The sequence below is a fragment of the Klebsiella sp. MPUS7 genome (assembly GCF_009905335.1).
In the GTDB taxonomy this organism is placed as follows: Bacteria; Pseudomonadota; Gammaproteobacteria; order Enterobacterales; family Enterobacteriaceae; genus Klebsiella; species Klebsiella grimontii.
Window position 1 is genome coordinate 1,149,177 of the sequence record NZ_CP047604.1, and the last position, 56,724, is coordinate 1,205,900.

Annotated in this window: 55 protein-coding genes (2 of these 55 running past the window's edge); 26 read left to right on the forward strand and 29 right to left on the reverse strand. The window is 60.2% G+C overall.

Annotation, left to right across the window (positions count from 1 at the left end):
- Both GUC22_RS05480 and GUC22_RS05485 read right to left on the reverse strand, forming a co-directional pair.
- Positions 1–413 carry the beginning of a hemin-degrading factor gene (locus tag GUC22_RS05480; protein ID WP_024358463.1) on the reverse strand. It extends 628 nt beyond the left edge of the window, so 413 of the gene's 1,041 nt are visible here — the first part of the coding sequence; the start codon lies at positions 411–413; its stop codon lies off the left edge, out of view.
- Between the two features lie 71 nt (positions 414–484).
- Positions 485–2,854 carry a TonB-dependent receptor domain-containing protein gene (locus GUC22_RS05485; RefSeq protein WP_160183413.1) on the reverse strand — a complete coding sequence of 790 codons (2,370 nt, stop codon included), beginning with the start codon at positions 2,852–2,854 and terminating at the stop codon, positions 485–487.
- A gap of 215 nt (positions 2,855–3,069) precedes the next feature.
- On the opposite strand from GUC22_RS05485, the gene GUC22_RS05490 reads away from it, so the two are divergent.
- Both GUC22_RS05490 and GUC22_RS05495 read left to right on the forward strand, forming a co-directional pair.
- Positions 3,070–3,354 (forward strand): SelT/SelW/SelH family protein, encoded by a 285-nt coding sequence (locus tag GUC22_RS05490; protein WP_049130262.1) that lies wholly within the window; start codon positions 3,070–3,072, stop codon positions 3,352–3,354.
- Positions 3,355–3,431: 77 nt separating this feature from the next.
- A complete protein-coding gene (locus tag GUC22_RS05495; RefSeq protein WP_024358461.1) occupies positions 3,432–3,776 on the forward strand; it encodes a nitrous oxide-stimulated promoter family protein in 345 nt (114 codons plus the stop codon).
- Between the two features lie 124 nt (positions 3,777–3,900).
- Here GUC22_RS05495 and sitD read toward each other — a convergent pair whose 3' ends face one another.
- From sitD to GUC22_RS05540, 9 genes are all read right to left on the reverse strand, one after another.
- The gene (gene sitD / locus GUC22_RS05500) at positions 3,901–4,755 is read right to left on the reverse strand and encodes an iron/manganese ABC transporter permease subunit SitD (RefSeq protein ID WP_024358460.1); all 855 of its coding nucleotides are present in this window, start codon (positions 4,753–4,755) and stop codon (positions 3,901–3,903) included.
- A complete protein-coding gene (gene sitC / locus GUC22_RS05505; RefSeq protein WP_004132182.1) occupies positions 4,749–5,597 on the reverse strand; it encodes an iron/manganese ABC transporter permease subunit SitC in 849 nt (282 codons plus the stop codon). The genes sitD and sitC overlap by 7 nt, the downstream gene beginning before the upstream one ends.
- Complete coding sequence (locus GUC22_RS05510) at positions 5,594–6,415, reverse strand: manganese/iron ABC transporter ATP-binding protein (RefSeq protein ID WP_004132184.1); 822 nt, start codon at positions 6,413–6,415, stop codon at positions 5,594–5,596. Before GUC22_RS05510 ends, sitC begins: the two co-directional genes overlap by 4 nt.
- Positions 6,412–7,329, reverse strand: a complete 918-nt coding sequence (locus GUC22_RS05515) for a metal ABC transporter substrate-binding protein (RefSeq protein WP_004132186.1) — start codon at positions 7,327–7,329, stop codon at positions 6,412–6,414. The genes GUC22_RS05510 and GUC22_RS05515 overlap by 4 nt, the downstream gene beginning before the upstream one ends.
- Positions 7,330–7,506: 177 nt before the next feature.
- The gene (locus GUC22_RS05520; protein WP_024358458.1) at positions 7,507–8,469 is read right to left on the reverse strand and encodes a LacI family DNA-binding transcriptional regulator; all 963 of its coding nucleotides are present in this window, start codon (positions 8,467–8,469) and stop codon (positions 7,507–7,509) included.
- A gap of 56 nt (positions 8,470–8,525) precedes the next feature.
- A complete protein-coding gene (locus GUC22_RS05525) occupies positions 8,526–9,440 on the reverse strand; it encodes an ROK family protein (RefSeq protein WP_049099307.1) in 915 nt (304 codons plus the stop codon).
- A 207-nt stretch (positions 9,441–9,647) separates the two neighbouring features.
- Positions 9,648–9,962, reverse strand: coding sequence for a PTS lactose/cellobiose transporter subunit IIA (locus tag GUC22_RS05530; protein ID WP_160183414.1), 315 nt, complete (start codon positions 9,960–9,962; stop codon positions 9,648–9,650).
- A 23-nt stretch (positions 9,963–9,985) separates the two neighbouring features.
- The gene (locus tag GUC22_RS05535; protein WP_004134311.1) at positions 9,986–11,308 is read right to left on the reverse strand and encodes a PTS cellobiose transporter subunit IIC; all 1,323 of its coding nucleotides are present in this window, start codon (positions 11,306–11,308) and stop codon (positions 9,986–9,988) included.
- 9 nt (positions 11,309–11,317) lie between these two features.
- Entirely contained in the window at positions 11,318–11,632 is a 315-nt protein-coding gene (locus GUC22_RS05540) for a PTS sugar transporter subunit IIB (protein WP_004134312.1), read from the reverse strand.
- Positions 11,633–11,806: 174 nt separating this feature from the next.
- Here GUC22_RS05540 and GUC22_RS05545 point away from each other — a divergent pair, with 174 nt between their 5' ends.
- The 4 genes from GUC22_RS05545 (at position 11,807) to GUC22_RS05560 (ending at position 18,302) form a co-directional block, all read left to right on the forward strand.
- Positions 11,807–13,078: a PTS sugar transporter subunit IIC gene (locus tag GUC22_RS05545; RefSeq protein WP_024358455.1), complete on the forward strand. Its 1,272-nt coding sequence runs from the start codon at positions 11,807–11,809 to the stop codon at positions 13,076–13,078.
- A gap of 223 nt (positions 13,079–13,301) precedes the next feature.
- Positions 13,302–14,639, forward strand: a complete 1,338-nt coding sequence (locus GUC22_RS05550; RefSeq protein WP_024358454.1) for a maltoporin — start codon at positions 13,302–13,304, stop codon at positions 14,637–14,639.
- Positions 14,640–14,651: 12 nt separating this feature from the next.
- The gene (locus tag GUC22_RS05555; RefSeq protein WP_064343131.1) at positions 14,652–16,847 is read left to right on the forward strand and encodes a CBM35 domain-containing protein; all 2,196 of its coding nucleotides are present in this window, start codon (positions 14,652–14,654) and stop codon (positions 16,845–16,847) included.
- A 54-nt stretch (positions 16,848–16,901) separates the two neighbouring features.
- The gene (locus GUC22_RS05560) at positions 16,902–18,302 is read left to right on the forward strand and encodes a glycoside hydrolase family 1 protein (protein ID WP_064343130.1); all 1,401 of its coding nucleotides are present in this window, start codon (positions 16,902–16,904) and stop codon (positions 18,300–18,302) included.
- A gap of 189 nt (positions 18,303–18,491) precedes the next feature.
- On the opposite strand, the gene GUC22_RS05565 is transcribed toward GUC22_RS05560, so the two are convergent.
- From GUC22_RS05565 to hypA, 7 genes are all read right to left on the reverse strand, one after another.
- Complete coding sequence (locus tag GUC22_RS05565; RefSeq protein WP_049131978.1) at positions 18,492–19,439, reverse strand: alpha/beta hydrolase; 948 nt, start codon at positions 19,437–19,439, stop codon at positions 18,492–18,494.
- 117 nt (positions 19,440–19,556) lie between these two features.
- Positions 19,557–21,629, reverse strand: coding sequence for a formate hydrogenlyase transcriptional activator FlhA (gene flhA / locus GUC22_RS05570; RefSeq protein WP_004134321.1), 2,073 nt, complete (start codon positions 21,627–21,629; stop codon positions 19,557–19,559).
- Positions 21,630–21,887: 258 nt separating this feature from the next.
- Positions 21,888–22,898 carry a hydrogenase expression/formation protein HypE gene (hypE, locus tag GUC22_RS05575; RefSeq protein WP_004134322.1) on the reverse strand — a complete coding sequence of 337 codons (1,011 nt, stop codon included), beginning with the start codon at positions 22,896–22,898 and terminating at the stop codon, positions 21,888–21,890.
- Positions 22,895–24,016 (reverse strand): hydrogenase formation protein HypD, encoded by a 1,122-nt coding sequence (hypD, locus tag GUC22_RS05580; RefSeq protein ID WP_148865876.1) that lies wholly within the window; start codon positions 24,014–24,016, stop codon positions 22,895–22,897. Before hypD ends, hypE begins: the two co-directional genes overlap by 4 nt.
- Positions 24,017–24,289, reverse strand: coding sequence for a HypC/HybG/HupF family hydrogenase formation chaperone (locus tag GUC22_RS05585; protein WP_148865878.1), 273 nt, complete (start codon positions 24,287–24,289; stop codon positions 24,017–24,019).
- Positions 24,280–25,152: a hydrogenase nickel incorporation protein HypB gene (gene hypB / locus GUC22_RS05590; RefSeq protein WP_004134325.1), complete on the reverse strand. Its 873-nt coding sequence runs from the start codon at positions 25,150–25,152 to the stop codon at positions 24,280–24,282. The genes GUC22_RS05585 and hypB overlap by 10 nt, the downstream gene beginning before the upstream one ends.
- A 3-nt stretch (positions 25,153–25,155) precedes the next feature.
- Complete coding sequence (hypA, locus tag GUC22_RS05595; RefSeq protein WP_004134327.1) at positions 25,156–25,506, reverse strand: hydrogenase maturation nickel metallochaperone HypA; 351 nt, start codon at positions 25,504–25,506, stop codon at positions 25,156–25,158.
- A gap of 208 nt (positions 25,507–25,714) precedes the next feature.
- Between hypA and hycA the strand changes: the two genes are divergently transcribed.
- The 9 genes from hycA (at position 25,715) to hycI (ending at position 33,535) form a co-directional block, all read left to right on the forward strand.
- Positions 25,715–26,164 carry a formate hydrogenlyase regulator HycA gene (hycA, locus tag GUC22_RS05600; RefSeq protein WP_049087238.1) on the forward strand — a complete coding sequence of 150 codons (450 nt, stop codon included), beginning with the start codon at positions 25,715–25,717 and terminating at the stop codon, positions 26,162–26,164.
- An 82-nt stretch (positions 26,165–26,246) separates the two neighbouring features.
- Complete coding sequence (locus tag GUC22_RS05605) at positions 26,247–26,855, forward strand: 4Fe-4S dicluster domain-containing protein (RefSeq protein ID WP_049088683.1); 609 nt, start codon at positions 26,247–26,249, stop codon at positions 26,853–26,855.
- Positions 26,852–28,678, forward strand: a complete 1,827-nt coding sequence (gene hycC / locus GUC22_RS05610; RefSeq protein WP_049099401.1) for a formate hydrogenlyase subunit 3 — start codon at positions 26,852–26,854, stop codon at positions 28,676–28,678. Before GUC22_RS05605 ends, hycC begins: the two co-directional genes overlap by 4 nt.
- A gap of 2 nt (positions 28,679–28,680) precedes the next feature.
- Positions 28,681–29,604 (forward strand): respiratory chain complex I subunit 1 family protein, encoded by a 924-nt coding sequence (locus GUC22_RS05615; RefSeq protein ID WP_024358449.1) that lies wholly within the window; start codon positions 28,681–28,683, stop codon positions 29,602–29,604.
- A gap of 17 nt (positions 29,605–29,621) precedes the next feature.
- Positions 29,622–31,331, forward strand: coding sequence for a formate hydrogenlyase subunit HycE (gene hycE, locus GUC22_RS05620; protein ID WP_024358448.1), 1,710 nt, complete (start codon positions 29,622–29,624; stop codon positions 31,329–31,331).
- A 9-nt stretch (positions 31,332–31,340) separates the two neighbouring features.
- Positions 31,341–31,883 (forward strand): formate hydrogenlyase complex iron-sulfur subunit, encoded by a 543-nt coding sequence (locus GUC22_RS05625; RefSeq protein ID WP_098066931.1) that lies wholly within the window; start codon positions 31,341–31,343, stop codon positions 31,881–31,883.
- Positions 31,883–32,650, forward strand: a complete 768-nt coding sequence (locus GUC22_RS05630; RefSeq protein ID WP_004104846.1) for an NADH-quinone oxidoreductase subunit B family protein — start codon at positions 31,883–31,885, stop codon at positions 32,648–32,650. The genes GUC22_RS05625 and GUC22_RS05630 overlap by 1 nt, the downstream gene beginning before the upstream one ends.
- Positions 32,647–33,057 (forward strand): formate hydrogenlyase maturation HycH family protein, encoded by a 411-nt coding sequence (locus GUC22_RS05635; RefSeq protein ID WP_004104844.1) that lies wholly within the window; start codon positions 32,647–32,649, stop codon positions 33,055–33,057. The genes GUC22_RS05630 and GUC22_RS05635 overlap by 4 nt, the downstream gene beginning before the upstream one ends.
- A complete protein-coding gene (gene hycI / locus GUC22_RS05640) occupies positions 33,050–33,535 on the forward strand; it encodes a hydrogenase maturation peptidase HycI (protein ID WP_160183415.1) in 486 nt (161 codons plus the stop codon). The genes GUC22_RS05635 and hycI overlap by 8 nt, the downstream gene beginning before the upstream one ends.
- 212 nt (positions 33,536–33,747) lie before the next feature.
- On the opposite strand, the gene GUC22_RS05645 is transcribed toward hycI, so the two are convergent.
- Together GUC22_RS05645 and ascF are read right to left on the reverse strand one after the other, a co-directional pair.
- On the reverse strand, positions 33,748–35,172 hold the full coding sequence (locus GUC22_RS05645) for a 6-phospho-beta-glucosidase (protein WP_049099404.1): 1,425 nt from the start codon (positions 35,170–35,172) through the stop codon (positions 33,748–33,750).
- A gap of 26 nt (positions 35,173–35,198) precedes the next feature.
- Positions 35,199–36,641 carry a PTS cellobiose/arbutin/salicin transporter subunit IIBC gene (gene ascF / locus GUC22_RS05650; protein ID WP_160183416.1) on the reverse strand — a complete coding sequence of 481 codons (1,443 nt, stop codon included), beginning with the start codon at positions 36,639–36,641 and terminating at the stop codon, positions 35,199–35,201.
- Between the two features lie 256 nt (positions 36,642–36,897).
- Between ascF and GUC22_RS05655 the strand changes: the two genes are divergently transcribed.
- The 4 genes from GUC22_RS05655 (at position 36,898) to GUC22_RS05670 (ending at position 41,830) form a co-directional block, all read left to right on the forward strand.
- Entirely contained in the window at positions 36,898–37,911 is a 1,014-nt protein-coding gene (locus GUC22_RS05655) for a LacI family DNA-binding transcriptional regulator (protein ID WP_024358443.1), read from the forward strand.
- 134 nt (positions 37,912–38,045) lie between these two features.
- Positions 38,046–38,573, forward strand: a complete 528-nt coding sequence (hydN, locus tag GUC22_RS05660) for an electron transport protein HydN (protein WP_004124065.1) — start codon at positions 38,046–38,048, stop codon at positions 38,571–38,573.
- Positions 38,574–38,585: 12 nt separating this feature from the next.
- Positions 38,586–40,805 carry a carbamoyltransferase HypF gene (gene hypF / locus GUC22_RS05665; protein WP_160183417.1) on the forward strand — a complete coding sequence of 740 codons (2,220 nt, stop codon included), beginning with the start codon at positions 38,586–38,588 and terminating at the stop codon, positions 40,803–40,805.
- An 11-nt stretch (positions 40,806–40,816) separates the two neighbouring features.
- On the forward strand, positions 40,817–41,830 hold the full coding sequence (locus GUC22_RS05670; RefSeq protein ID WP_024358441.1) for a HoxN/HupN/NixA family nickel/cobalt transporter: 1,014 nt from the start codon (positions 40,817–40,819) through the stop codon (positions 41,828–41,830).
- Between the two features lie 254 nt (positions 41,831–42,084).
- Here the strand turns inward: GUC22_RS05670 and norW are convergent, their stop codons facing one another.
- Both norW and norV read right to left on the reverse strand, forming a co-directional pair.
- Positions 42,085–43,218, reverse strand: a complete 1,134-nt coding sequence (norW, locus tag GUC22_RS05675; RefSeq protein ID WP_160183418.1) for an NADH:flavorubredoxin reductase NorW — start codon at positions 43,216–43,218, stop codon at positions 42,085–42,087.
- Positions 43,215–44,660 (reverse strand): anaerobic nitric oxide reductase flavorubredoxin, encoded by a 1,446-nt coding sequence (gene norV / locus GUC22_RS05680; protein ID WP_049087231.1) that lies wholly within the window; start codon positions 44,658–44,660, stop codon positions 43,215–43,217. Before norV ends, norW begins: the two co-directional genes overlap by 4 nt.
- A gap of 187 nt (positions 44,661–44,847) precedes the next feature.
- Here norV and norR point away from each other — a divergent pair, with 187 nt between their 5' ends.
- Positions 44,848–46,392, forward strand: coding sequence for a nitric oxide reductase transcriptional regulator NorR (gene norR / locus GUC22_RS05685; protein WP_024358438.1), 1,545 nt, complete (start codon positions 44,848–44,850; stop codon positions 46,390–46,392).
- On the opposite strand, the gene gutQ is transcribed toward norR, so the two are convergent.
- The 7 genes from gutQ to srlA all read right to left on the reverse strand — a co-directional run bounded on the left by gutQ (position 46,355) and on the right by srlA (position 51,358).
- A complete protein-coding gene (gutQ, locus tag GUC22_RS05690) occupies positions 46,355–47,320 on the reverse strand; it encodes an arabinose-5-phosphate isomerase GutQ (protein ID WP_160183419.1) in 966 nt (321 codons plus the stop codon). The genes norR and gutQ overlap by 38 nt on opposite strands.
- Positions 47,313–48,086 carry a glucitol operon DNA-binding transcriptional repressor SrlR gene (gene srlR / locus GUC22_RS05695; protein WP_049088690.1) on the reverse strand — a complete coding sequence of 258 codons (774 nt, stop codon included), beginning with the start codon at positions 48,084–48,086 and terminating at the stop codon, positions 47,313–47,315. Before srlR ends, gutQ begins: the two co-directional genes overlap by 8 nt.
- A gap of 68 nt (positions 48,087–48,154) precedes the next feature.
- Positions 48,155–48,514 (reverse strand): transcriptional regulator GutM, encoded by a 360-nt coding sequence (gutM, locus tag GUC22_RS05700; protein WP_024358436.1) that lies wholly within the window; start codon positions 48,512–48,514, stop codon positions 48,155–48,157.
- A 133-nt stretch (positions 48,515–48,647) separates the two neighbouring features.
- Positions 48,648–49,427: a sorbitol-6-phosphate dehydrogenase gene (gene srlD / locus GUC22_RS05705; RefSeq protein WP_004132228.1), complete on the reverse strand. Its 780-nt coding sequence runs from the start codon at positions 49,425–49,427 to the stop codon at positions 48,648–48,650.
- Between the two features lie 17 nt (positions 49,428–49,444).
- On the reverse strand, positions 49,445–49,807 hold the full coding sequence (gene srlB, locus GUC22_RS05710) for a PTS glucitol/sorbitol transporter subunit IIA (RefSeq protein ID WP_004132227.1): 363 nt from the start codon (positions 49,805–49,807) through the stop codon (positions 49,445–49,447).
- Between the two features lie 13 nt (positions 49,808–49,820).
- Complete coding sequence (locus GUC22_RS05715; protein ID WP_004132226.1) at positions 49,821–50,798, reverse strand: PTS glucitol/sorbitol transporter subunit IIB; 978 nt, start codon at positions 50,796–50,798, stop codon at positions 49,821–49,823.
- The gene (gene srlA, locus GUC22_RS05720; RefSeq protein WP_004104818.1) at positions 50,795–51,358 is read right to left on the reverse strand and encodes a PTS glucitol/sorbitol transporter subunit IIC; all 564 of its coding nucleotides are present in this window, start codon (positions 51,356–51,358) and stop codon (positions 50,795–50,797) included. Before srlA ends, GUC22_RS05715 begins: the two co-directional genes overlap by 4 nt.
- A 261-nt stretch (positions 51,359–51,619) precedes the next feature.
- Here srlA and mltB point away from each other — a divergent pair, with 261 nt between their 5' ends.
- The 6 genes from mltB to recA all read left to right on the forward strand — a co-directional run.
- Positions 51,620–52,696 (forward strand): lytic murein transglycosylase B, encoded by a 1,077-nt coding sequence (gene mltB, locus GUC22_RS05725; protein WP_024358434.1) that lies wholly within the window; start codon positions 51,620–51,622, stop codon positions 52,694–52,696.
- Between the two features lie 203 nt (positions 52,697–52,899).
- Positions 52,900–53,610 (forward strand): metal ABC transporter ATP-binding protein, encoded by a 711-nt coding sequence (locus GUC22_RS05730; RefSeq protein WP_165909807.1) that lies wholly within the window; start codon positions 52,900–52,902, stop codon positions 53,608–53,610.
- A complete protein-coding gene (locus GUC22_RS05735; RefSeq protein WP_049087227.1) occupies positions 53,607–54,470 on the forward strand; it encodes a metal ABC transporter permease in 864 nt (287 codons plus the stop codon). The genes GUC22_RS05730 and GUC22_RS05735 overlap by 4 nt, the downstream gene beginning before the upstream one ends.
- Before the next feature lie 8 nt (positions 54,471–54,478).
- A complete protein-coding gene (locus GUC22_RS05740) occupies positions 54,479–55,357 on the forward strand; it encodes a metal ABC transporter substrate-binding protein (protein WP_004132219.1) in 879 nt (292 codons plus the stop codon).
- 454 nt (positions 55,358–55,811) lie between these two features.
- The gene (gene pncC / locus GUC22_RS05745; protein ID WP_049099726.1) at positions 55,812–56,309 is read left to right on the forward strand and encodes a nicotinamide-nucleotide amidase; all 498 of its coding nucleotides are present in this window, start codon (positions 55,812–55,814) and stop codon (positions 56,307–56,309) included.
- 80 nt (positions 56,310–56,389) lie between these two features.
- Positions 56,390–56,724, forward strand: partial view of a recombinase RecA gene (recA, locus tag GUC22_RS05750; RefSeq protein WP_024358430.1) — the 5' end (the start) only. Its footprint extends 724 nt past the window's final position; only the first 335 of its 1,059 coding nucleotides appear in the window; the start codon lies at positions 56,390–56,392; the stop codon falls past the right edge of the window.

The window sequence follows — 56,724 nt, forward strand, 5'->3', positions numbered from 1 at the left end:
AGCGCGTCGCCGTGCGGATCGAAGAACTGAATGCTCTGGCGACCGTTGTCGCTCAGGTGAAAAGCGCTGGCCCACTGGCTGAGAAACAGGCGCAGGTCGAGGGCGCGCGGATTGAGCACCAGCCCGGCGTGGCCGCTCAGATGCTGATGGGTAAATTCGCCGACCTGCTCATGCACCGCATATTCGTTGCGGCAGATGCATTTGGTTTCCCCCACGGCTTCCAGCGCCGTCAGAATGGCGCGGGCGTCGTCCTGCAGACGTACGGCATCGTAGCCCTGGCGGGCTTCGGTCAGTTCGGCTTCGCTAATCCCCATTTCGGCGGCGATATCGCGGGCGTATTTCGCGGAAGATTGCGCTTTCGTGGCCAGATAGCGCTGCCACAGCGGGGTATGTTGCGGTTGGGTGTTGTGCATAATTCACATCCTTCTCTACGATGAGTTTCCCCGGCTCGCGGCCGGGGAGCAGGTTTCTTATTATTAGCCGGTCAGAAATCGACGTTAACGCCCAGTTGCCAGGTGCGGCCAGGCATCACCGCCAGCGCCCGGTCGTTGGCGTCCTGATTGGTGGACATTTCGATATTGCGGCTGCTCAGATAATCCCAGTATTTACGATCGGTAATGTTGTATACGCCGCCGTTGACGCGCACGTTCTTCGCGACCTGCCAGTACGCGGTCCAGTCCAGCATGCCGTAGCCCGGAACGCGCATATATTCGCTGGTCGAATCGGTAATCGCGGAGCCGGTGTTGGTATAGCTTTCACGGCTGGTGGCGGTGGCGCGCTTGCCCTTAACAAAGGTGGCGGTCAGCGCGGTGCCGTACACTTTTGCCGGATCGTCCCACGCCACGCCGACGATGGCCTTCATTGGCGCGACGCTATCGAGGTCGACGTACTTATCGCCGCTGTAGCTCGATTTCGATTGCCCTTCGCTATAGCCGTAGGCGAGGGTGGCGCTCAGGCCGTTAACCTCTTCAAACCAGGTGCCAAAGTTGAATTTAGCGCTGATTTCGCCGCCGTAGATGTACGCTTTATCGCGGTTTTCCGCCTGGTAAATGGTGTAGATGTTCGACGGTACGTTAGTGAACTGCACCGGATTATTGGCGCGGGTGTAGCGGGTATAGGCGATAAAGTTTTTATAGGTGTTGTAGAACAGCGCGGTGCGCATAGTGATGCCTTCCGCCACTTCGCCCTTCATCCCCCACTCAACGTTATCGCTGGTTTCGGTTTTCAGATCGGTGTTGCCGATCAGCGCATACTGGGCGCGTCCGGCGTAGCTGGAGCCGAGGTTCCACGAACCGTACAGCTGGCTGGCGTTCGGGAACTGCGCGCCGCGCTGATACTGCAGATAAGTCATCAGGCGCGGGGTGATATCGTACTGCAAGACCAGCGACGGCAGCGCCTGGGTATCAGCGTTCTTACCGTACAGATTTGACACGTCGGAACCGGTCAGCACGCTGCTGTTGTTGGCCAGATCGGAGACGTTCTCCGGCCTGGTCGACTGATGCATCACGCGAATGCCCGGGATAACCGCAAAGTTATGCTCGTCGAGGTCGAAGTTAATTTTGTCCTGCAGGAAGCCGGCGACGATATAGCCGCGGCTGTCGGCGTCCGGCTGCATGATCTGGCTAAAGGCGCTCGGGGTTGGCGACTGGGTTAATGGGCGCAGGGTTTTCGTCGTGCTGGCGTTAAAACCGGCGCTCAAATCGTGGCGGCCTATCGATTTCGCCAGCGCGCTCTGAATGCCCCAGGTGTCGGTATCGTAGTCGGAGCTCACCGTTTGCATCGCGCGGGTGACGCTGTCCGGCATATATGTCCAATCATGGGCCTCGGTATGCTGGTAGTAGACCTTGGTCGATACGCTGTCGATATAGTCGTTCATCGGCGTCCAGTCGTCTTTCAGGCTCAGGCCCCAGCGGCGGGTCTGGCTGGTCTGGTTTGACGTGCCGATAACGCTGTTGCCGCTGGAGTCCCAGGCGTCATAATGCGTGTGGTTCGTTTTATGGTAATAATCGAAGGTGCTGGTGAGCTTATGTTCGTCATTCGGCTGCCAGATCCCCGAGGCCATAAAGGCGTTGGAGTGCCAGTTTGCCGGGTATGAATCAACGGTCCCGCTGTTGTTTTCCGTTTCCTGGCCGTCGCGACGGCTGTAGACGAAGATCCCGCGCAGGGTTTCATCGCCGCCGGCAACGGTGACGCCGTTGTGCCAGCTGCGATCGGATGAGTCGTAGCCGCTGCGGTAGCCGAAGGCGCTGGTTTTGCCCGGATGCAGGTAGTCATCCGCGGACTTCGGACGGAAAGAGACGTTGCCGCCGATAGCGCTGTTGGCGGTATCGGTTGAGGTCGCCCCGGACTGAATATCGATGCTGCCGTACATGTAGGGGTCAATGTAGTCGCGGCCCATACCGAACGTATTGAGGCCCGCGCGGCTGGCGTAGCTGCGCCCGGTGGCATTCGGCTGGGCGATGCCGTCGACGTCGATCCCGACGCGGTTGCTCTCCATGCCGCGTATGTTGTAGCCGGTATAGCCGCCGCGGTCGAAGCCGCTTTTGCCGTTGCCGGAACCGCCGCTGGCGCCGGTGGCGCTAATGAGCGGCTCGTAGCGCATGATGGAGCCAAAGTCGTTGGCCCCTTTATCCTGCAGCTCCTGAGCGCTGATCGAATGTTCGCTGCCCGCTTTCAGCAACGGCGCCGGCGCGGTAACGGTCATCCGTTCCGAGCTGTCATCAGAAGATGCGCTGCTGGTGGTTTTCGCGGTGGTATCAGCCGCCCCGGCGGAAGTTTGATAAATTGCTGTAAGCAAAGAAGTCACCAGCAGGCTTTTCTTGAACCATGCTGTTGATTGAGTGGAGTTATACATAGTAGCCACGCCTTAATCATTATTAGTATTGGCTCACGCGTTACTTCCAGAGTGCAGGTGTGTCCGGTTATTCCGTTACTGGACGTTTTTTCTCCATGCTTATTGATTGCGAATGGTAATGATAGGTATTATCGTTTGCAACAAAATAATCATGTATTCTTCAATTAATCTGCAAGTTGTTTACAATTTGCCCTTTGACCGACAGCGAGACGCCGATGAGCCACAAAGCCGCGATTACCATTACCTACTGTTCGCAGTGCAACTGGATGCTGCGCGCCACGTGGATGGCCCAGGAACTGCTGCACAGCTTTAGCACCGACATCGCCTCGGTCACGCTGATTCCGGGAACCGGCGGGATCTTCGTGGTGGCCGTTGATGATGTGCAAATCTGGGAGCGCAAGCAGGATGGCGGTTTCCCCGACGCGGCGGAACTCAAGCGCCGGGTGCGCGACGTATGCTTCCCGGAAAAAGCGCTGGGGCACGTGGATAAACCGGCATAATCCTCAGGGAGTATGGGGCTGCATCGCCCTCTATGAATGTGTATTATGAATGCATCTTTTCGGGGGGGGGACAGGCGATGGCGGGCAAACGTATTGCGCGGGAAAAAAAGACCATTAGCAGCATGATAACGCTCTACCAGCGCCGCTGCCCGGATGCCCGCGACGACGGCGAACACTATCAGGCGCTTAACGACTATGCCGACAAGCGGCTGGATAAATGCGTCTTTGGCGAAGAGAAGCCCGCCTGCAAGCAGTGCCCGGTGCACTGCTACCAGCCCGCGAAACGCGAAGAGATGAAGCGGATTATGCGCTGGGCGGGGCCGCGGATGCTCTGGCGGCACCCGATCCTGACGATTCGCCATCTGATCGATGACAAACGTCCGGTGCCGGAACTGCCGGAAAAGTACCGGCCCAAAAAATAGCGAATTTCCCTCGGAGGCGATGCTGCGCATCTGTCCGGGCTACGTCCTGGGGGAGAGGTAGCCCGGACAGGCGCAACGCGCCGCCTCCGGGAATAATGCCCGTCAAGGTAGCCCGGGTAAGGCGTCAGCCGCGACCCGGGGCCTCGCCGGAATGGGCTGTGGTTTGGCTATCGCGAACCGAGGTCCAGACAAACGCGATAACGAACAGAACGGTAAACAGCACCACGATGGTCGGCGCCGGGGCGCTGTCGAGATAAAACGACAGCCACACGCCGCCCAGCGAACAGCTTAACGCTATCGCCACCGCCAGCAGCAGGGCGCTGACAAAACGCCGCGTCAGCAGCAGCGCAATAGCCCCCGGCGCTATCAGCAGCGAAATCGACAAAATGATCCCCACCGCTTTCAGCGTCGCCACGATGGTCAGCGCAATCATGCACAGCAGCCCATAATGCAGCAGCCCGCAGCGCAATCCGCTGGCCTTCGCCTGCTGCGGATCAAAGGCGTGCAGCAGAAAATCGCGCCACTTCAGGCCGATAATCAGCGCAATCGCCAGCGCGATCAGCGACGTTTGTACAATATCGCTGGCGGAAATACCCAGCATATCGCCAAACAGAATATGATCGAGATGCACCTCCGACTGAATCGACACGTACAGCACCAGGCCCGCGCCAAACATCCCGGAAAACACGATGCCCATGATCGTATCGCGCTTAATACGGCTGTTATCGTCGAGATAACCGGTGGCGATGGCGCAGAACAACCCGGCGATAAACGCGCCGATGGCGAAGGGGATACCGAGGATATACGCCACCACCACCCCCGGGAAAACCGCGTGGCTCATGGCGTCACCCATCAGCGCCCAGCCTTTTAGCACCAAAAACACCGACAGCAGCGCGCAGGGGACGGCAACGATCGCCGCCACCAGCATGGCGTTGACCATAAAAGAGAACTGGAAAGGTTCAAGCAGCGCGCTCAGCATGAGGCCTCCCTGGCGCGACGACGGCTGGCGAGCAGGCCGTGCTTCGGCGCGAAAACGAACGCGGTTAAAAACAGCAGCGTCTGGGCGACGACGATAATTCCGCCGGTCGCCCCGTCCAGATAGTAGCTCAGCCAGGCGCCGAAAAAGCTGGTCAGGCTGCCAATCGCCACGGCGATGGCCAGCAGGCGCGGGAAGCGGTCGGTCAACAGCCAGGCGGTAGCGCCGGGCGTCACCACCAGGCAAATCACCAGAAACGCGCCGACGGTTTGCAGCGCCGCCACGGTACAGGCCGCCAGCAGGGTAAAGAACAGCAGCTTCAGCCCGCTGGTATTGAGGCCAATCGAGCGGGCGTGATTCTCATCGAAAAAGGTCACCATCAGGTCTTTCCACTTCAGCAGCAGAATCGCCATCGAAATAAAGCCAATGGCCGCCAGCTGGATAATATCCTCCGGGGCGATGGCCAGAATATTGCCGAGAATAATGGTCTGGATATTCACCGAGGTCGGGTTCAGCGACACCATAAACAGGCCGATACCGAAAAAAGAGGAGAAGATCAGGCCGATAATCGCGTCTTCCTTCAGCTTCGAACGCTGATTAAGAAACAGCATGCTGCCCGCCGCCAGCCCGCCGGAAAGAAACGCCCCCAGCGCGAAGGGCAGGCCGAGCATATAAGCGCCCGCCACGCCCGGCACGATAGAGTGGGAGAGGGCGTCGCCAATCAGCGACCAGCCCTTGAGCATCAGGTAGCAGGAGAGAAACGCGCACACTCCGCCCACCAGCGCCGACACCCACATCGCGTTCAGCATATATTGATAACCAAACGGCTCCAGCAGCCAGCTCATCTTTCGCCTCCCGCCGCCCGGCGGCTGATAAACGGCCGCTCATCGTCGGTAATAATCCGCTCTTCCGCGCCGCTCAGCACCACGTGGCGCAGCACGCCGCTAAACGCCAGTTCGAGGTTTTCGGCGGTAAAAGTGCTTTCCGTCGGGCCGCTGGCCAGCACGGTGCCTTTGACCATCACCGTGTAGTCGCAGAACTCGCTCACCGAGCCGAGGTTATGGGTGGAAACCAGCATGGTGCAGCCTTCGTCGCGCAGCTCCCGCAGCAGTTCGATGATGCGCGCTTCGGTCTGTACGTCGACGCCGGTGAAGGGCTCATCCAGCAGAATGACTTTCCCCTGCTGAGCGATAGCGCGGGCCAGAAACACGCGCTTTTTCTGCCCGCCGGAGAGCTCGCCGATCTGGCGCTGCCGGTACTCGCTCATGCCGACCCGCGCCAGGGCGGCATCGACAATCTCATGGTCGCGCGCTTTAGCCCGCCGCAGCCAGCCCATATGGCCGTAGCGCCCCATCATCACCACATCTTCCACCAGCACCGGGAAAGACCAGTCCACCTCTTCCGCCTGCGGAACGTAGGCGACAAGGTTCTGGCGCAGGGCGCGGTTAACCGGCTGGCCGAGGATCGCGATATCGCCCTTACCGACGCGCACAAAGCCCATCAGCGCTTTAAACAGCGTTGATTTGCCCGAACCGTTCACCCCAACCAGCGCGGCGATGGAACTGCGCGGCACGCGGAACGAGGCGTCGCGCAGGGCGGTATGACCGTTGCGATAGGTCACGCTGACGTTGTTGACCGCGAGGCCCGGCAGCTCGTTACTCATGCCTGTTTCCTTAGTCCGTCGTTGATGCCCTGGACGATGGTTTGGGTGGTGACGCGCAGCAGGTCGAGGTAGGTCGGCACCGGGCCATCGGCGGCGCTCAGGGAGTCGACGTACAGGACACCGCCGTAGTGGGCGCCTGCTTCTCTTGCCACCTGACGCGCCGGTTTATCGGAAATGGTGCTTTCGCTAAAGATAGTCGGGATATGCGCTTTCTTCATGGTGTCGATGGTTTTCCGCACCTGCTGCGGAGTGCCCTGCTGGTCGGCGTTGATCGGCCACAGATAGAGCTCCTGCAGGCCGTTATCGCGGGCCAGATAGGAGAACGCCCCCTCGCTGGTTACCAGCCAGCGCTTGTCCTGCGGCAGTTTCGCCAGTTCCGCCTTCAGTGGCGTCATGGTCTGGCGAATCTTCTCTTTGTAGGTCTCAGCGTTATGGCGATAGGCGTCGGCATTTTCAGGATCGTACTTCACCAGCGCGTCGCGAATGTTATCGACATAGATCAGCGCGTTGTCCGCCGACATCCACGCGTGCGGGTTGGGCTTACCGTTATACGGCCCCTCGCTGATGCCCATCGGCTGAATGCCGTTGCTGACCACCACTTCCGGCACGCCGTTCAGGTGCTGATAAAAGCGGGCGAACCACAGTTCAAGATTCAGTCCGTTGGCGAGGATCAGCTGCGCGCCCTGCGCGCGTTTGATATCGCCGGGCGTTGGCTGATATTCGTGGATCTCGGCTCCCGGTTTGGTGATGGAGCTGACGTCGGCGGCGTCGCCCGCGACGTTTTGCGCCATGTCGGCGATTACCGTGAAGGTGGTGATCACTTTAAATTTCTCTTTTGCCTGGACGGGGGCGACGGCCAACAGCGCCAGCGTGGCGGCAAACATCAGATGCTTCAGGGGTGGCAGGTGCAGCATAAGGTCCCTCACAACGTTGCGATTAATTAATCATCATTTATAGCCATTGCTATGTTATATAGCACACGCTATTTATAAATGAAAATAATTCTTATTTAGATGTGAGGCGAATGATTAGCGTGGGAACCAGCGGCGCGAGAGGAAAGGCCCGGCCACGCGGAAGGCCGGACGCTAGAATCAGGAGAGATCGGCCACCGACTGGCGCGGGATCAGGCGCCCCGCCAGCGTACGCCCTTCGGCGGAGAAGGTGGGGCGCTCGTCAATCAGGTTACGAATACGCTGCAGGCAGTTCTCCATCAACTGCTCCAGCGGCCAGGAAATACAGGTGAGCGGCGGATTGAGCAGCGAGGCGAGGGGGGAATCCTCCAGGCTCAGCAGCGAGACCTCCTGCGGTACGGCAACGTTGAACTCGCGCAGCAGGCGCATCGCTTCGGCGGCGTAGCGGTCCCGTTTCACGATAATCACCGAGTATTTGCTGAAGCTGTTAATCAGCGTCAGCAGCGCCTGTTCAACGTTATCGTTGGCCGCCAGCATCAGCTGCCGGTTAAAAGGGATGGAGTAGTTTTGCAGAACGTTGCGATAGCCTTCGAGCATCTGGCGGCTGGCGTCATCGCTGTCGTTATCAACGAGCAGCGCGATATTGCGATGGCCCTTGCCGATCACGTAGCGGCAGGCGCTTTCGGTGGCGAAAGCGTAGTCGTAGCCCTGATTATTGACTCCGGCAATGCTGAAACGGTCAAAGGAGATCACGTTGCGCGGCGCCTCCGCCGGGACGGCGCCGAGCACCACCACCGCCACGCACTGGCGCTGTAAATCGTCAACCACCGCCGCCTGTTCCGCCGCATCCGTCACGTACTGAACAATCAGGTTTTTATTCAGCCCCTTTAGCGCTAATGAGAGCATCGGCAGCAGGCGCGCGCCGCTGCTGTCATCGTTCGCCGGGATCACCAGCCCCACGTGATTGGATGTCTGACTGGCGAGGTTTTGCGCGGCAAAGCTCGGGCGGTAGTTAAGTTCTTCTACCGCGCGCAGAACCGCTTCCCGGCTCTCTTCGCGCACGCCCCTGGTGCCGGTCAGCACGCGGGATACCGTCGCTCGGGAGACATTCGCTAATCTTGAAACATCATCAATGGTTGGCATGGCATTTTCTGTCTGAATATTTTCGCCTAGCTTAGCATACCTGCTGAAAAAAGTGTCTACCGCCGGCGGCCTTCAGCGCTGTCGAGAACCGGTAGCCAGGCCGCGCCGCGCACGCCGCTGGCGTCGCCGAAGCGGGCCTGTTTGATCTGCGTCCGGCAGCTATCGGAGAAGAGATACGGGACGATTGCCGACGGCAGCTGCTCATAGATTTGCCCGACGTTGGAAAGCCCGCCGCCCAGCACAATCACCTGCGGATCGAGGATATTGATTACCGACGCCAGGCTGCGGGCGAAAGCGTCGATAAAATGCCGCCAGTGGGCCAGCGCCAGGGGATCGCCGTTTTGCGCGGCGGCGATAATCGCTTCGGATCGCGCCTGCGCGCCGTAGCGGCGGGCAAAGCCGGTGCCGGAAATAAAGCTTTCGATGCAGTTCTCTTTTCCGCAGTAGCAGGGCTGCGCCGGGCCGTCGCGCTCGGGGCGGTAGCCCGGCAGGGGATTGTGGCCCCATTCGCCAGCGATGGCGTTAGGCCCGCTGAGCAGCCGTTGGTTCACCGCGACGCCGCCGCCGCAGCCGGTGCCGATGATGACGCCGAATACGGTCGTCGCCCCGGCGCCCGCGCCGTCCACCGCTTCAGAGAGGGTGAAGCAGTCGGCATCGTTCGCCATCCATACCGATTGACCGAGCTCCCGCATCAGGTCGTGGCGTAGGTCGTGGCCGTTAAGCACCAGACAGTTACAGTTTTTAATCAGGCCGCTTTGCGGGTCGATAGCCCCCGGCAGGCCGATACCGAGGGTAAACGGACGCTCGCTCCAGGCGCGGACGCTCTCAATCAGCCCGAGCAGCTGCTGCATAAACGCGTCGTAGCTCTCTTTATGCGTCGGACGGCGCTGGCGATAGACGCATTCGCCCGCCGCGTTGAGCAGGACGGCTTCCATTTTGGTGCCGCCGATGTCTAAACCGAGATGTAGCATGGTTGTCCTTAATCGTGGTAGACGGTTTCCCTGGGCCAGCCGGTTTTCTCCGGGAGGAGGCTACGCGTGCAGTCCAGGTAGCCCGGCTAAGCGCAGCGCGAGCCGGGAAGTCAGCCAGATGACATGAGAATTTACCGTTTTCCCGGGTCGCGGCGTAAACGCCTTACCCGGGCTACGTCATCTCCTCTCCCCTGGAGAGGAGGAACTCTACGCGTGCAGCGGTCGCGAGCGGTAAATGGCGATCAGTTCGCCGATCAGCTCTTTCGCCAGAATTGAGGTCATCAGATGATCCTGAGCGTGAACCATCACCAGGGTCATTTTGGTTTTACCCTCTCCCTCGTCGGTCTCAATCAGCTGGGTCTGCACCCGATGCGCCTCGCGGGCGAAATGCGCCGCTTCTTTCATTTTTTCGTCGGCGGCGGTGAAATCCCCCGCTTTAGCGCAGCTCAACGCTTCGTAGCACAGGCTACGCGACTGGCCGGCGTTGATGATGATACCCATCACCTGTTCTTCTAATTCCATGACAACCCTCTGAATAGTATGAATTATGCGGACTGCGGCGCGCTTTCGGCCTGGGCGGCCGCGTTAGCGTGCTCCTGCTCAAGCAGCTGTTTTTCGTAGGCTTTGAGGAACGGCAGGTACATCACCATCGCCGTCGCCATACAGATCAGGCACATGATCACCGGGCTAAAGCTCCAGTTCGCCGCCCATGAGGCGCCGATAGGGGCAGGCGTCGTCCACGGCGTCATCGACACCACGCGGCTCACCAGGTCCAGCTTCAGCGCAAAGTAGGCCAGGGTCGCGTTGATCATCGGCACCAGCACGAACGGCAGGAAGAACAGCGGGTTCATGATGATCGGCGCGCCAAACAGAATCGGCTCGTTAATGTTAAATACGCCCGGCACCACGCCCATCCGGCCAATCGTTCGCAGATGCACGGCCTTGCTGCGCAGCAGCATCAGCGCCAGCGGCAGGGTGGATCCGACGCCGCCGATCAGCAGGTAGTGATCCCAGAAGCCCTGGACGTAGATATGCGGGATCGCGGTGCCTGCGGCCATCGCCGCCTGGTTGATCGACAGGTTCGCCATCCAGAATGGATTCATGATCCCGGTGACGATCAGCGCCCCGTGGATCCCGGCAAACCACAGCACCTGGCACACCAGCACCGACAGCAGAATCGCCGGTAGGGTATCGGAAGCCGCCACCAGCGGTTTCACCAGCGACATGATCGCTTCCGGGATAATCATTCCCAGCTGCGCTTCGATAAACAGATTCAGCGGATGCAGCGTCAGCACGATCGCCAGCACCGGGATCAGAATTTCAAACGAGCGCGCTACGCCCGCCGGAACTTCAGGCGGCAGACGGATCGTAATGTTGTGCCGCTTGAGGAAGGCGTACAGTTCGGTGGAGTAAATCGCCACCAGAATCGCGGTAAAGATCCCCTGACCCGAGAAGTAGGCGGTGGAGATCTGGCCATCCTTCAGCGGCGCGGCCACCAGCAGAAACGACATCAGCGACAGCATCCCGGCGGTCAGCGAGTCCAGATTGTGGTGTTTCGCCAGGCTGGCGGCGATCCCGACGGCGATAAACAGCGTCATCACCCCCATGCTGAAGTTAAATGGCAGCATCAGCGCATCGCGATGATCGAGGGAAAATTGCAGCCAGGCGCGGGCAAAACCCCACGTCGTATCCGGAGAAAAAGGCGGGAAAATAAAGACCAGCAAAAACGAGCCGACGATCATAAAGGGCAGGGCGGTAATAAAACCGTCGCGGATGGAGGTAACGTATTTTTGCTGGCCGATCGCCCCCGCCATAGGGGTGATCTTCTGTTCAATCACGGCGATCAGCTTAGCGTACAGAGAGCTCATGATCTTTCCTTAGTTTTTGTTATCGATAAGGGAAAGCGCGAAATCCAGTACGGCGCCGCCTTTTTGCATGCCGTAATCCATCATGTTGATGGGTTCCACGCGGATCCCGTATTTATCCGCCTGTTTTTGCAGATCTTTCTGCATGTATTTCACCTGCGGCCCCAGCAGGACCACCTGGTAATGGCCGACCTGCCGATCGAATTCCGCGACGCCGAAGGCGTTGATCTCCACCGGCAGACCGCGCTGCTCGGCTTCGGCGATCATTTTTTTCACCAGCAGGCTGGTGGACATGCCCGCGGAACAGCACAACATTATCTTTTTCATATATCGCTCCTGATGAGATGGATGCGCCGACTATAGTCATAATGGATATAAAACGGAAAGCGCTTTCCGTTTGTGGATTTATTTATTGTGACCACGATCACCTATGGCGGGCTTTTACTTTACCCGGGAGTGCGCGATCATCCTGGCGACCAACCTATTCTGAAAGGCAGGATTATGAACATTCAGTTGATGAATGTTGCCGTCGACATCATCGAGCAGCGTCTGGCGCCGCTGGCCAACGTTCTGACGCGCAATAACCACATCACGGCGATGCGCGACAGCTTTGCGCTGGCGATGCCGTTTGTGATTGTCGGAAGTTTGCTGGTGCCGATTTTGTTTCCGCCCGTTTCCATCGACGGCGCATCGTTTTTCGGCCAGTTCTATTTCCAGCTGCGTCCCATTCTGCTGCCGACTTTCGAACTGACTATCGGGCTGGTGGCGCTGATTGTGGCCTTCGGCGCCAGCGCCAGTCTTGCCAAGCAGTACCGGCTGCCGGAACGGCTCTGCGGGCTGACCGGCTGCCTGGCGTTCTTGCTGTTTATCGGCTTTCGCGGCAACGGCGCAGCCAATCTTTATCTTGGCGGGATGGGGATTTTTACCGCTCTGATTTCAAGTACTTACTCCATTGAGATCGTGCGCTTCTTCTACAAAAAAGGCTGGTGCATCCGCCTGCCGGAAGAGGTGCCGGTGATGACCCGCAACGGCTTTCAGCTGCTGATCCCGCTGCTGGTGGTGATGCTCTCCATCAGCGTCATCAACGCGCTGCTGTTGCAGAGCACCGGGCGCATTTTACCGGAGCTGATTAGCGAAGCGGTGCGGCCGCTGGTGGTGGCGTCCGACACCTTAACCGCGGTATTAATCTCTTTGTTTATCTGTAACCTGCTTTGGTTTGTCGGCATTCACGGGGCGCTGATTATCACCGGGATTATGAACCCATTCTGGATGACCTATCTGTTTGAAAACCAGCAGGCGCTGGCCGCCGGTTCCGCCACGCTGCCGCATATTTACCTGCAGGGATTCTGGGATTTTTACCTGCTGATCGGCGGCATCGGCTCCACCCTGCCGCTGGTGTTTATGGCGATGCGCAGCCGTTCGCGGCAGCTGAAAAGCGTGGGGAAAATTGGCTTGCTCCCCTCGCTGTTTAATATCAATGAGCCGATACTGTTTGGTTTTCCGATTATCATGAACCCGGTCTTTCTGCTGCCGTTTCTGTTTGTGCCGCTGATAAATGCCTGTATCGCCTGGTATTTAACCCAACTGGGGATTCTCGATCGGGCGGTGGCGATGCTGCCGTGGTCGATGCCGGCGCCGCTCGGCGCGGCGTGGTCAGCCAACGGCAGCTGGAAAAACTTATGCATGTGCCTGTTTGCCATTTTTAACGCCTGGATGCTCTATCGTCCGTTCTTCAAGGTCTATGAACGCCAGCTCGCCGACGCCGAACGCTAAGCTTTTCGCCTGCCAGCCACAGCCCGCCGCGCGCGGGCTTTTTTATTTCTGCCGGATTATGTGAACCTCATCACGAATATTCGCCCGCTCTCGTTAAAATTGTGAACTCATCCGGCAATTACGGAAAGCGATTTCCGTTAATGGATGTACATTTCCAATTTTGATCCGTAAATTTCCTCCCGTTCTCAGGCAGTGTTAATAAAAAAATAACCAAGGAATAAAAATGATCAGGCTAAATCATTCAATACCTCTGTCTTTACTCGCCCTCGCGGTGATGAGCGACTGCGCCATCGCCGATCCGAAGTACGATTTTATGCTCCACGGCTATATCCGTTCGGGGATCCTCGCCAACGCCGACGGCAACCGCGCCGACTCCGTTGGCCTGATGCCGGACGGCAAGTGGCGTCTGGGCAACGAAGAGGATACCAAGATCGAACTGATCCCGACGGTGACGTTAACCTCGGACAGCGGCGTGGTGGCTAAAGTCCAGGCCAACATTACCCATCAGTCGAAATGCACCTCCGACTGGAACTGTCAGGATGACGACGGGCATGATGTGCAGTTCCGCGAAGGTTTCGCCGAACTGTCCAACCTCGACTTCGCGCCGGAAATGACCTTCTGGGCCGGTAAGCGCTACAGCAGCTCCAACACCTCCAGCCACCAGTTCGACTGGGAGTACATTCAGTACAACGGCACCGGCGGCGGCTTCGACAATATGGATCTTGGCTTCGCGCGCTTCGATGCCGGGGTTTACGCCTTCTCGCCAACCGACGAAACCAAAGCCTACCCGGTCGACAAAGGCGATCAGGGCTATCCGGATGACTACTCGCTCAACCTGTGGCTGAAAAAGATCGGCGGAACCGGCTTCGACCTTGAGCTGATTGGCCACCACATGAACCGCAATGAGAAGCACCCGACCTCGGCGGAAAAGGGCTACGGCGTGACCGGCGTCTACAACTTTGACGGTTTTTACGGCCTGACCGGCGGCTACTCTCGCGTGGTCTTCCAGTACGGGCGCGGCCTGGCGGCCGGGGACTCGCTGGGGAAAAACGGCTGGGGCTGGGCAAACCTCGACGATACCCAGTCCTGGCGCGTGGTGCTGGATAACATGGCCTCGCTCGGCGACTGGGAAATCTCCACGTTTGCCTACTATCAGAAAGACAAAAACTACCGCTGGTGGACGGAAGATGCCGACGGCTGGGGACGCACCAGCTGGGTGGCGGGGATCCGCCCGTACCAGCAGATCACCAAAAACTTCGCCATGCAGTACGAGCTGGGCTACGAATATCTCGACGATAAAAACTACAAAGGCGTGGACGGTAAAGGCAAAGGCGGCCTGACGAAAGTGACCATCGCGCCGACCCTGACCTTTGATTCCGGCTTCTGGACCCGCCCGCAGCTGCGCTTCTTCGTCACTTACGCGAAGTGGGACAAAGGCGTGTCCGACGCGCTGGACGGCAACTATAACTGGGACACCAATACTATTTCCGCAGGCGGCTACTCGCGCAGCGGCGACACCGACACGCTGAACTTTGGCGTGCAGGCCGAAGTCTGGTTCTAAGGAGAGATAACGATGATTAAGCCGGTGACAAAACTGATGCTCGTCGCGCTGCTTTCGGCGCTGGGAAGCGCAGGCGCGATGGCCGCAGAGCGCTCGCACTTTGAACACTTTATTACCCGCGACGGCGCGACGCTAAAAGACGGCGACAAGGTTTTCCGCTTTGCGGGCATCCACGCGCCGGAGCTGCACCGTATCGAGGACGATGCGCGCGGTACCTGTAAGGCCGACACGCGCGGCTGGGGGCAATACTTCCGCTGGCCGACGGCGGAAGAGCAGGAAAACTGGATTAAGGCGATGGTGCAAACCGGCGCCAGGGCGCAGCGGGTATACGTGCTCTCGGTGCAGCAGACGTTTGACGAGGCCTGCGGTCGAGAAACCCATATTCTGGCCCCGGAAACCACCGACGGCATGCCGCGCCTGAACGAAAAGGCGATGCGGGTATACGACAACATGATCGCCGAGGCGGACAAACAGGGGCTGCGCCTGATCCTGCCGTTTATCGATCACTGGTGGTGGTGGGGCGGTCGCGAGCAGCTGGCGGCGTTCTACCACGAAAAGCCGGAGGATTTTTACCGTACCGACAGTAAAACCTTCAAGGCCTATCTTGACGTGATTCGCCAGGTTATCACCCGTACCAACAGCGTGACCGGTCGTCCTTATTTCGACGAAAAAGCGATTATGGCCTGGGAGACCGGCAACGAACTGGAAGACACCAACGCGGCGTTCCTTCAGCAGACCGCCGCGTGGATCAAAAAGTGGGCGCCGCATCAGCTGGTGGTCGATGGCACCTACAAGAAAATTAACGGGTTTGCGCTCAACGATCCTAATGTCGATATCGTCAGCAACCACTACTACACCAATGCCGATAACAACCATCCCGATCAGGTGAAAAAAGACCTGACGGCGGCAGCGGGTAAAAAAGTCTATATGGTGGGCGAATTCGGCCTGCTGGACGCGCAGCAGCTTAACGCCATTATGCAGTCGATCGTCCATAGCGAAGTCAACGGCGCGCAGGCGGCGGGCGGCTTGATTTGGGGCTTCCGCGGTCATCGTCACGATGGCGGTTTCTACTGGCATAAAGAGTCCACCGGCCACTACAGCTACCATCTGCCGGGCTTCCCGATGGAAGGTAAGGCCAATCAGGAAATGGAAGTGGTCGACCTGGTGCGGACCGCCGCGGCGCAGATGAACGGGCAGGAGAACGCGCCGCCGCTGCCGAAACCGGATGCGCCGACGCTGCGGGCGATGGATTCACCGTTTGCTATCAACTGGCTGGGGGCGGCGGTAGGGCGCGCTTATGATGTCGAGCGCGCTGATTCGGCATCCGGGCCGTGGAAAGTGGTGGGGCGCGATATTTCCGATGGCGTTAACGAGTGGAACCCGCAGACGATGGATCTGTTCCGCGATGACTATCGCAGTCTGCAACTGGGGAATACGTACTATTACCGCGTCATCGCTAAGAATGAGAGCGGGAGCTCAGCGTCTTCGAACGTGATTAGCGTGAAGCACACCCAGGCGAATCAGGCGCCGGTAGTCGCGCTGGCGGAGACGCTCACCACCAGCCAGGATCAGGGCGTGCAGCTGAGCGCGAGCTGGCGCGATGACGGGCTCCCGGACCGCGACGTAAAGGTGAACTGGAGCAACGGCGGCAGCGCGCAGGCTCATTTCTGCGCGACGGATAAAGCCGAAACCCGCGCCTGGTTCAGCGCCCCCGGTGAATATGCGCTGACCTTTAGCGCCGATGACGGCCTGCTCAAAAGCAGCAAAACCGTAAAGGTCACGGTGACGGAAGCCGTCGGTAAAGTCCCCGCCGACTACTGCCGTTTTGGCGGTGGGGTATTGCACGTGACCGAGGGCAAGATTGAGGCGGCGAAAAGCGAGAAAGACGCGCTGACGATTGACGAAGACGGCTTCCTCGGGCCGTTCGCCAACGACGGCGATAAGGTGAGCTGGCAGGTTTCCGCGCCGTGGGCCGGCAAGTATCTGCTGCGGGTGACGTTCAGCGGCAAATGGGGCGGCAAGAAAAACTCGTTTATTGTCAACGGCGGCGCGCCAATCGCGGTTGAGTTCCCGCAGACCGATGAACAGGGCCAGCAGCAACTGGTGCCGGTCGAGCTGAAGGCCGGCGATAACCGCATCGACTTCGGTAAATTCGCCGGCGACTGGGGCTATATGTTTATCAAATCGATTGAAGTGGTTGCAGAGTAGTGCTTATTGGCTGCGCCCGTCGGGTGCGGCCTTTTTTAACTTACAGGAGGCGTTATGACCCGGTATCAGTTTCCGGAAGGCTTTTTTTGGGGCGCGGCGGCATCCGGTCCGCAAACGGAAGGCATCAGCAACAAGCCGCACCGTTCTATTTGGGACAGCTGGTTTGCCGAACAGCCGGAACGTTTTTATCAGCAGATTGGGCCGCAAACCGTTTGCGATACCTATCATCAGTATCCTCAGGACGTGGCGTTGATGAAGCGGACCGGGTTCAACTCCTTTCGCACCTCGATTCAGTGGTCGCGGCTGATTGACGATTTCGAAACCGGCGCGCCCAATCCGGACGCGGTGCGTTTCTATCATGCCTACCTTGATGAGATGATCGAAAACGGCATTGAGCCGATGATTAACCTCTATCACTTTGATATGCCGGAAGCGCTGCAAAAGCAGTACGGCGGCTTTGAGTCGGCGCACGTGACGGATCTCTTCGCGCGTTTTGCCCGCACCGCCTTCGAGCTGTTTGGTCACAAAGTGAAATACTGGATCACCTTCAACGAGCCGATTGTGCCGGTTGAGGGCGGCTATCTGTACGACTTCCACTATCCCTGCAAGAAAGACGGCAGGCTGGCGGCGCAGGTGGCGTTTAACATTATGCTGGCCCACGCCAAAGCGGTGCGCGAGTTTCGCGCGCTGGCGCTGGAGAGCGAGATTGGCGTGGTGCTGAACCTGACGCCCTCCTATACCCGTAACGACAGCGCTGAGGATAAAAAAGCGGCGTGGTATGCGGATCTGTTTTTCAACCGCAGCTTTCTCGATCCGCTGGTGAAGCATCAGTTCCCGAAAGAGCTGTGCGAAATTCTGGCCGCGCACGACTGCCTGCCGGAGGTGACAAAAGCCGACGTGGAGCTGATTAGCGGATCGCGCGTCGATTTTCTCGGCGTTAACTATTACGTTCCGCGGCGGGTCAAGGCACGCGAAAGCGACTATACGCTGGACTATTTCACCCCGGAGTTCTATTTCGAAAACTACGTGAATCCAGAAGGGCGCTTTAATCCTTATCGCGATAATAATGAGATTCTGCCGCAGGCGATTTATGACATTGCCGCCAATATTCGCGATAACTACGGCAATAAAAAGTGGTTCCTCGCGGAAATCGGCATCGCGATGGATATTGAGTCGGAAGGCGAACCGGGCGAAGACGGGGTGATTGACGATTCGTTCCGCATCGGCCTGATGGAAGAGCATCTGGTGCAGCTGCATCGCGCGATAGCCGACGGCGCGAATTGTTTTGGCGTGCATCAGTGGACGTTTATCGATAACTGGTCGTGGATTAATTCGTTCAAGCGGCGCTACGGTTTTTGGCGGCTTAATCTGCAAACCGGAGAGCGGCAGATAAAGCGCAACGCGCTGTGGTTTGCCGAGCTGGCGACCAGCAACGGTTTTAGTTCTGATAAATAGCTCTGCAAAATCCCCCGGAGGCGGCGCTTGACGCGCCTGTCCGGGCTACCAAACCGCACGAACTTGTAGCCCGGACAGATGCGCAGCATCGCCTCCGGGAAGCCGTACCCACCGGTGCTACGAGGTCCCCGCCGTCGGCGGACAGGTAGCCCGGCTAAGGCGTCAGCCGCGAGCCGGGGATTATCGGCGCTATTTGTTCATTTCCGCCAGCGAAGCTATCCAGTTCATCGCCAGCTGCGGCCACTCGGCGGCGGGCAGGCCCCGGGTCCCGCGAATGCCAAATCCGTGTTTCCCCTCGGCGAACAGATGCAGCTCGGTCGGCACCTGATGCGCGCGCAGGGCGTTAAACATCACCAGCGCGTTATCCACCGGCACCGAAGGATCGTCTACCGCGTGGAAAATAAAGGTCGGCGGCGTCTGCGGCGTGACGTTCTGCTCCGGTGAATAACGATGCTGCCGCTCCGCCGTCGGCGTTTCGCCAATCAACGCCTTGCGCGATCCGGGATGGGCAATCGCCGGATCCATCGAAATCACCGGATAGCCGAGCACCGCGAAGTCCGGCCGCGCGCTCTGCTGGTCGATGGCATCCACGGCGGCGTAAGCCGGTTCGCTATAGCGGGTCTCCAGGCTGGCCGCCACGTGCCCCCCGGCGGAAAAGCCCATAATGCCGATTTTATGCGGGTCGATATGCCACTCGGCGGCCCGCGCCCGCAGGGTACGCAGCGCGCGCTGCGCATCGGCCAGCGGCGCATCGCTGCCCTCCGCATGACCGTCCGCGGGCATCCGGTAGGTCATCACAAACAGGGTATAGCCCCGGGCGTTAAACACCGGGGCAAGATCGCTGCCCTCTTTATCCAGCACCACCCGCTGATAAGAGCCGCCCGGCGTCACCAGCAGCGCGATACCGTTGGGCTTCTCCGGCGCGTAAACGGTAATTGTCGGAGCGCGAACGCCGGTGACCGCGCGATCGGGCAGCGAGGGGTCTTTGCTGCGCTCCACCAGCGATTCGCTCGCCGGGCTGTTTTTCGCGCCGGGCGCTTCACCGCCGGGCCAGACAGAAAAAGTGGGCAGAGAGGAAAATGCCGCCTGAGAAGAGAACAGCAAAGCGATGGCGGCGGCCAGAGGTAAACGCGTCATAAGCATCTCCATTAAGGAAAAGGCTTATTTATCATCGATGAGCGGCGGGTAACGCGAGTTGCTTCACAGAACGCTGTTTCATTAAAATCAAAATGAAACAGCGTTCTGAAGATACGCCTACTGCAGCTGGTCTTTATGAATGCCCAACCGTTTCATGCGCGAAAGCAAAGTGGTGCGCTTTAATCCCAGACGCTGGGCCGCGCCCTTCGGTCCGGCGACCACGCCGTTGCTCTCTTTCAGCACCCGGACAATCAGCTGGTATTCATCTTCGCCTTCCTCCGGCAGCACTTCTGCCGCCAGCGGCTGCGGCTCGATGTTCATTTCCGGCAAGGAGAGCTGCAGCACGCTGCCGCGGGTCAGCAGCACCGCGCGCTCAATGACGTTTTCCAGCTCACGCACGTTGCCCGGCCACTCCATGCGGCTGAGAAGGCGCAGCGTTTCCGCCGGAATGCTGTCGATATTGCGTCCCAGACGGCGGGCGATTTTAAAGGTGAAGGCCTTCACCAGCAGCGGAATATCGTCCGGCCGCTCGCGCAGCGGCGGCAGGTGGATCGGGAAGACGTTCAGCCGATAGTAGAGATCGCTGCGAAATTCGCGATCGGCGACCATCTGCTTAAGATCGCGGTTGGTCGCGGCGATCAGGCGCACGTCGGTGTGAATCAGCTTATTGCTGCCGAGACGCTCGAACTCCTGCTCCTGCAGGACGCGCAGCAGCTTCGGCTGCAGCTCCACCGGCATATCGCCCACTTCATCGAGAAACAGCGAGCTTTTGTCCGCCAGTTCGAAACGGCCGATACGCTGCGCGCTGGCACCGGTGAAGGCGCCGCGCTCGTGGCCAAACAGGTCGCTTTCCAGCAGCCCGGCGGGCATCGCCGCGCAGTTCATTTTGACCATCCGCCGGCTATTGCGGCCGCTCAGATTATGAATAGCGCGGGCAATCAGCTCCTTACCGGTGCCGGTTTCGCCGAGGATCAGCACCGTGCTGTCGCTGTGCGCCACCATCTCCACCTGCTTGAGCACGCTGTTCATCGCCTCGCTGCGGCCAATGATTTCGCCAAACTCGCTCTCCACGTTGTTGAGCTGTTCGGTCAGGGCGAGGTTCTCATCGACCAGCCGCTCTTTCAGGCGCTGAATTTCGCGATAGGCGAGGGCGTTGTCGATGGCGATCGAGACGCGCTCGGCGATTTGCCGCAGCAGCTTAAGATTGGTGGTGGTGAACACTTTCTCATCGCACTGCGCCAGCTTCAGCACCCCGAGCAGGGTATTGCCGGACATCAACGGCAGCAGGCACAGGGTCTGAATTTTGTTATCCCACATCTCGAAAAGCATTTTTTCGTACGGCGCCAGCGGGTCATGCTCGTGCAGATTGAGCAGCAGCATCTCTTTACTTTTGAAGACCCGCTCGGTCAGGGTGCCGGCTTCATCCACTTCGCTCTGGTCGTGCACCGGGTGGCTGGCGTCGAGGTAGTGGGTGGAGTAGATGTTGAGCTTGCCTTTGCGGTTGCTGCGTAGCACCACGCTAATGGCATCGATGCGGAAGTAGCGGTGGATCTCTTTGGCCACTTCGCTGACCAGCTCGTCGATATCCAGCCGCGAGAGCACGGCGTTGGTGATCGCCACGAGGATGCGGAAGTTATCGCGCTCGTGGCACAGCAGGTCGTAATCGACGTTATTGCTGACCCGGCTCTGGATCTGCTCGGTCACCACGGCGACGATTTGCGTAAAAGTGTGCAGCCGCTGGTACTCTTTTTCAGTCCATGGCCGGTTGTCATCGCGGATGAATTCGCAGCCGCCGAAGATGCGGCCTTCCGCCGCCAGCGGCAGCAGGCAGTAATAGCCAAAGGTAGGATAGAGTCCGCTTCGGGCCAGCTGCGGCCAGGTCTCGGCAAAGGTGGCGCTATCGCAATGCAGCGCATCCGGTCGGGACAGCAGACGACGAACCGGGCCGTTGGCGAGGACGGTTTCATCTTCATAGCTCACCGGATGCCCGGCATCGTCGCAGGCGTGCCTTGTCGCGCGATGGTTGCCGGAATGCCACAGAATAATCGCCGCCCGGTCGGCGAGCGCGGACTGCTGCACCAGGCCGGTCAGCGTCTCGCTCAGCGCGGCCAGATCCGGCTGCTGTAATAAAATGCGGGTGATATCAAACAGACCCTGCTGCCCAAGATCGCCCATCGGTGTATACGACATTGCTTAAGTCCAAAAGCGCCGCAAAGCGGCGCAGAAGAAAGTGATGACACAAATAATAGTCTGTTTATAAAGCGGTTGTGACCGCCGTCCACCCATCCGCAGTTGCCCGCGGGTTTGGGCGGGATAATCATGCAGAGATCCTAATTTTTCCCCGGAGGCGATGCTGCGCATCTGTCCGGGCTACAGGTTCGTGCGATCCGGGTTAGGGTAGCCCGGACAGGCGCATCGCGCCGCCTCCGGGAAAGCTCCTGAATCTCGTTAACAAATTCTCGGCAGCGGCTCGGCGTGAGGAAGATCCAGCGTACGTTTGACGCCGTACAGGCCGATGGAGCGTACGCCCGCGCGCGCCACAACGTCGCCGATTATCGCCGCATCGCGGCCTAACGGATGAGACCGTAAATGCGCAAGTACGCTTTCCGCCGCTTCGCGGGCGACGGCGATCAACAGCTTGCCTTCGTTGGCAAAATTCAGCGCGTCCAGCCCCAGCAGCTCGCACACGCCGCGCACGGTCTCGTTCACCGGCAGCTTATTCTCATACAGCTCAATCCCGCAGCCGCTGGCGGCGGCGAACTCGTGGGCCACCGCGTTAACCCCGCCGCGGGTGGCATCGCGCAGGGCTTTCACGCCAGCGACGTCGCGCAGCGTCTGAATCAAGGGCGTCAGCACCGCGCAGTCGCTGGACAGCGCGCCGTCCAGCCCCATTTGCTCGCGCAGGTTGAGGATAGTCGCCCCGTGATCGCCAAGCGTACCGCTGACCAGCAGCACGTCGCCGGCGCTAATCTGCTGCGCCCCCCAGCGAATACCGGTGGGGATCACGCCGATCCCGGCGGTATTGATAAACAGCTTATCCGCCGCCCCGCGCGGCACCACTTTGGTATCGCCGGTGACAATGGCGATACCGGCCTCCCGGGCGGTCTGCGCCATGCTGTTCACCACCGCTTCGAGGGTGGCCATCTCCAGCCCCTCTTCGAGAATAAACCCGCAGGAGAGATAGCGCGGCAGCGCGCCGCTCACCGCCACATCGTTGGCCGTACCGCACACCGCCAGCTTGCCGATATTGCCGCCGGGAAAAAACAGCGGATCGATGACGTAGCTGTCGGTGGAGAAGGCGAGCCTGTCGCCCTGCGCGCTAAGCTGGGTGAGATCGAGACGCGCCTGATCCTCCTGCTCCGCCAGCCAGGGGTTGGCGAAAGCCTGCATAAACAGGTCGCCGATCAGCTGCTGCATCGCCTGACCGCCGCTACCGTGGGCTAACTGAACGCTTTTCATGCTTCGATTTCCTGACTGCGATATTGATACCAGGCGGCGCAGGCGCCTTCCGATGAGACCATCAGCGCGCCGAACGCGCTCTGCGGGTTGCAGGTCTTGCCGAACAGCGGGCACTGGTGCGGCTTACAGCGGCCGGTCAGCACCTCGCCGCAGCGGGCGCGCGGGTCGTCGCTGACCCGCTGCGGCGCCGGGCGGAAATGCGCCTCGGCGTCGAAGCGCTGGTATGCCGCCGTCAGATGCACGCCGGAGTCGCTAATCACCCCCAGCCCGCGCCACTCGCTATCGCCGCTAAGGCAAAACACCTCGGCGATGGCCGACTGCGCCAGCGGATTACCCTCATCGGGCACCACCCGGCGATACTGGTTCTCCACGTCGCTGTGCCGCGCTATTGTCTGCTCAACCAGCATCACCGCGCCTTGCAGTAGATCAAGCGGTTCGAATCCGGCCACCACTAAAGGACGATGATAGTCGCTGGCGATAAAGCCGTAGGCGTCGGTGCCAATCACCATGCTGACGTGACCTGGGGCGAGAAAAGCGTCGATACCGTTATCCGGCTGGTCGAGCAGGCTGCGCAGGGTCGGCAGCAGGGTGATGTGCTGGCAGAAAAAGTAGAAGTTGGCGACGCCGCGCTCGCGGGCCTGGCACAGGGTCAGGGCGGTGGCGGGCATCGTCGTTTCAAAACCAAGGCCGAAGAACACCACTTCACGTTCGGGGTTCTGCTGCGCCAGCTTCAGGGCGTCCATCGGCGAATAGACGATGCGGACGTCGGCGCCGCGCGATTTCGCCTGCAGCAGCGAGCCGTTTTTTCCCGGCACGCGCATGGCGTCGCCAAAGGTGCAGAAAATCACCCCCGGACGGCTGGCGATATCGATACAGGCGTCGATGCGTCCCATCGGCAGCACGCACACCGGGCAGCCGGGGCCGTGAATAAACTCGATATTTTCCGGCAGCAGCTGGTCGAGGCCGAATTTAAAAATGGCGTGGGTATGGCCGCCGCACACTTCCATAATGCGCAGCGGACGGTCGGCGGTATGCGGCAGCAGGCGCGCCCGCTGCCGGAGATGCTCCACCAGCTGCATCACCTGTTCTGGCGCGCGGTATTCATCGACATAACGCATTTACCGCTCCTCGCCGTACAGCAGCGCGCCGACGTCCGGCTCGACTTCAAACATATTTTGCAGCGCTTCGAGGGTGTCGCGGGCTTCGGCTTCGTTGATTACGCTCATGGCGAAACCCACGTGGACCAGCACCCACTGGCCGAGACGCGGCTGATCGCGGTCGTCGACCGCGCCGACTAAGGTGAGATCGACTTCGCGCTGAATGCCGCACACTTCGACCTTCGCCAGATTACCGTCAATGGCGCAGATTTGTCCGGGAATGCCTATGCACATTGCTGCGCCTCCAGCCAGCTAAGCCACTGGTCCATGCCTTCGCCGCTGGTGGCGGAGAGCAGGATAATGTCAATATCCGGGTTCACCTCGCGAGCGCAGGCCAGACACTTCTCCACGTCAAAGTTGAGATACGGCAGCAGGTCGACCTTGTTGAGCAGCATCAGGCTGGCGGCGGCGAACATATGCGGATACTTCAGCGGTTTGTCTTCGCCTTCGGTGACCGACAGCACCGCCACTTTATGGCGTTCGCCGAGGTCGAAGCTCGCCGGGCACACCAGGTTGCCGACGTTTTCGATAAACAGGATCCCGCGGTCATCCAGCGGCAGGCGCGGCGCGGCGTCGGCGATCATCTGCGCGTCGAGATGGCAGCCTTTACCGGTGTTGACCTGAATCGCCGGGGTGCCGGTGGCGCGGATGCGCGCGGCGTCGTTCACCGTTTGCTGATCGCCTTCAATCACCGCGCAGGCGGTTTTCGCTTTCAGCCGCAGCAGGGTTTCCGTCAGCAGGGTGGTTTTGCCGGAGCCCGGGCTGGAGACCAGGTTCAGCACCAGCTGGTTTTTAGCGGCGAAGCGCGCGCGGTTGCGGGCGGCCAGACGGTTGTTTTTATCCAGAACGTCGATTTCCACTTCCAGCATCCGCCGCTGGCTTTGGCCCGGCGCGTGGGTACCCGCCTCGCCGTGACCGTAGTGCAGATCGCCCGCCGCCGAGCGGGTGGGCGAAAAGTTATCGGTTTTCACGCCGGTAATATTCATCATCTGGCGCGGGGCAGGCGCGAAGGGGGCGCTGCGAAACGCCGAATGCGGGTTATGCTCATCGCCTTCTATATAAAGGTTGCCTTCACCGCAGCCGCAGGTTGTACACATATGTCACTCCTGAGTTACTTCTATTCGCTGAATCTGTAAGCCGTCATCCGCCACAATTTGCAGCCGGTCGCTCTGACACTGCGGGCAGCGGCGCACGTGCTGCGAGATGAGATGCACGTACTGCTGGCAGGTTTCACACCAGCATTCAGCCTGTTGCTCGGCGATATGCAGCTCGCAGCCTTCCGCCAGCGTGCCGCGGCACACCAGCTCAAAGCAGAAGGTCAGCGCGCTGGCCTCCACGCAGGAAAACGCCCCGACCTTCAGCCACACGCCGGTGACCCGACGCGCGCCGGCCTGCTGCGCCTGCTGTTCGATAATTTCCAGCGCCCGCTGGCTAAGGGTGATTTCGTGCATGGTGCCTCCGTATCGCGATGGCCCTTTAATGCAATAACGATGCCAGGTCACAGGTAATGTCACGGAAATGTCGATGACGCGCGTCAGATATCGTCATCGACATGTCTTTCTGCCGTCCGGTATTTAATAAATTCATTTAAAATCAATAAATTAATTTTTGGCATGGAAAATGCTTAACCGGTGCATCTCATACAACGGGGGATCCGGGATGACTATTTGGGAATTAAGTGAAAAGGCGGACTACATCGCCGATCGTCACCGCCAGCATCAGGAGCAGTGGCACACCTATTGCAACTCCCTGGTACAGGGAATAACCCTGTCGAAAGCGCGTCTGCATCACGCCATGAGCTGCGCGCCGGATAAAGAACTGTGCTTCGTCCTGTTTGGCCATTTTCAGGTCTACGTCGCGCTGGCGGAAGGGTTTAACAGCCACACCATCGAGTATTACGTGGAAACCAAAAACGGCGATGACAGGCGTCTGATCGCCCAGGCCACGCTGGGCTCGGATGGCACTATCGATGGCCGGATCAGCAACCGCGACCGCGAGCAGGTTCTCGAGCACTATCTGGCGACTATCGCCAGCGTTTACGACCGTCTCTATGAGGCTATCGAACAAGACCAGCCGGTGGATTTAAACCACCTGACGCTGGCCCGTTAATCGTCAGGTGTCGACAAGTGTCGAAGCTGACACCTGCGCAACCTGTTTTCGTCAAAAATGACTTTCACCCGAGGATGACCCGGTGAACCGTTTTGTAATTGCTGACTCCACCGTCTGTATCGGCTGTCGCACCTGCGAAGCCGCCTGCGCTGAGACTCACCGCCAGCATGGCCTGCAAGCCATGCCCCGGCTGCATTTAATGCGCAATGAAAAAGAATCCGCGCCGCAGATGTGCCACCACTGTGAAGATGCGCCTTGCGCCGCCGTCTGCCCGGTTAACGCCATTAATCGCGTCGATGGCGCGGTGCAGCTTAATGAGAGCCTGTGCGTAAGCTGCAAGCTGTGCGGCATCGCCTGTCCGTTCGGCGCCATTGAGTTTTCCGGCAGCCGTCCGCTGGATATACCAGCTAACGCCAATACCCCCATGGCCCCCGCCGCGCCGCCGGCGCCGGCCCGCGTCAGCACGCTGCTCGACTGGGTGCCGGGCGTGCGCGCTATCGCCGTTAAATGCGACCTGTGCCACTTCGACGAGCAGGGCCCGGCGTGCGTTCGCACCTGCCCGACTAACGCGCTGCTGCTGGTGGATATCCGCGATATCGCCCAGGCCAGCAAGCGTAAGCGGCAGCTGACTTTTAATACCGACCTCGGCGATCTGTCGCTGTTCCAGGCGCAACAAGGGGACGTGAAATGAGTGTGATTTCCTTAGTGAATCAGGCGGTGGCCTGGTACGCCGCCAGCGCGGTGCTGGCGTTTCTGTTCGCCCTGCGCAAACCGCTGAGCGGGGCGATCGCCGGGATCGGCGGCGCGGTCGCCAGCGCGATGCTGGTGCTGGCGGGCGGAACGGCGCTGCTGATGCCGGAGCGCGTCAGCGGCGGTATGCTGCAGATGCTGCACCTGACCCTGCGCGTGGGCGGCGTCAACGCGCTGTGGCTGCTGGCGATCGGCCTGTCGGCGCTGCCGATTTCGCTGTTCAATATCGCCTGGCATCGCCACTCGCAGGTCAAAGCCAACGGCCTGCTGGTGAATCTGCTGCTGGCCGCCGCCGTCTGCGCGGTGGTGGTGACGAACTTCGGCGCGCTGGTGGTGATGGCGGAGATTATGGCCCTGTGCGCCGCGTTTCTTACCGGCTGCGCGCAGTCCGGCAAGCTGTGGTTTGCGCTAGGGCGTCTGGGTACGCTGCTGATGGCGTGGAGCTGCTGGCTGGTGTGGTCGTCCTACGGCACCCTTGAGCTGGCGCAGATTAACCAGCTGGCGCTGGCGGTACCGCAAAACGCGCTGCTGTGGCTGCCAGGCCTGATCGGCTTTGCGCTGCTGGCCGGGGTCATTCCGCTGCACGGCTGGGCGCCGCAGGCTCACTCCGGTGCCAGCGCGCCGGCCGCCGCGCTGTTTTCCACGGTGGTGATGAAGGTCGGTCTCTACGGCATCCTGACGGTGTCGCTGGCCGGTAGCGTACCGCCGCTGTGGTGGGGCGTGATGCTGCTGGTGCTGGGGATGATCACCGCCTTCGTCGGCGGACTGTACGCCCTGATGGAGCACAATATTCAGCGCCTGCTGGCGTACCACACCCTGGAAAATATCGGCATTATCCTGCTCGGCCTCGGGGCGTTCGTCACCGGCGTGGCGACCCATAACCCGACCCTGATGGTGCTGGGTTTTATCGGCGGCATGTATCACCTGATCAACCACAGCCTGTTTAAAACCACCCTGTTCCTCGGCGCGGGGGCAGTGTGGTTCCGCACCGGTCATCGCGATATCGAAAAGCTCGGCGGCATCGGCAAGAAAATGCCGCTGATTTCGCTCTCCATGCTGGTGGGCCTGATGGCGATGGCCGCGCTGCCGCCGCTGAACGGTTTTGCCGGGGAGTGGGTGATCTATCAGTCCTTCTTCAAGCTGAGCACCGGCGACGCGTTTGTTGGCCGCCTGCTGGGGCCGCTGCTGGCGGTGGGCCTGGCGATTACCGGCGCCCTGGCGGTGATGTGTATGGCGAAAGTCTACGGCGTCACCTTCCTCGGCGCGCCGCGCAGTAAAGAGGCGGAAAACGCTACCTGCGCGCCGGGGCTGATGACTTTTAGCGTGGTGCTTTCTGCCGTTTGCTGCGTGATTGGCGGGGTTGCCGCGCCGTGGCTGCTGCCGCTGGTGAGCGGGGCGTTTCCGGTGCAGGCGGAGGTCTCCAGCGTGGTCTCCCAGCCGCTGATCGCCATTCTGCTGATTGCCTGCCCGCTGCTGCCGCTGCTGCTGATGATCCTCTTCAAGGGCGATCGCCTGCCAGCGCGCTCCCGCGGCGCGGCCTGGGTCTGCGGTTACGACCATGAAAAATCCATGGTGGTGACCGCCCACGGTTTCGCCATGCCGGTGAAAGAAGCCTTTGCGCCGATTCTCAAGCTGCGCCACTGGCTGAACCCGGTACGCCTGGTGCCCGGCTGGCAGAACGCTTCCGTGCCCGCGCTGTTTCGCGGCGTGGCGCTGGTGGAGCTGGCGGTACTGGTGGTGATTGTGATTTCCCGAGGAGCCTGAGAATGAGCGTATTAATTGCATTGTTGCAGGCGCTGGTGCTGTTCGCCGTCGCGCCGCTGTTGTCCGGGGTGACCCGCGTCGCCCGCGCGCGTCTGCATAACCGCCGCGGCCCGGGTGTGCTGCAGGAGTACCGGGATATCCTGAAGCTGCTGGGCCGTCAGAGCGTTGGCCCGGATGCTTCCGGCTGGGTCTTCCGCCTGACGCCGTACGTGATGGTCGGCGTGATGCTGACCATCGCCACCGCGCTGCCGGTGGTGACCGTTGACTCGCCGATGGCGGGGCTGGGGGACCTGATCACTCTGATCTACCTGTTCGCCATTGCCCGTTTCTTCTTCGCTATCTCCGGCCTTGATACCGGCAGTCCGTTTACCGCTATCGGGGCGAGCCGCGAAGCGATGCTCGGCGTGCTGGTCGAGCCTATCCTGCTGCTCGGCCTGTGGGTCGCGGCGCAGGTCGCCGGTTCCACCCATATCAGCAGCATCGCCGACACCATTTACCACTGGCCCACCGCCCGCACTCTTCCGCTGATTCTGGCGTTGTGCGCTTGCGCCTTCGCTACTTTTATCGAAATGGGCAAGCTGCCGTTCGACCTGGCGGAAGCGGAGCAGGAGCTTCAGGAAGGTCCGCTCTCGGAATACAGCGGCAGCGGCTTCGGCGTGCTGAAGTGGGGCATCAGCCTCAAGCAGCTGGTGGTCCTGCAGATGTTCGTCGGCGTATTTATCCCGTGGGGACAGATGACCAGCTTTAGCGTCGGCGGTCTGCTGCTGGCGCTGGTGGTTGCCGTCGTCAAGCTGGTGCTTGGCGTGCTGGTGATTGCGCTGTTCGAAAACAGCATGGCGCGTCTGCGCTTTTGCGCCACCTCCCGCGTCACCTGGGCCGGGTTTGGTTTTGCCTTTTTAGCCTTCGTCTCCTTGCTGGTGGCGTGATTTAAGAGAGTTTGAGCATGTCTGAAGAAAAAATCGGTCAACATTATCTCGCCGCGCTGCACCAAACCTTTCCGGGCGTGGTGCTGGATGAAGCCTGGCAGACCAAAGACCAGCTGACGGTCACGGTAAAGGTCAACTATCTGCCGGAAGTGGTCGAGTTCCTGTATTACAAGCAGGGCGGCTGGCTGTCGGTGCTGTTCGGCAATGACGAACGCAAGCTGAACGGTCATTACGCCGTCTATTACGTCTTGTCGATGGAGCAGGGCACGAAATGCTGGATCACCGTGCGCGTGGAGGTGGACGCCAACAAACCGGAATACCCGTCGGTGACGCCGCGCGTGCCTGCCGCCGTGTGGGGCGAGCGCGAAGTGCGCGATATGTACGGCCTGGTGCCGGTGGGGCTGCCGGACGAGCGCCGGCTGGTGCTGCCGGACGACTGGCCGGATGAACTCTATCCGCTGCGTAAAGACAGCATGGACTACCGCCAGCGTCCGGCGCCGACCACCGACGCCGAAACCTACGAGTTTATCAACGAGCTGGGGACTAAAAAGAACAACGTGGTGCCGATTGGCCCGCTGCACGTCACCTCCGACGAACCGGGCCACTTCCGCCTGTTCGTTGACGGCGAGAATATTATCGACGCCGACTATCGCCTGTTCTACGTCCACCGCGGGATGGAAAAGCTGGCGGAAACCCGCATGGGCTACAACGAAGTCACCTTCCTCTCGGACCGCGTGTGCGGCATCTGCGGCTTCGCCCACAGCACCGCCTATACCACCTCGGTGGAAAACGCGATGGGCATCGTGGTGCCGGAGCGCGCGCAGATGATCCGCGCCATTCTGCTGGAGGTGGAGCGCCTGCACTCGCACCTGCTGAACCTCGGCCTCGCCTGCCACTTCACCGGCTTCGACTCCGGGTTTATGCAGTTCTTCCGCGTGCGCGAAACCTCGATGAAGATGGCGGAAATTCTCACCGGGGCGCGTAAAACCTACGGCCTGAACCTGATTGGCGGCATTCGTCGCGATCTGCTGAAAGAGGACATGATCCAGACCCGCCAGCTGGCGCAGCAGATGCGCCGCGACGTGCAGGAGCTGGTGGACATGCTGCTCAGCACGCCGAATATGGAGCAGCGCACGGTCGGAATCGGTCGTCTCGACCCGCAAATCGCCCGCGACTTCAGCAACGTCGGCCCGATGGTGCGCGCCAGCGGCCACGCCCGCGATACCCGCGCCGATCACCCGTTTGTCGGCTACGGCCTGCTGCCGATGACCGTCCACAGCGAGCAGGGCTGCGACGTGATTTCGCGCCTCAAGGTGCGTATCAACGAAGTCTATACCGCGCTGAATATGATCGACTTCGGCCTTGATAACCTGCCGGGCGGCCCGCTGATGGTGGAGGGCTTCACCTATATTCCGCACCGCTTCGCGCTCGGCTTCTCGGAAGCGCCGCGCGGGGATGATATCCACTGGAGCATGACCGGCGACAACCAGAAGCTGTACCGCTGGCGCTGCCGGGCGGCGACCTACGCCAACTGGCCGACCCTGCGCTATATGCTGCGCGGCAATACCGTTTCCGACGCGCCGCTGATTATCGGCAGCCTCGACCCGTGCTACTCCTGTACCGACCGCATGACCGTGGTCGACGTGCGCAAGAAGAAAAGCAAAGTGGTGCCGTACAAAGAGCTGGAGCGCTACAGCATCGAGCGTAAGAACTCGCCGCTGAAATAAGGAATCGCCATGTTTACCTTTATTAAAAAAGTCATCAAAACCGGCACCGCGACGCACTCATACCCGCTGGAGCCGATGCCGGTGGATAAAAACTTCCGCGGCAAACCGGAGCATAATCCGCAGCAGTGCATCGGCTGCGCCGCCTGCGTTAACGCCTGCCCGTCGAACGCCCTGACGGTGGAGACCGATCTGGCCGCCAACCAGCTGGGGTGGCAGTTCAACCTCGGGCGCTGCATCTTTTGCGGACGCTGCGAAGAGGTCTGCCCGACGGCGGCGATTAAGCTCTCTCAGGAGTACGAGCTGGCGGTATGGAAGAAAGAGGATTTTCTCCAGCAATCGCGTTTTGCCATTTGCCACTGCCGGGTGTGTGAACGCCCATTCGCCGTACAGAAAGAGATCGACTATGCCATCGCGCTGCTCAAACACAACGGCGATAGCCGCGCCGAGCTGCATCGCGAAAGCTTCGAGACCTGCCCGGAGTGCAAACGCCAGAAGTGCCTGGTGCCGTCCGATCGTATTGAACTGACTCGCCATATGAGAGAGGCCAGCTGATGAGCAACTTATTAGGCCCGCGCGATGACAACGGCATTCCGGTGCCGATGACGGTGGATGAGTCCATCGCCAGCATGAAGGCATCGCTGCTGAAGAAAATTAAGCGTTCCGCCTACGTTTATCGGGTGGACTGCGGCGGCTGCAACGGCTGCGAGATCGAGATTTTCGCCACCCTGTCGCCGCTGTTCGACGCCGAGCGCTTTGGGATCAAAGTGGTGCCGTCGCCGCGTCACGCCGATATTCTGCTGTTTACCGGGGCGGTGACCCGGGCGATGCGTTCTCCCGCGCTGCGCGCGTGGCAGTCCGCGCCGGATCCGAAAATCTGCATCTCCTATGGCGCCTGCGGCAACAGCGGCGGCATCTTCCACGACCTTTATTGCGTGTGGGGCGGAACCGATAAAATCGTGCCGGTGGATGTCTATATTCCCGGCTGCCCGCCCACCCCGGCCGCGACGCTGTACGGCTTCGCGATGGCGCTGGGCCTGCTGGAACAGAAAATCCACGCCCGCGTGCCGGGCGAGCAGGACGAGCAGCCGACCGAACTCCTGCACCCGGATATGGTACAGCCGCTGCGGGTGCGCATCGATCGCGAAGCGCGCCGGCTGGCGGGCTATCGCTACGGCCGGCAGATTGCCGACGACTATATGCGCCTGCTGGGGCAGGGCGATAGCCAGGTGATGCGCTGGCTGGAGGCGGAAAAAGATCCGCGTCTGACCGAGATCGTCACCCATCTGAACCAGGTCGTAGAAGGAGCGCGTATCCGATGAGCGAGACGGTGGTGTTCAGTCAGCTGAGCCGTAAATTTATTGATGAGAACGACGCGACGCCTGACCAGGCGCAGCAGGTGGTCTATTACAGCCTGGCGATTGGCCACCACCTCGGCGTCATCGACTGCCTCGAGGCGGCGCTGAGCTGCCCGTGGCAGGCGTATCTGGCGTGGATTGCGACCCTCGAAGAGGGCAGCACCGCGCGGCGTAAAATGGAAGGCGTGCCGAAGTACGGCGAGATTGTTATCGACAGCAATCATGTGACGATGCTGGCTAACGCTTTTGATAAAGCGCTGGCGCGACAGACCCCCGAGCAGCAGGCGTGGAGCAAAACTATGCTCAGTATGCTGCATGATATTCACCAGGAAAGCGCCATCTATCTGATGGTGAGGAGACTCCGTGACTGACGTTTTACTCTGTGTCGGCAATAGCATTATGGGCGACGACGGCGCAGGCCCGCTGCTGGCGGAGATGTGCGCGGCTAATCCCGTCGGCGATTGGGTGGTGATTGACGGCGGCAGCGCGCCGGAAAACGACATCGTCGCCATTCGCGAGCTGCGCCCCGAGCGCCTGCTGATCGTCGATGCTACCGATATGGGCCTGAACCCCGGCGAGATCCGTATCGTCGACCCGGACGATATCGCCGAGATGTTTATGATGACCACCCACAATATGCCGCTCAACTATCTGATCGATCAGCTAAAAGAGGATGTCGGCGAGGTGATTTTCTTAGGCATTCAGCCGGATATCGTCGGCTTTTATTACCCGATGACCCAGCCGATCAAGGACGCGGTCGCGACGGTGTACGCGCGGCTTGATGGCTGGCAGGGGCAGGGCGGTTTCGCGGCGCTGGAAGCCGCTGAGGAACCGGAGTTCCCCGGCTAAGCGCAGCGCGAGCCGGGAGTTCGGCCAGGAGGGAGCAAGTGTACTTTTTTCCCGGGTCGCGGCGTAAACGCCTTACCCGGGCTACGGCTACTTTTGTCACCCGTAGCGTTTATCATTCCCGGAGGCGATGCTGCGCATCTGTCCGGGCTACCGGTCCGCGGGCGTTGATGAACCTGTAGCCCGGCTAAGCGCTGCGCGAGCCGGGAAAATTTCTACGCCAAATCTTCCCCGTTGCTGGCAATCACCTTCTTATACCACCAGAACGACTTCTTGCGCCTGCGCGCCAGCGTGCCGCGACCGGCATCGTCGCGGTCAACGTAGACAAAGCCGTAGCGCTTGCTCATCTCGCCGGTGGAGGCGGACACCAGATCGATACAGCCCCAGCTGGTATAGCCCATCACCGGGATGCCATCTTCGATGGCGTCGCCCATCGCCTGAATATGCTCGCGCAGATAGCTGATACGGTAGTCGTCGTTGATCTCGCCGTTAGCGTCAATCTCATCGCGCGCGCCGAGACCGTTCTCCACGAGGAACAGCGGTTTCTGGTAGCGGTCATACATCATATTCATGGTGATGCGCAGGCCGAGCGGGTCGATGCCCCAGCCCCATTCGCTGGCTTTGATGTACGGGTTTTTCAGCGACTTAACGATATTGGCGGCGCTGGTGTTGCCGGCGTTCATCTCCGCCGACGCGCAGCGCGAAGCGTAGTAGCTGAAGGAGACGAAATCGACGGTATGGCGCAGGATTTCATCATCGCCCGCTTCTTTGGCGATGGTCACGCCTTTCTCGCGGAATACCCGCGCCGCCCACACCGGATACGCGCCGCGCGCCTGGACATCGATAAAGAACAGGTTCTCGCGATCTTTCTCCAGCGCCATCCACACGTCTTCCGGCTTACAGGAGTAAGGGTAGAAATTGCCGCCCGCCAGCATACAGCCGACCTGATTTTGCGGATTCAACTCGTGGGCGATTTTGGTCGCTAAGGCGCTGGCGACCAGTTCATGATGGGCGGCCTGGTATTTCACCTGCTCCTGATTTTCCCCCTCTTCAAACACCAGACCGGCGCCGGAGAATGGGCTATGCAGCATGATGTTGATTTCATTGAAGGTAAGCCAGTATTTCACTAACCCATCAAAGGCTTCAAAACAGGTACGGGCGTAGCGGGTGAAAAATTCCACCATTTTACGATTGCGCCAGGAGCCGTACTCGGTGACCAGGTGCATCGGCACGTCGAAATGGCACAGCGTCACCAGCGGCTCGATATTATGCTTTTTACACTCCTCGAACAGCGAGCGGTAGAAGGCGATCCCTTCCGGGTTCGGCTCTTGTTCATCACCTTTTGGAAACAGGCGGCTCCAGGCGATAGAGGTGCGGAAAACGCTAAAGCCCATCTCGGCCATCAGGGCGATATCTTCTTTATATCGATGATAAAAATCGATCGCCTCGTGGCTCGGGTAGAACTCATCTTCGCGCGGCGCGAAGCGTTTCTCTTGCCCCAGCTTGACCGCCAGGCGGTGCGCGCCGTGGGGAATCATATCGACGGTGGTCGGCCCTTTGCCGCCCTCCAGCCAGGCCCCTTCGGACTGGTTGGCGGCCAGTGCGCCGCCCCATAAAAATCCCTGTGGAAAAGTCGCCATGCGTTACCTCGTTAATAAAATGGTGTTCAGGCGTGAGAAGCCTGGGCGCCGGCCTGACGCTGTCTGGCGTCGGCGGCGGCTTCTTCAACCGGTATATCTTCAAAGCCGAGCATCAGCGTCAGAACAAACGACAGCACGACCGCCAGCGCCATGACGCCAAAGACCCAGACGATGGTCATCGGATTGGCCGGGTCGAAAAATTGGACGCTGGTAAACAGGCCCGGCGCCGCCATCGAGTGGCTGGCGAGCCCGGCAATCCCGGCCACCGCGCCGCAGATAAAGCCGCTGATCAGGCTGGCGATAAGCGGTCGCTTCAGCCGCACCGCCACGCCGTACAGCGCCGGTTCGGAAATCCCCGCCAGAATCGCGGAAGCCGCGGCCGCCAGCGCCGTCTGGCGCAGCTCAGGGTTTTTGGTTTTCCATGCCACCGCCAGCGATGAGCCGCCCAGCGACAGGTTGGCGCCGATTTCCGACGGCATCACCATGCCCTCTTTGCCGGTTTCGGCGATGGTCTGAATGATAGTCGGCGTGAAGACGCGGTGCATCCCGGTCATCACCAGCAGCGGCCACAGGGCGCCCATAATCGCCACCGACAGCCAGCCGAGGTAGCTGTGGATCATATAGACCAGCGCGGAAATGGCGCTACCGATCCAGATACCGAGCGGGCCAATCAGCAGAATCGACAGCGGGGCGGCAATCAGCACGATCAGCATCGGTTTAAGGAAGTTTTTCGTCACCGCCGGGGTGATACGGTCGACCCAGCGTTCGATATAAGAGAGGCACCAGGTCATCACCAGCGCCGGGATCACGGTATAGGTATATTTCACCGCCGTCACCGGAATAAAGGCGAACTCCACGTGCTCGCCCTGGGCGGCTTTGGCCATCAGCTCGATAAAGCTCGGGTGCACCAGCACCCCGGCAATCGCAATCGCCAGCGACATATTGGTTTTAAATTTCACCGCCGCGGAGGCCGCGACCATCAGCGGCAGGAAGAAGAACGCGCCGTCGCCGATAACCGTCAGGATGGTCAGCGTTGGCGCGCCTTTCGGCAGCGCGCCGGTCATCTCTAAAATCATCGCCAGCAGCTTGACCATCGATCCGCCGATAATCGCCGGGATCAGCGGCGACATGGTGCCGATCAGCGCGTCGAGGATCCCGGCGCCGATGCGCTTCAGGGTGATCGGCGGTTTCCCCTGCGGTTCGACAGGGCGCAGATCCCCCGGCAGCAGGGCGACCACCTCGCGGTAGGCCTGGGAGACGGTATTGCCGATGATGACCTGACACTGGTTATCGCTACGCACGACACCGAGTACGCCTTTCAGCCCTTTGAGGGTGGCGCTGTCGACCCGCTCGTTGTCTTTGACCACAAAACGCAGGCGGGTCATGCAGTGGGTGACGGCGGCCACGTTATCTGCGCCGCCAATTGCCGCCACAACCTGCTGCGCCAGAGCTGCATAATTTTTAGACATCGGATTTTATCCTGTTTATCAATGGGGTACTGGCTTGTCACCGCGCCGGAAAGCGGAGCGGCATGATGCATATATAGGAAACCGGTTCCACAAAATCATGATTAGTTTCATGAATGCATACAAGAAATAAAAAAATAAGATCTCGATTTTGTGATTTTGATCGCGGAGTGTGAGTCAGCGCGGGATACGCGCAAATGCTGAAAAAGCGCCGCGCGTGCAGTACACTGCGGGCAACATTGGCAACAGGAATAACCACATGGCAACGATGCTGGAGGTAGCGAAGCGCGCGGGGGTGTCGAAGGCCACCGTTTCGCGGGTGCTGTCGGGTAACGGCTATGTCAGTCAGGAGACCAAAGATCGCGTCTTCCAGGCGGTGGCCGAAAGCGGCTACCGGCCGAATCTGCTGGCGCGCAACCTGGCGACGAAAAAGACGCAGACCCTCGGGCTGGTGGTGACCAACACCCTTTATCACGGCGTCTATTTCAGCGAACTGCTTTACCATGTGGCGCGGATGACAGAAGACAAAGGGCGGCAGCTGATCCTCGCCGACGGCAAGCACAGCGCGGAGGAGGAGCGCGAGGCGATTCAGTATCTGCTCGATCTGCGCTGCGATGCGATTATTATCTATCCGCGCTTTCTCAGCGTTGATGAGATGGACGAGATTATCGAAAATCATGAGCGGCCGATCATGGTGCTCAACCGCCGCCTGCGCCGCAACGCCAGCCACTGCGTCTGGTCCGATCAAAAGGCCTCGGCGACGATGGCGGTGGAAAAGCTTATCGCGCTCGGCCATCGCGATATCGCGTTTATTACCGGTTCGCTGGATTCGCCAACCGGCGTTGAGCGGCTCTCGGGCTATAAAGACGCGCTGGCCCGCCACAGCATTGCGGTGAATAACGATCTGATCGTCGAAGGGCGCTGGACGCCGGAAACCGGCGCGGCGGGGGTCGAAACGCTGCGCCAGCGCCGCGTCGGCTACAGCGCGCTGGTGGCGAGCAACGACGATATGGCGGTTGGCGCGATGAAACAGCTGCATCAGCTCGGCGTTAAGGTTCCGGAGCAGGTCTCGGTGGTGGGTTTTGACGATATCGTGCTGGCGCCGTATATGGTGCCGGCGCTCTCCAGCGTCAAAGTGCCGGTGACGGAGATGATCAAAGAGAGCATCAACCGGCTGATCTTTATGCTCGACGGCGGCGATTTAAAATTTCAGCAAACCTTCCCCGGCGAGCTGATCGAACGCGACTCAATGGTGCCCGGCCCGCACGCCTGACGTCGTCAGCTGTCATCGTCACAACTGACGATGACAGTCTCTCCCGTAATTACCCCCTTTAATATCAGTATGATAAAAGTTGGAACGCATTATGCATACTCCGGCGCGTAACCTTCTTACAGCTGGAGAAATGGATGAACCGTTTCATTATCGCCGACGCGAGCAAATGCATCGGCTGCCGCACCTGTGAAGTGGCCTGCGTGGTCTCTCATCAGGAAAATCAGGACTGCGCCGCGCTGACGCCAAAAACCTTTTTACCGCGTATTCACGTGATCAAAGGCGTCAACGTGTCGACGGCCACCGCCTGTCGTCAGTGCGAGGACGCCCCGTGCGCCAACGTCTGCCCGAACGGCGCCATCAGCCGCGACCAGGGCTTCGTCCACGTGATGCAGGAGCGCTGCATCGGCTGCAAAACCTGCGTGGTGGCCTGCCCGTACGGCGCCATGGAAGTGGTGGTGCGCCCGGTTATTCGCCACAGCGGCGCGGGGCTGAACGTGATAGCGGAAAAAGCCGAAGCCAACAAATGCGACCTGTGCTATCACCGTGAGGAAGGCCCAGCCTGTATGGACGCCTGTCCGACCCACGCGCTGATTTGCGTCGACCGCAACAGGCTCGAACAGATGAATATCGAAAAACGCCGCCGCACCGCGCTGGCCTGGTAATCCGGCCGCGCAATGAACGGGGTGCAGATCCGCATTCGCGGTAAAGTGCAGGGGGTGGGATTCCGCCCCTTCGTCTGGCAGTTGGCGCAGCAGCTGGGAGTGCGCGGCGACGTGTGCAACGACGGCGACGGCGTGCTGGTGCGCCTTGTCGGCGATGATGCGGCCTTTCTCAGCGCGTTAACCCGCCGCTGCCCGCCGCTGGCGCGTATCGATAGCACCGAAACTCAGCCGTTTGTCTGGGCCGTCGCGCCGCTGGATTTCACCATCCGCCAGAGCGGGGCCGGGAGCATGCGCACGCAGATCGTGCCCGATGCCGCCACCTGCCCGGCATGCCTGGCGGAGATGAACAACCCGCAGGATCGCCGCTACCGCTATCCGTTTATCAACTGCACCCACTGCGGGCCGCGCTTTACCATTATTCGCGCCATGCCCTACGACCGCCCGCTGACCGCTATGTCGCCGTTTCCTCTTTGCCCCGCCTGCGCGGCGGAGTATCGCCATCCCGCCGATCGCCGCTTTCACGCGCAGCCGGTGGCCTGCGCCGAGTGCGGCCCGCGGCTGGAGTGGCGCGGCCCGAAGGGGCATTTATTTGGTGAGGCCGCTTTAGACGCGGCGATTGCTCGCCTGCGGGCGGGCGATATCGTGGCGGTGAAGGGGCTGGGCGGTTTTCATCTAGTGTGCGATGCCGGAAATCGCGCTGCCGTGGCGACGCTGCGGGCGCGCAAGCATCGCCCGGCGAAACCGCTGGCGGTGATGCTGGCGACGACGGCAGGGCTCAGCGGACCAGCGGTGACGCTGCTGACCTCTCCCGCCGCGCCGATCGTGCTGCTGGACAAAGCGCAGGTGGCTGGCCTGTGCGACCTGATTGCGCCAGGGCTTGCGGAAGTAGGGGGGATGCTGCCGTCTAATCCACTGCAGCATTTACTTTCGCAGGCGCTGGCGCGCCCATTAGTGATGACCTCCGGCAATCTTAGCGGCCGCCCGCCAGCGCTGACTAATGAAGACGCGCTGGCGGATTTAGCCGCGATTGCCGACGGTTTTCTGCTGCATAACCGCGAGATTGTGCAGCGGATGGATGATTCGGTGGTGCGGCAAAGCGGCGAGATGCTGCGCCGCGCCCGCGGCTACGTGCCGGACGCGCTGGCGCTGCCGCCGGGCTTTTGCGACGCGCCGCCGCTGCTGGCCCTCGGCGCGGAGATGAAAAATACCTTCTGCCTGCTGCGCGGCGATGAAGCGGTGCTCAGCCAGCATTTTGGCGATCTCGACGACGAGGGCGTCGAAGAACAGTGGCGACAGGCGCTGCGTCTGATGCAGGAGATTTACGCTTTTACCCCGCAGCGGGTGGTGGCTGACGCCCATCCCGGCTACCGCGCTTCGCGGTGGGCGGCGTCGCTGGCGCTACCGGTGGAGCGCGTGCTGCATCATCATGCCCACGCTGCCGCCTGCCTGGCCGAGCATCGCTGGCCGCTGGACGGCGGCGATGTGATTGCCCTGACCCTCGACGGCATCGGGATGGGGGAGAACGGCGAGCTGTGGGGCGGCGAATGCCTGCGGGTCAACTATCGCGAGTGCGAGCGTCTTGGCGGGCTGCCGGCGGTGGCGCTGCCCGGCGGCGACCTCGCGGCGCGTCAGCCGTGGCGCAATCTGCTCGCCCACTGCCTGGCATTTGTCCCTGACTGGCAAGATTATCCTGCAACCGCCGCACTGCGTCAGCAAAACTGGCCGCTGCTGGCGCGAGCGATTGAGCGCGGCATAAATGCGCCCAAAGCGTCGTCGTGCGGACGGTTGTTTGATGCCGTCGCCTGCGCGCTGGGCTGCGCCCCGCTCACCCTGAGCTATGAGGGGGAAGCGGCGTGCCGTCTGGAAACGCTGGCGGCGACCTGCGAAGGGGTTGATCATCCGGCGACGCTGCCGTGGCGCGATGGAAAACTGGATCTGGCGACGTTCTGGCAGCGGTGGCTGAGCTGGCAGGCGAGTCCGGCGCAAAAAGCCTGGGCCTTTCATGATGCGCTGGCCCGCGGGCTGGCGGCGATGATGCGCGATTACGCGAACGCGCGCAATATTCACACGCTCGCCTTCGGCGGTGGGGTACTGCACAACCGCCTGCTGACGGCGCGATTGACCTTTTATCTGGCCGATTTTACTCTGCTCTTTCCGCAGCAGCTGCCCGCAGGCGATGGCGCGATTGCCCTCGGCCAGGCGGTTATCGCTGCGGCCCGCCTGCAGGCTTAAAGGACACCGACATGATAGTGACGATTTTGCGTCAGCAGCCGCGCGCAGCGGCGCTGGTGCTGGCATTGATTGCCGCCAATTTGCTGGCCTGGGGCTGGGCGTTTGCGGCGTTCGGCGGCAGCGGCGCGCTGATGGCCGCCAGCCTGCTGGCCTGGGGTTACGGTCTGCGCCACGCGGTGGACGCCGACCATATCGCGGCGATCGACAACGTGACCCGCAAAATGATGCAGCAGGGGAAGCGGCCTTTTGCCGTTGGCGCGTGGTTCTCGCTGGGACATTCGTCGATTGTGGTGCTGGCGTCGGCGGCGATTGCCGCGACCGCCACCGCGTTTGGCCAGCAGATGAGCTGGTTTCACGAGACCGGCAGCGTTATCGGCACTGCCGTGTCGGCGCTGTTCCTGCTGGCTATGGCGTTTATCAATCTGGTCATTTTGCGCAGCGTCTGGCGCAGCTTTCGGGCGTGGAAGCAGGGCGAAAAGGTGAGCGATGAGGTCATGACCGGCGGCGGCATGATGAGCTGGGTGTTCGGGAAAACCTTCCGCCTGATTAACCGCAGCTGGCAGATGTATCTGGTGGGCTTTCTGTTTGGCCTCGGCTTTGATACGGCGACGGAAATCGGCGTGCTGGGGATTTCTGCGGCCAGCGCGTCGAGCGGGATGTCGATTTGGTCGATTATGGTTTTTCCGGCGCTGTTCGCCAGCGGGATGGCGCTGGTGGATACGCTTGATAACGTGCTGATGGTCGGCGCCTACGGCTGGGCGTTCAGTAAGCCGCAGCGTAAGCTCTATTACAATATGACCATTACCGGCACCTCGGTGGTGGTGGCGCTGTTTATCGGCGGCCTGGAAGCGCTGGGACTGGTGATGGATAAGTTTTCCCTCAGCGGCGGCGTCTGGCGCTGGATCGGCGCATTGAATGACCATCTCGGCGACGCCGGTTTTGTGGTGGTCGGGCTGTTCGTGGCCTGCTGGGTGCTGTCGGTACTCAACTACCGCTGGCGCGGATACGATAACCTGGCGCGGTAGGTTGGGCATTTCCCCGGCTCGCGCTGCGCTTAGCCGGGCTACAGGTTAATGGCCATCTGCTGGCCGGTAGCCCGGACAGATGCGCAAGCATCGCCTCCGGGAAATTATGCCACTCTGCGCGCTGCTCCCGGGGGTGGCGCAAAGCGCCTGCCCGGGCTACAGGACCGCAGGCTGCTGTGAATCTGTATGCGCGGCTGGGTAGCCCGGGTAAGGCGTTTACGCCGCGACCCGGGAATAACGTCAGTTCATACAGGCTAACTCACCAACTGCTTGAGCAGCGCAAAGGCGTCTTTCATACGATCCTCGCTGACCACAAAAGCGCGCAGCTGGTTTTCGGCGTCAACGCCTTTCGCGACCAGGCCGTCTTTGGCGGCAACGATATGCCACGTCAGATCCTCGCGCCGGGTATCGCCCGCCAGGTGCAGCGGTAAATCCGGCGTTTTAACCTTCACCAGCATCGGCGGCAGCTTCAGTTCTCCCTGCTGAGTCAGCAGATTTTTCCCCAGGCACATGGCGCTCAGCAGAATCGGCTGCAGGAACGGCAGGACCATGCCGTTGATTTCCGCGCAATCGCCGAGGGCGTAAATTGCCGGATGGCTGGTTTGTAGCTGGCTGTTCACCACCACGCCGCGGTGCGTCTGCAGACCCGCATGCCGCGCCAGCGCCGTTTCCGGGCGCAAACCGGCGGCGGCGACCACCGCATCCACCGTCAGCGTACGCTGGCGGTCAAGAGTGACGCGAATTCCGTCGGCGTTCTGCGCCAGGCTTTGCAGCTGCGACTTCAGCATCAGATCCACGCCCATGTCGGTCAGACGATGCTGCAGTCGGCTGCTGGCTTCCGGCGGCATCAGCGCCGACAGCACGCAGGCGGAGTTATCCACCACCGTCACCGCTTTGCCGGCGCGGCAGAAATCCATCGCCAGCTCGCAGCCAATCAGCCCGCCGCCGACGATCAGCACCCTTTTTGCATCGCGCAGCTGGCTTTGCGCCGCGCCGTATTCCCGCTGGCTGTTGAGGGTCAGCATCAGCTCGCGGCCCGGCACCAGCGGGATAAACGGCGTCGCGCCGGTGGCCAGCACCAGTTTGTCATAGCGCCACTCGCGGTCCTGGCTCTTCACAACCTGATTATCGGCGTCGATATCGCTGACCCAGGTATGCGGAAACAGGCGCAGATTGTACTGCTCGGCAAACTCGCCCGCCGTTTGCAGGGTCAGATCGTCGGCGTTCTGCCCGCGGCTGACCACATGGCTGAGATCCGGCTTGTTGTACTCATCCATGCTGTCGGCGGCGATCAGGGTCAGCGGGATGTTCGGGTCCTGCTTGCGAATATTTTTCACCAACTGACGGGCCGCGAAGCCCGAGCCGATGATGACGATGCCATCACTCATTTTGCCTCCGACGCCAGCACATCAAACACATCTTTACCCAGCGAACATTCAGGGCAGAGGAAGTTATCCGGGACTTCGCTCCAGGGTGTACCCGGCTGAACGTCCTGGTTCGGTTCGCCCTGTTCGGGGTCGTAAATCCACTGGCAAACGCTGCACTGCATTTTCGGGCCGAGATCGGCTACCGCGGGCGCGGCGCAGGGCGTTGCCTCAGGCGCGGCTGGTTGCGCCTCGCTCGCCGGCAGCGGGGAGAGGGCCCACTGGCGGGCGATCTGACGACCGTGTTCGCGGCACAATTCCAGCGCGTCAAGGTCCGGGCGCCATTTGGCCTTCAGGCTCAGGGACATTTCAAAGCCTGCATCCTGTAAACGCGTGGACAGGCGATCAACCGCGCCGCCGCTCCAACCGTGGGAGCCAAAGGCGCTGGCGCGCTTGTTACGAAAACGCAGGCCGGTCATCTCTTCCACCAGCCCTGCTATTTTCGGCATCATCACGTTGTTCATGGTGGAGGTGCCGACCAGCACGCCCTTCGAGCGGAACACGTTGGTCAGAATGTCGTTTTTATCGCTGCGGGCGACGTTGAAAATTTTCACCGCTACGCGGGGGTCCACGTCGGTAATGCCCTGGGCGATCGCGTCGGCCATCATGCGGGTGTTGTTGGACATGGTGTCGTAGAAAATGGTGATGCGGTCTTCCTGATAATCCGCCGCCCACTCGAGATATTTTTCGACGATCTGCGTCGGGTTATCGCGCCAGACCACGCCGTGGGAGGTGGCAATCATATCTACCGGCAGGTTGAAGCCGAGGATTTCACTAATTTTCGGCGTCACCAGGCGGCTGAACGGGGTCAGAATGTTGGCGTAGTAGCGCTGGCACTGTTCATAAAGCTCAACCTGGTCAACTTCATCATTAAACAGATGCTCATCGCAGTAGTGCTGGCCGAAGGCGTCGTTGCTGAACAGCACCGCGTCGCCGGTCATATAGGTCATCATGCTATCCGGCCAGTGCAGCATCGGGGTTTCGACGAAAATCAGCTGTTTGCCGTTGCCGATATCCAGGCTGTCGCCGGTTTTCACCACCTTAAAGTTCCACTCCGGGTGATGGTGGTGGCCGGTAATGGAGTCGATAGCGTTGGCGGTGCAGTAGATCGGGGTATCCGGGATTTGCGTCATCAGTTCGGTCAGCGCGCCGGCATGATCCTCTTCCGCATGGTTGATAATGATGTAATCGATATCGGCGAGGTCAATTTCACCGCGCAGGTTCTGCACGAATTCGCGACTGAATTTATGATCGACGGTATCGATCAGCACATTTTTTTCTTCCCGGATGAGATAGCTGTTGTAGCTGCTGCCGCGCAGCGTTTTGTATTCAGTCCCGTGGAAATCACGCACTTCCCAGTCGCGTTGGCCAACCCAATGAATGTTATTTTTAACCAGAATAGACATAGCAACCTCAATTAATTCAGCGTTGTTCAAAAAAGATATTTTGCTTATATCAAGATGCGTGCCATGTTTTTAATTTATTGAATTTAATGTGTTTTTTATTTTCCGATAAATCTGTTGATGTCAAAATGACAATGGTTAAAATAGTCGATATGACTATGTGGATTGTCAGAATGACTATGAGGCGACAATGAGTTTCTCCGTCGAGGCCCTGGCGAAAATCGCCATTGATTTACAAAGCGATCTCGGCCACGCCGACCGTTTTTCCCGGCTGATTACCACCCTGCGGCAGATACTCGGCTGCGATGCTTCGGCGCTGCTGCGTTACGAAGCGCACCAGTTTGTGCCGCTGGCGATTGATGGCCTGGCCCAGGACGTGCTTGGCCGGCGCTTTGCCCTTGAAGGCCACCCGCGGCTGGAGGCGATTGCCCGCGCGGGGGACGTGGTGCGTTTCCCGGCGGATAGCAGCCTGCCGGACCCCTATGATGGGCTGATCCCCGGTCAGGAGAGCCTGAAGGTGCACGCCTGCGTCGGCCTGCCGCTGTTTGCCGGGCAAACCCTGATCGGCGCGCTGACCCTCGACGGCATGGATGCGGACCGTTTTGACAGCTTCAGCGACGAGGAGCTGCGCTTGATTGCCGCGCTGGTGGCCGGGGCGCTGAATAACGCGCTGCTGATCGCCCGGCTGGAGAGCCAAAACGTGCTGCCGGAGCAGGCTATCGTATATCCGCCAGCCGAACGTCAGGAGATCATTGGCCTGTCGGCGCCGATGCTGCAGCTGAAGAAGGAGATCGACATCGTCGCGGCTTCCGACTTAAACGTGCTGATTAGCGGCGAGACCGGGACCGGCAAAGAGCTGGTGGCGAAAGCGGTCCATCAGGGATCGCCGCGGGCGGCCAATCCGCTGGTGTACCTTAACTGCGCGGCCCTGCCGGAGAGCGTGGCGGAGAGCGAGCTGTTTGGTCACGTTAAAGGGGCGTTTACCGGGGCGATCAGCAACCGCAGCGGTAAATTTGAAATGGCGGACAACGGGACGCTGTTCCTCGATGAAATCGGCGAGCTGTCGCTGGCGCTGCAGGCCAAGCTGCTGCGGGTGCTGCAGTATGGCGATATTCAGCGCGTCGGCGACGATCGCAGTCTGCGGGTTGATGTGCGGGTGCTGGCGGCCACCAACCGCGACCTGCGTCAGGAGGTGGTGGAGGGGCGTTTTCGCGCCGATCTGTATCATCGTCTGAGCGTGTTTCCGCTATCGGTTCCGGCGCTGCGCGAGCGGGAAAATGACGTGGTGCTGCTGGCCGGCTATTTCTGCGAACAGTGCCGTTTGCGCATGGGGCTGGCGCAGGTGATTTTAAGCGAGGCGACGCGGGCCAGACTGCTGGCCTGGCCGTGGCCGGGCAACGTGCGCGAGCTGGAGCACGCGATTCATCGGGCGGTGGTGCTGGCGCGGGCGACGCAGGCGGGTAATGACATCGTGCTGGAGCCGCAGCATTTTCAGCTGGCCGGGGAAGCGCCTGCCTTACCGGGCGTCAGCCCGCAGCCGGCGGCGGAAGCGGTGAGCCTGCGCGAAGCGACGGAGGCGTTCCAGCGCGAAGCGATAGCCAGCGCGCTGGCGGCTAACGGCCGCAGCTGGGCCGCCGCCGCCCGCGCGCTGGGGCTCGACGTCGCCAACCTGCACCGGCTGGCGAAGCGTCTGGGCCTTAAAGGATCCCGGCCTGATAAAAGTTCTGCAGGTTAATCGCGCCGACCAGCTGGCCGTTTTTATCCACCACCGGAGCGGCGCTGATTTTGTGCTTCATCAGGCGCTCTTTGGCTTCTATCGCGCGGCTTTCCGCCTGCAGGGTGACGCCGTTGCGGGTCATCGCCTGGCTGACGATATCCTGCAGGCTGCCGCCGCCCACCAGCCAGCGGCGCAGGTCGCCGTCGGTAAACACGCCCTGCACGTGATTGCGCTCATCGCAGACCGCCACCAGCCCCAGGCCGGTGCGGCTGAGTTCGAGCATCGCGTCCATCACGCTGGTGTCGACGTCTACGCGCGGCACGTCGCCGTCACGGCGCATCAGATGGTGAACCTTGTTCAGCAGCCGCGCGCCCAGCGCCCCAGCCGGGTGCGAACGGGCAAAATCTTCTTCGTTAAAGCCGCGGGCCTGCATCACCGCCATCGCCAGCGCGTCGCCGAGCATCAGGGTATTGACGGTGCTGGAGGTTGGGGCGAGGTGCATCGGGCAGGCTTCGCGTTCCACCGCGATATCGAGCACCGCTTTCGCCGCCAGCGCCAGCGGCGACGTGGATTTACCGGTCATCGCCAGCAGCGGAATCGACTTTTCCTCCAGGCGCGGGACGATAAGATCCAGCTCTTTGGCGCTGCCGGAGTAGGAGATAAACAGCATCACGTCGCGGCTGTCGAGCATCCCGAGATCGCCGTGCAGCGCTTCCGCCGGGTGGACGAAAAATGCCGGGGTGCCGGTACTGGCGAAGGTAGCGGCCAGCTTTTTACCAATATGGCCCGATTTGCCGATACCGGAGACCACCAGTTTGCCCTCGCAGTGGATGATGGTTTCCGCCGCGCGGATGAAGTCGTCGCCCAGGCGTTCAGGCAGGCGGCTCGCCTCCTGAAGCTCCAGCATTAGGGTCTGGCGTCCGGCTTCTAACAGAAAGTTACTCATGATGTTCTCCAGTAATAATGACTTCGATGCCTTTGTCTTCCAGCGCCTGCTTAAATTCCGGGCTGATATCGGCATCGGTAATCAGTTTGTCCACGCTCTCGAGGCCGCAGACGATATTGGGACTTTTACGGCCAAACTTTGACGAGTCGGCCATCAGGATAACTTCGCGGGCGGCATTGCACATCGCTTTGCTGACCGTATAAACCTCATTAAAGGTGGTGACGCCGGCGATTAAATCAATCCCGTCGGTGCCCATAAACAGGCGGTCGAAGCTGAATTGTTCGAAGGCGTTTTCCGCCAGCTGGCCGTGAAAAGAGGCCGATTTCTTGCGGAATGTGCCGCCCGGCATCAGGATGGTTTGCTCATTATCCAGTTCGGAGAGGGCGTTGACGATATGCAGGCTGTTGGTCATCACGGTGATGTTGTTGAAGCGGCTGAGCATCGGCACCATTTGCAGTACGGTGCTGCCGGCATCAAGAATGATCGAGTCGCCATCGTGAATAAAGCTGACCGCGGCTTCGGCAATCCGCTCTTTTTTATGGGTGTTGATCAGCGTTTTGTGGTCGATGGGCGGGTCGGCCTCGTCTTTATTTAACACCACGCCGCCGTAGGTGCGGATAACGGTACCGGCATTCTCAAGGATCACCAGATCCTTACGGATGGTCGTGCCGGTGGTGTCGAAGTGTTGCGCCAGCTCTTCGACCGAGCATTTGCCCTGCGATTGCAGGTGCTCGAGAATGGCTGCCTGGCGCTGACGTGGTTTCATAGGCGTTGTATCCTGCGTTTAAAGTTTCGAAATGATAATTTCGCAAGATATTAACGTTCACAACGAAATTATCCATGTTTCGGATTAAGCGCTAATGATAGTGCATTCTGACAGAGCGGATCATTGGGAAAGATCACATCAGGCTGCAATTCCTTAAGATGTTTGCCGTGGAGAGCGGGGATTTTTCGCGGCCTGGCGAAGACGGTGAGGCCTTTCATTAACAGCGTATCGCGGATGCGGTCGTCTTCGTCAACGGCGATGGCGACGACGGCCCGCGGCTTGAACCGCCCCGAGGAGCGGCCCACGCCGACGCGGCCCTGCTGGCACAGCCGATCGAACGCGCGATTGAACTGGCGGATTTGCCAGCCGCCAAAGGCAAGCTGGGTTATCCAGGCGATGGCGGCGACGGTGATGAGCGCGGTAACCATAAAATCTCCTTAAAGTGTGGGAAAATTCCCCCGGAGGCGGCGCGTTGCGCCTGTCCGGGCTACCAGAAAGCCGCATAATCGGTAGCCCGGACAGATGCGCAGCATCGCCTCCGGGAAAACAGTGCGCAACGTTTTAAAACATCACCTGCCCGCCGGTGACGTTAATGGACTGGCCGGTGCAGTAGGAAGCCTGCGGGCTGGCGTAAAACATCAACACGTTAAGTACGTCCTGGTAATCGCAGCCGCGCTTCAGCGGGACTTTGTCGATGTAATACTGCTCGACCTGCTCCTCCGGGATCCCCAGCTTGGTGGCGTACTGCGGCAGCAGAGACTGGAACATCGGCGACTTCAGCAGGTTGCCGAGCATCAGGGAGTGCACGGTAATCCCGTACTCCGCGAGGTCCAGCGCCAGCGACTGCGTCAGCCCCACGCCGCCGAACTTCGCCGCGCTATAGCCGGAGTTATGCTTGCTGCCCACTTTGCCGGATTTAGAGTTGATCTGAATGATGCGACCTTTAATGCCGTCGCGGATCATCAGGCGGGAAAACTCGCGGGCGCAAAGGAAGTAGCCCACCAGATTCACCTGCAGCGAGCGGTCGAAATCCCCCAGCGCGAAATCGCTGATAAACGCCGCTTTAGCGATCCCGGCGCTATAGACCAGCAGGTCGACGCGGGAAAAAATGTCGTCCACCCCGCGGGCGAGGGCGACGACGCTGGCTTCGCTGGTGGCGTCCGCGCCGAAGCCCCACGCCGTTCCTTCGCCATATTCCGCGTTAATCGACTGTGCGACGCGGGTCGCTTTATCGCTCTGAATATCGACCACCGCCACGCGATAGCCTTCTGCAGCAAGCCCGCGACACAGAAACTCCCCTAAGGTTTGTCCCCCACCAATGACAACAGCAACCTGATTCATACTTTTCTCCTTACAGCTTAAGCAACAAATTTCAGTACGCAGCCGGCGGCGATGCCTTCCGGCACCGGGCCCGCCACGTGTACGGTTCCGGGGAATTCCGCTTCGCGGTGACCGTCAAAGCGCAGCGTGATATGGCCCAGCTCGCGCAGGTTCTGCTCGGCGACGTCGCCGACGGCGGTGACCGGGTAGCGCAGCTCGCCAAGCTGGAGCTCAGCGCCCGGCACCAGCGCGCCGGAGAGCTCGCCGTGGTTGTGAATAAAGCAGTACTCTTCAATATCGGCCGGGGCGCCTTCGCGGAAGGTGATCAGCATCTGCTCGTCCAGCGCCATCGCCGCGCTGGCGCCGATATGGGTAATGGTGGTCTGGTAAATCACGGTCATCTTCAGGCACCTCTTATTGGTAAATAAATCCGGAAACGAACCAGGCGATCAGCACCGTTGGCGCGCCGGTCAGGAAGCGGCTCACCAGAACCGACGGTACGCCGACGCGCACGGTGTCCTGGCGCGCTTCCGCCAGCGACAGGCCAACCGGGATAAAATCGCAGGCGGCCTGGGCGTTGATGGCGAACAGCGCGGGCAGGGCGAGATGCGGCGGAATATTGCCAAGGCCAATCTGCACGCCAATCAGCACGCCGATAACCTGGGCGATGACCGCGCCGGGGCCGAGAAACGGCGACAGCAGCGGGAAGGAGCAGATCAGCGCCAGGGTGACGAGGCCCAGCGGATGGCTGGCGAGCGGCGCCAGACCGTGGGCAATCCAGTCGCCGATGCCGGAGGCCATGATGATGCCAATCAGCGCCGAGACGAAGGCCATAAACGGCAGAATGGTTTTTAGCACCGTATCGATGGTGTCGCGCCCGGCCTGGAACAGCACCGCCACGACGGAGCCCATTCCCATACCAACTTTGGCCAGCAGGCCGTCGCTCTGCTCGGTGATCTTTTTGCTGGTGTCATAGTCGCGGGCCGCCGGCTGGGCAGGCGCGGCCTGCGGGGCCGGGGAGTGCCCCTCTTCCAGGGCGAAAATGTTCTCCTCTTTGACGCCGGAAACGTAAATGTCTTCGACGATATACTGCGCCAGCGGACCCGATTTGCCGGTCGCGTGGATATTAATGGTCGGGATGCGGCGCTTCGGGTAGATACCGCAGCGCAGGGTGCCGCCGCAGTCGATAATCGCCACGCCGATTTCCGCTTCCGGCGGCTCGCCCTCTTTGAAGCCATCGACCGCCTGCCAGCCGGTGAGGCGGGCAATTTTATCGACGATCGCCGGGCGGGTGCCCGCGGTGATATAGACAATCTTTTTATCGGCAACGGCGTCGAGTTCGAGCGGGCCGCCCCAGCCGCCGGCGCCTTTTTCAATGCGAATACGGGTCATGATGTCGCTCCTGACAGATGCACTTTCTGCTCAAGCTGGATGGCCATTTTTTTCTCAAAAATCGACGTGGTCAGGTCGGTCACCCAGCCGCGGAAGAAGTTCGTCACCAGGCCCACCAGCAGATAGCTCACCGCCAGCGGCCCTAACGGCAGACCGAGGGTGGTGAGTCCATTGGCGATCCCCAGATAGACGAACAGTTCGCCGGGGTTGATGTGCGGAAACAGGCCGTTCATTGAGTGGCAGCTGTAGGAGGCCGCCGCGTAGTAGCTCGGTTTGTATTTCTCGGGCATAAAGCGCCCAAGGCTCAGGGTCATCGGGTTACAGAAAACGAAGGTGCCGATGCAGGGCAGCAGCAGGTAGCGGGAGATCGGATTACCGGCGCAGCGTTGCGCCAGCTTTTCGATCCGCTGCTGACCAATAAAGTTGATCAGCGCGTTCATGATCACCAGCAGACTGATCAGCAAAGGCAGGATCCCGGTGACCATACCGGTGAACACCTCGCCTCCCTTCTGAAACAGGCCGATAAACCATTCGGCGCCGTGGGTAACGACTTCAATCATTGTTCTCTCCTTCAGCGTGTTATTTTTCTTGCTAACTGGCAGCTGATTTTAATCATTTTAAAAGGTTTGAAATTGTTATATTGATCGCAAAATGAAAGATAAATATTTTATTTTGAAAGATTGTGGCTGAAATGAGCGAAGGATCCGGCGGGTGGGAGGAAAAAGAGCGATAAAAAAGAATTTACATTGCCGCCGCTTCCTTGTGAGCGGGCGCATGCTTTACCATAATTACCCCTTGCCGATTTGTTAAATGGATGTCCCATGTTGAAGCGTCGTTCCCTGGCTTTACTCCCCCTGTGCGTTCTCCTCGCTGCCTGCAGCAGCAAACCTCAAACTCCTGCTGAAAAGGAAATGGCGGGCGGTACGGGCGGTTTTTTACTCGAGCCGCAGCATAATGTGATGGAGATGAGCGGCGATTTCGCCAATAACCCGGCGGCGGAACAGTTCATTGATAAAATGGTGAGCAAGCACGGCTTCGACCGACAGCAGTTGCATCAAATCCTCTCCCAGGCCAAACGCCTGGATTACGTGCTGCGTCTGATGGACCGTCAGGCGCCCACCGGGCTGCCGCCGTCAGGGCCAAACGGCGCCTGGCTGCGCTACAAAAAGCAGTTTATTACCCCGGATAACGTGCAGAACGGCGTGGCGTTCTGGAACCAGTATCAGGATGCGCTCAACCGCGCGTACCAGGTATACGGCGTGCCGCCGGAGATTATCGTCGGGATTATTGGCGTCGAGACCCGCTGGGGCCGGGTGATGGGGAAAACCCGCATCCTTGATGCGCTGGCGACGCTGTCGTTTAACTATCCGCGCCGCGCCGAGTACTTCTCCAGCGAGCTGGAAACGTTCCTGCTGATGGCCCGCAGCGAACAGGACGACCCGCTCGATCTGAAAGGCTCCTTCGCCGGCGCGATGGGCTACGGTCAGTTTATGCCCTCTTCTTATAAGCAGTACGCCGTGGACTTTAACGGCGACGGGCATATCAACCTGTGGGATCCGGTCGATGCGATCGGCAGCGTGGCGAACTACTTCAAGCAGCACGGCTGGGTGAGCGGCGATCTCGTGGCGGTACAGGCGCTAGGCCAGGCGCCTGGGCTGAACAATGGGTTCAAAACCAAATACAGCGTCTCGCAGCTGGCGGCGGCAGGACTTACCCCGACTCAGCCGCTGGGTAACCATCAGCAGGCGAGCCTGCTGCGTCTGGACGTCGGCACTGGCTACCAGTACTGGTACGGCCTGCCGAACTTCTACACCATTACCCGCTATAACCACAGCACCCATTACGCGATGGCCGTCTGGCAGCTGGGTCTGGCGGTTTCTCAGGCCCGCATGCAGTAATCCCGCCTTCTGCGCTCCTCTCCGTCCGGAGAGGAGTCTGTAACATTTTGCAGCATTTCCTTTTGTTGACGCCAATTTACATTTCGCGCCTCTTTTAATATTGTTATGTTATAACGTTTTATTGAGGCGTAAACATTGACTTCCTTATTGATGACTTCAGGCATCGCCCGGTTGGGGATGGCCTGCGTGCTGCTGGCCGCTCTGTGGCTGGCAACCTGGTGGGCGGTATCGCTGCCATGATTGAGCTCGATCACCTGGTGGCGGGCTATGAGGGCCTGGCGATTACGCCGTCGCTTAGCGGCACGCTTGCAACGGGGAGTATGACCGCTATCGTCGGCCTGAACGGCTGCGGGAAATCGACGCTGTTAAAGACGCTGGCCGGGTTTATTCCGCCGGTCAGCGGCCGCCTGAACTGGCGCGAGGGACGGCCGGTTATCGGCTGGCTGGCGCAGCGGCACGCGCTGGAGTCGCAGTTTCCGCTCACGGTGCAGGATGTCGTCAGCCAGGGCGCCTGGCCGCGCGTATCGCTGCTGCGTGGGCTCGGCGGAGAGGTGCGTCAGCGCATCGTCGCAGCCATAGAGCGGGTGGGGCTGTTAACGCTGGCGAAAACGCCGATTGAGGAGCTCTCCGGCGGCCAGTTTCAGCGCATGCTCTTCGCGCGGGTGATGGTGCAGCGCGCGCCGCTGGTGATGCTCGACGAACCGTTTACCGGCATCGATGAAGCCACCTGCCGCGAGCTGATGGCGCTGATCCTGGAAATGTATCAGCAGGGGCAGACGATTCTGGCGGTGCTGCACGATAACCAGCGGGTCGCCGACTATTTCCCGGAAACGATGCTGCTGACGCCGCAGCGCGCCCGCTGGGGCAGTACGCCTGATGTGCTTCCCGCCTTTCACGGCGCGAGGCTGGCATGATCTGGCATACCTTCATTCAGCCCTTTATCGAATTTGGCTTTATGCGCCGCGCGCTGCTGGTGTGCCTGGCGTTGTCCCTGAGCACCACCATGCTCGGCGTCTTCTTACTTTTACGTCGCATGAGCCTGATGGGCGATGCGCTCTCGCATGCAATTTTGCCCGGCGTGGCCGCGGGCTATCTGCTCAACGGGATGTCGCTGCTGGCGATGACCGTCGGCGGTTTTATCGCCGGCATCGCGGTCGCGCTGGTGGCGGGGTGGGTCAGCCGACGCACGCCTTTAAAAGAGGATGCCAGCTTTGCCGGATTTTATCTCGGCTCCCTGGCGCTGGGCGTCACGCTGGTCTCGCTGCGCGGCTCTAACGTCGACCTGCTGCATCTGCTGTTCGGCTCGATTCTGGCGGTGGACAGCGATTCGGCGGTGTTTGTGAGCGGCGTCGCCAGCCTGACGCTGATCGGCATTGCCCTGTTTTATCGCGGCCTGGTCAGCGAAGCCTTCGACAGCGTCTGGCTTCAGGTAAACGCGCGAAGATTGCCTGCGCTGCTGCACGGCCTGTTTCTCGCCCTGCTGGTGCTCAATCTGGTGGCCGGGTTTCAGGTGCTCGGCACACTGATGGCGGTGGGAGTCATGATGCTGCCCGCGATCGCGGCTCGCTGCTGGGCGCGGACGCTGCCGGGCATTCTGCTGCTGGCGGCGCTCATCGGCGGCTTTTGCGCATGGATGGGGCTGAGCCTGTCGTGGGCGGCAAACCTGCCAGCCGGGCCCGCTATTGTGCTGACCGCCAGCGGTATCTTTTTTATATCGGTGTTTTTTGGCACGCGCAGCCGGCTGGTTGTCGGCTGGCGTAAATTAATGGGGTAAGGAACATGATGAAACGTACCGGGATATGGCTGGCGCTGGCATTGGGTCTGGCATCGCACGGGGTGATGGCGAAAACGCTAAACGTGGTGAGTAGTTTTTCCGTATTAGGCGATATGGCGCAGCAGATTGGCGGCGAACATGTGCATGTAGATACGCTGGTGGGGCCGGACGGCGACCCGCACACCTTTGAACCCTCGCCGAAAGACAGCGCGCTGCTGAGCAAAGCCGATGTGGTGGTGGTGAACGGCCTGGGACTGGAAGGCTGGCTGGACAGGCTGATTAAGGCATCGGGGTTTAAAGGCGAGCTGGTGGTGGCTTCCGGCGGCGTAAAAACCCATACGCTGGAAGAAGATGGCGCAACGGTAACCGATCCGCACGCGTGGAACAGCGCCGCGAACGGTGCGCTGTATGCGCAGAATATCCTCAACGGCCTGGTGAAAGCCGACCCGGAGGATAAGTCGGCGCTGGAGGCCTCCGGTCAGCGCTATATCAGCCAGCTCAATGAGATCGATCGCTGGGCAAAAGATCGGTTCAGCGCCATTCCGCAGGCAAAGCGTAAGGTGCTGACCAGCCATGACGCGTTCGGCTATTTTGGCCGCGCTTATGGCGTGACCTTCCTCGCGCCGCAGGGATTGTCTTCGGAAAGTGAAGCCAGCGCGGCGCAGGTGGCGGCCTTAATCAAGCAAATTAAAGCCGACGATGTGCATACCTGGTTTATGGAAAATCAGCTTGATCCAAGACTGGTTAAACAGATTGCCAGCGCAACGGGCGCGCAGCCGGGAGGAGAGCTCTACCCTGAAGCGCTCTCTAAACCGGGTGGCGTGGCGGACAGCTACGTGAAAATGCTGCGCCACAACGTGGAGCTGATTGCGGCGAGTATGAAATAAATGAAGCCGGCCCGCCGCGGGCCGGTTAACTGACCTTATTATTCTGCAAGTATCTGTTTGAATTTTTTTTAATTAATGTCAATCCACAGACAATACAGCTCACCCCCAGCAGGATCTGTACGCCTTGGTACAGCGAGTTAAATGAGCGGGTAAACATAGGCAGTAGCGCGGTAAACAGTGACACGACGCCGCAGATAAACAGACGCAGGCGTATTCACGTTCTGCTCGGAGGTCATCGCTGCTTTGGCCATTCCTGGTAACCTCGTATTTCACTCTTCCTTATACGTGCGATGAATTGTATACCGGCGCCCCCTGGCGGCTATCCGAAAATACGCCGTCGGGCGCGGTCGATGTTTTTCGGAAGCCGACTCGTAAATTCGTTACCTCATCCCCATATCTCTGCTGAAAGTGCTATCTTTGATGGCCTGGTTGTATAGCTTACGTGGGGCGACGAATGACAGATTCCGAATTAATGCAGCTGAGCGAGCAGGTGGGGCAGGCGCTGAAAGCGCGCGGCGCGACGGTGACCACGGCGGAGTCCTGCACCGGCGGCTGGGTCGCCAAAACCCTTACCGATATCGCCGGTAGTTCGGCATGGTTTGAGCGCGGTTTTGTGACCTACAGCAATGAAGCGAAATCACAGATGATTGGCGTCAGCGAAGCGACGCTGCTTGAGCATGGCGCGGTGAGTGAACCGGTGGTCGTGGAGATGGCGGTTGGCGCCCTGCGCGCGGCCCGCGCGGACTATGCGATTTCGGTCAGCGGCATTGCCGGACCGGATGGCGGCAGCGCGGAAAAGCCGGTGGGAACCGTCTGGTTTGGCGTCGCCAGCGCCAGCGGACAGGGCGTGACCCGGCGCGAATGCTTCGCCGGAGACCGCGAGTCGGTACGCCGCCAGGCCACGGCCTATGCGCTAAATCTCCTCTGGCAACAATTTCTACAAAATACTTGATACTGTATGACTATACAGTATAATTGCTTCAACAGAACAGAATTCACTACCCGGTTACACCCGGCATGAGAGGAGTAATAATGGCTATCGACGAAAACAAACAGAAAGCGTTGGCGGCAGCACTGGGCCAGATCGAAAAACAATTCGGTAAAGGCTCCATCATGCGCCTGGGTGAAGACCGTTCCATGGATGTGGAAACAATCTCCACCGGCTCGCTTTCCCTTGATATCGCCCTGGGCGCAGGCGGCCTGCCGATGGGCCGTATCGTCGAGATCTACGGACCTGAATCTTCCGGTAAAACCACGCTGACGCTGCAGGTTATCGCCGCCGCGCAGCGCGAAGGTAAAACCTGTGCGTTTATCGATGCGGAACACGCGCTGGACCCGGTTTACGCACGCAAGCTGGGCGTCGATAT

Coding starts and splice junctions, on each gene's coding strand:
- GUC22_RS05485 (WP_160183413.1), bottom strand. CDS start 2,854: ATGTATAACTCCACTCAATCAACAGCATGGTTCAAGAAAAGCCTGCTG.
- GUC22_RS05490 (WP_049130262.1), top strand. CDS start 3,070: ATGAGCCACAAAGCCGCGATTACCATTACCTACTGTTCGCAGTGCAAC.
- GUC22_RS05495 (WP_024358461.1), top strand. CDS start 3,432: ATGGCGGGCAAACGTATTGCGCGGGAAAAAAAGACCATTAGCAGCATG.
- sitD (WP_024358460.1), bottom strand. CDS start 4,755: ATGCTGAGCGCGCTGCTTGAACCTTTCCAGTTCTCTTTTATGGTCAAC.
- sitC (WP_004132182.1), bottom strand. CDS start 5,597: ATGAGCTGGCTGCTGGAGCCGTTTGGTTATCAATATATGCTGAACGCG.
- GUC22_RS05510 (WP_004132184.1), bottom strand. CDS start 6,415: ATGAGTAACGAGCTGCCGGGCCTCGCGGTCAACAACGTCAGCGTGACC.
- GUC22_RS05515 (WP_004132186.1), bottom strand. CDS start 7,329: ATGCTGCACCTGCCACCCCTGAAGCATCTGATGTTTGCCGCCACGCTG.
- GUC22_RS05520 (WP_024358458.1), bottom strand. CDS start 8,469: ATGCCAACCATTGATGATGTTTCAAGATTAGCGAATGTCTCCCGAGCG.
- GUC22_RS05525 (WP_049099307.1), bottom strand. CDS start 9,440: ATGCTACATCTCGGTTTAGACATCGGCGGCACCAAAATGGAAGCCGTC.
- GUC22_RS05530 (WP_160183414.1), bottom strand. CDS start 9,962: ATGGAATTAGAAGAACAGGTGATGGGTATCATCATCAACGCCGGCCAG.
- GUC22_RS05535 (WP_004134311.1), bottom strand. CDS start 11,308: ATGAGCTCTCTGTACGCTAAGCTGATCGCCGTGATTGAACAGAAGATC.
- GUC22_RS05540 (WP_004134312.1), bottom strand. CDS start 11,632: ATGAAAAAGATAATGTTGTGCTGTTCCGCGGGCATGTCCACCAGCCTG.
- GUC22_RS05545 (WP_024358455.1), top strand. CDS start 11,807: ATGAACATTCAGTTGATGAATGTTGCCGTCGACATCATCGAGCAGCGT.
- GUC22_RS05550 (WP_024358454.1), top strand. CDS start 13,302: ATGATCAGGCTAAATCATTCAATACCTCTGTCTTTACTCGCCCTCGCG.
- GUC22_RS05555 (WP_064343131.1), top strand. CDS start 14,652: ATGATTAAGCCGGTGACAAAACTGATGCTCGTCGCGCTGCTTTCGGCG.
- GUC22_RS05560 (WP_064343130.1), top strand. CDS start 16,902: ATGACCCGGTATCAGTTTCCGGAAGGCTTTTTTTGGGGCGCGGCGGCA.
- GUC22_RS05565 (WP_049131978.1), bottom strand. CDS start 19,439: ATGACGCGTTTACCTCTGGCCGCCGCCATCGCTTTGCTGTTCTCTTCT.
- flhA (WP_004134321.1), bottom strand. CDS start 21,629: ATGTCGTATACACCGATGGGCGATCTTGGGCAGCAGGGTCTGTTTGAT.
- hypE (WP_004134322.1), bottom strand. CDS start 22,898: ATGAAAAGCGTTCAGTTAGCCCACGGTAGCGGCGGTCAGGCGATGCAG.
- hypD (WP_148865876.1), bottom strand. CDS start 24,016: ATGCGTTATGTCGATGAATACCGCGCGCCAGAACAGGTGATGCAGCTG.
- GUC22_RS05585 (WP_148865878.1), bottom strand. CDS start 24,289: ATGTGCATAGGCATTCCCGGACAAATCTGCGCCATTGACGGTAATCTG.
- hypB (WP_004134325.1), bottom strand. CDS start 25,152: ATGTGTACAACCTGCGGCTGCGGTGAAGGCAACCTTTATATAGAAGGC.
- hypA (WP_004134327.1), bottom strand. CDS start 25,506: ATGCACGAAATCACCCTTAGCCAGCGGGCGCTGGAAATTATCGAACAG.
- hycA (WP_049087238.1), top strand. CDS start 25,715: ATGACTATTTGGGAATTAAGTGAAAAGGCGGACTACATCGCCGATCGT.
- hycC (WP_049099401.1), top strand. CDS start 26,852: ATGAGTGTGATTTCCTTAGTGAATCAGGCGGTGGCCTGGTACGCCGCC.
- GUC22_RS05615 (WP_024358449.1), top strand. CDS start 28,681: ATGAGCGTATTAATTGCATTGTTGCAGGCGCTGGTGCTGTTCGCCGTC.
- hycE (WP_024358448.1), top strand. CDS start 29,622: ATGTCTGAAGAAAAAATCGGTCAACATTATCTCGCCGCGCTGCACCAA.
- GUC22_RS05625 (WP_098066931.1), top strand. CDS start 31,341: ATGTTTACCTTTATTAAAAAAGTCATCAAAACCGGCACCGCGACGCAC.
- GUC22_RS05630 (WP_004104846.1), top strand. CDS start 31,883: ATGAGCAACTTATTAGGCCCGCGCGATGACAACGGCATTCCGGTGCCG.
- GUC22_RS05635 (WP_004104844.1), top strand. CDS start 32,647: ATGAGCGAGACGGTGGTGTTCAGTCAGCTGAGCCGTAAATTTATTGAT.
- GUC22_RS05645 (WP_049099404.1), bottom strand. CDS start 35,172: ATGGCGACTTTTCCACAGGGATTTTTATGGGGCGGCGCACTGGCCGCC.
- ascF (WP_160183416.1), bottom strand. CDS start 36,641: ATGTCTAAAAATTATGCAGCTCTGGCGCAGCAGGTTGTGGCGGCAATT.
- GUC22_RS05655 (WP_024358443.1), top strand. CDS start 36,898: ATGGCAACGATGCTGGAGGTAGCGAAGCGCGCGGGGGTGTCGAAGGCC.
- hydN (WP_004124065.1), top strand. CDS start 38,046: ATGAACCGTTTCATTATCGCCGACGCGAGCAAATGCATCGGCTGCCGC.
- hypF (WP_160183417.1), top strand. CDS start 38,586: ATGAACGGGGTGCAGATCCGCATTCGCGGTAAAGTGCAGGGGGTGGGA.
- GUC22_RS05670 (WP_024358441.1), top strand. CDS start 40,817: ATGATAGTGACGATTTTGCGTCAGCAGCCGCGCGCAGCGGCGCTGGTG.
- norW (WP_160183418.1), bottom strand. CDS start 43,218: ATGAGTGATGGCATCGTCATCATCGGCTCGGGCTTCGCGGCCCGTCAG.
- norV (WP_049087231.1), bottom strand. CDS start 44,660: ATGTCTATTCTGGTTAAAAATAACATTCATTGGGTTGGCCAACGCGAC.
- norR (WP_024358438.1), top strand. CDS start 44,848: ATGAGTTTCTCCGTCGAGGCCCTGGCGAAAATCGCCATTGATTTACAA.
- gutQ (WP_160183419.1), bottom strand. CDS start 47,320: ATGAGTAACTTTCTGTTAGAAGCCGGACGCCAGACCCTAATGCTGGAG.
- srlR (WP_049088690.1), bottom strand. CDS start 48,086: ATGAAACCACGTCAGCGCCAGGCAGCCATTCTCGAGCACCTGCAATCG.
- gutM (WP_024358436.1), bottom strand. CDS start 48,514: ATGGTTACCGCGCTCATCACCGTCGCCGCCATCGCCTGGATAACCCAG.
- srlD (WP_004132228.1), bottom strand. CDS start 49,427: ATGAATCAGGTTGCTGTTGTCATTGGTGGGGGACAAACCTTAGGGGAG.
- srlB (WP_004132227.1), bottom strand. CDS start 49,807: ATGACCGTGATTTACCAGACCACCATTACCCATATCGGCGCCAGCGCG.
- GUC22_RS05715 (WP_004132226.1), bottom strand. CDS start 50,798: ATGACCCGTATTCGCATTGAAAAAGGCGCCGGCGGCTGGGGCGGCCCG.
- srlA (WP_004104818.1), bottom strand. CDS start 51,358: ATGATTGAAGTCGTTACCCACGGCGCCGAATGGTTTATCGGCCTGTTT.
- mltB (WP_024358434.1), top strand. CDS start 51,620: ATGTTGAAGCGTCGTTCCCTGGCTTTACTCCCCCTGTGCGTTCTCCTC.
- GUC22_RS05735 (WP_049087227.1), top strand. CDS start 53,607: ATGATCTGGCATACCTTCATTCAGCCCTTTATCGAATTTGGCTTTATG.
- GUC22_RS05740 (WP_004132219.1), top strand. CDS start 54,479: ATGAAACGTACCGGGATATGGCTGGCGCTGGCATTGGGTCTGGCATCG.
- pncC (WP_049099726.1), top strand. CDS start 55,812: ATGACAGATTCCGAATTAATGCAGCTGAGCGAGCAGGTGGGGCAGGCG.